At 68.3% G+C, this 57,671-nt stretch carries 51 protein-coding genes (1 of these 51 running past the window's edge); 31 read left to right on the top strand and 20 right to left on the bottom strand.

The annotated features are described in order from the left end of the window. The 10 genes in view from AB0J62_RS21580 to AB0J62_RS21535 are tightly spaced (at most 28 nt apart) and all read left to right on the top strand, a layout consistent with a single transcriptional unit that may run on beyond the window. Positions 1-956 carry the end of a right-handed parallel beta-helix repeat-containing protein gene (locus tag AB0J62_RS21580; RefSeq protein WP_363873683.1) on the top strand. 3,262 nt of this gene lie to the left of the window's left edge, so the window shows 956 of its 4,218 coding nt (coding positions 3,263-4,218); its start codon lies beyond the left edge, outside the window; it ends in the stop codon at positions 954-956. 28 nt (positions 957-984) lie between these two features. Beyond that, on the top strand, positions 985-2,229 hold the full coding sequence (locus AB0J62_RS21575; protein ID WP_363873680.1) for a hypothetical protein: 1,245 nt from the start codon (positions 985-987) through the stop codon (positions 2,227-2,229). Continuing rightward, positions 2,226-3,233, top strand: a complete 1,008-nt coding sequence (locus tag AB0J62_RS21570) for a hypothetical protein (protein WP_363873677.1) — start codon at positions 2,226-2,228, stop codon at positions 3,231-3,233. Before AB0J62_RS21575 ends, AB0J62_RS21570 begins: the two co-directional genes overlap by 4 nt. Continuing rightward, positions 3,233-4,393, top strand: a complete 1,161-nt coding sequence (locus AB0J62_RS21565) for a glycosyltransferase (RefSeq protein WP_363873674.1) — start codon at positions 3,233-3,235, stop codon at positions 4,391-4,393. Before AB0J62_RS21570 ends, AB0J62_RS21565 begins: the two co-directional genes overlap by 1 nt. After that, positions 4,390-4,824: a hypothetical protein gene (locus AB0J62_RS21560; protein WP_363873670.1), complete on the top strand. Its 435-nt coding sequence runs from the start codon at positions 4,390-4,392 to the stop codon at positions 4,822-4,824. The genes AB0J62_RS21565 and AB0J62_RS21560 overlap by 4 nt, the downstream gene beginning before the upstream one ends. Next, the gene (locus AB0J62_RS21555; RefSeq protein ID WP_363873667.1) at positions 4,821-5,873 is read left to right on the top strand and encodes an aminoglycoside phosphotransferase family protein; all 1,053 of its coding nucleotides are present in this window, start codon (positions 4,821-4,823) and stop codon (positions 5,871-5,873) included. The genes AB0J62_RS21560 and AB0J62_RS21555 overlap by 4 nt, the downstream gene beginning before the upstream one ends. 6 nt (positions 5,874-5,879) lie before the next feature. Next, positions 5,880-7,172 (top strand): O-antigen ligase family protein, encoded by a 1,293-nt coding sequence (locus tag AB0J62_RS21550; RefSeq protein ID WP_363873664.1) that lies wholly within the window; start codon positions 5,880-5,882, stop codon positions 7,170-7,172. Beyond that, on the top strand, positions 7,169-8,494 hold the full coding sequence (locus AB0J62_RS21545; RefSeq protein WP_363873661.1) for a polysaccharide biosynthesis C-terminal domain-containing protein: 1,326 nt from the start codon (positions 7,169-7,171) through the stop codon (positions 8,492-8,494). Before AB0J62_RS21550 ends, AB0J62_RS21545 begins: the two co-directional genes overlap by 4 nt. After that, entirely contained in the window at positions 8,491-9,564 is a 1,074-nt protein-coding gene (locus AB0J62_RS21540) for a hypothetical protein (protein WP_363873658.1), read from the top strand. Before AB0J62_RS21545 ends, AB0J62_RS21540 begins: the two co-directional genes overlap by 4 nt. A gap of 10 nt (positions 9,565-9,574) precedes the next feature. Then, a complete protein-coding gene (locus tag AB0J62_RS21535) occupies positions 9,575-10,243 on the top strand; it encodes a sugar transferase (RefSeq protein WP_363873655.1) in 669 nt (222 codons plus the stop codon). Here the strand turns inward: AB0J62_RS21535 and AB0J62_RS21530 are convergent. Together AB0J62_RS21530 and AB0J62_RS21525 are read right to left on the bottom strand one after the other, a co-directional pair. Then, a complete protein-coding gene (locus AB0J62_RS21530; protein WP_363873652.1) occupies positions 10,222-11,811 on the bottom strand; it encodes an MBL fold metallo-hydrolase in 1,590 nt (529 codons plus the stop codon). The genes AB0J62_RS21535 and AB0J62_RS21530 overlap by 22 nt on opposite strands. Before the next feature lie 127 nt (positions 11,812-11,938). Further along, positions 11,939-12,835, bottom strand: a complete 897-nt coding sequence (locus AB0J62_RS21525; RefSeq protein WP_363873649.1) for a LysR substrate-binding domain-containing protein — start codon at positions 12,833-12,835, stop codon at positions 11,939-11,941. Positions 12,836-13,022: 187 nt separating this feature from the next. Here AB0J62_RS21525 and AB0J62_RS21520 point away from each other — a divergent pair, with 187 nt between their 5' ends. From AB0J62_RS21520 to AB0J62_RS21495, 6 genes are all read left to right on the top strand, one after another. Further along, the gene (locus AB0J62_RS21520) at positions 13,023-13,646 is read left to right on the top strand and encodes an NAD(P)-binding domain-containing protein (protein ID WP_363873646.1); all 624 of its coding nucleotides are present in this window, start codon (positions 13,023-13,025) and stop codon (positions 13,644-13,646) included. Positions 13,647-13,687: 41 nt separating this feature from the next. Continuing rightward, positions 13,688-14,629 carry an SDR family oxidoreductase gene (locus AB0J62_RS21515; RefSeq protein ID WP_363873643.1) on the top strand — a complete coding sequence of 314 codons (942 nt, stop codon included), beginning with the start codon at positions 13,688-13,690 and terminating at the stop codon, positions 14,627-14,629. A 42-nt stretch (positions 14,630-14,671) separates the two neighbouring features. After that, positions 14,672-15,406, top strand: coding sequence for an SDR family oxidoreductase (locus AB0J62_RS21510; RefSeq protein WP_363873640.1), 735 nt, complete (start codon positions 14,672-14,674; stop codon positions 15,404-15,406). A gap of 76 nt (positions 15,407-15,482) precedes the next feature. After that, entirely contained in the window at positions 15,483-16,106 is a 624-nt protein-coding gene (locus tag AB0J62_RS21505; RefSeq protein ID WP_363873637.1) for an NAD(P)-binding domain-containing protein, read from the top strand. Positions 16,107-16,648: 542 nt separating this feature from the next. Next, positions 16,649-16,858 (top strand): hypothetical protein, encoded by a 210-nt coding sequence (locus tag AB0J62_RS21500; RefSeq protein ID WP_363873634.1) that lies wholly within the window; start codon positions 16,649-16,651, stop codon positions 16,856-16,858. Positions 16,859-16,889: 31 nt separating this feature from the next. Continuing rightward, the gene (locus AB0J62_RS21495; protein ID WP_363873631.1) at positions 16,890-17,540 is read left to right on the top strand and encodes a hypothetical protein; all 651 of its coding nucleotides are present in this window, start codon (positions 16,890-16,892) and stop codon (positions 17,538-17,540) included. Here AB0J62_RS21495 and AB0J62_RS21490 read toward each other — a convergent pair. The 11 genes from AB0J62_RS21490 to AB0J62_RS21440 form a co-directional block, all read right to left on the bottom strand. Continuing rightward, positions 17,537-18,370: a hypothetical protein gene (locus tag AB0J62_RS21490; RefSeq protein WP_363873628.1), complete on the bottom strand. Its 834-nt coding sequence runs from the start codon at positions 18,368-18,370 to the stop codon at positions 17,537-17,539. The genes AB0J62_RS21495 and AB0J62_RS21490 overlap by 4 nt on opposite strands. A gap of 17 nt (positions 18,371-18,387) precedes the next feature. Next, the gene (locus tag AB0J62_RS21485; RefSeq protein WP_363873625.1) at positions 18,388-19,119 is read right to left on the bottom strand and encodes a TetR/AcrR family transcriptional regulator; all 732 of its coding nucleotides are present in this window, start codon (positions 19,117-19,119) and stop codon (positions 18,388-18,390) included. Positions 19,120-19,164: 45 nt separating this feature from the next. Then, positions 19,165-20,385, bottom strand: coding sequence for an NADH-quinone oxidoreductase subunit NuoH (nuoH, locus tag AB0J62_RS21480; protein ID WP_363873622.1), 1,221 nt, complete (start codon positions 20,383-20,385; stop codon positions 19,165-19,167). Between the two features lie 78 nt (positions 20,386-20,463). Further along, positions 20,464-21,825 (bottom strand): amidase, encoded by a 1,362-nt coding sequence (locus tag AB0J62_RS21475; RefSeq protein WP_363873619.1) that lies wholly within the window; start codon positions 21,823-21,825, stop codon positions 20,464-20,466. Positions 21,826-21,835: 10 nt separating this feature from the next. Beyond that, positions 21,836-22,597: an SDR family oxidoreductase gene (locus tag AB0J62_RS21470; RefSeq protein ID WP_363873616.1), complete on the bottom strand. Its 762-nt coding sequence runs from the start codon at positions 22,595-22,597 to the stop codon at positions 21,836-21,838. A 12-nt stretch (positions 22,598-22,609) separates the two neighbouring features. Continuing rightward, complete coding sequence (locus AB0J62_RS21465) at positions 22,610-24,043, bottom strand: aldehyde dehydrogenase family protein (RefSeq protein ID WP_363873613.1); 1,434 nt, start codon at positions 24,041-24,043, stop codon at positions 22,610-22,612. Continuing rightward, a complete protein-coding gene (locus AB0J62_RS21460) occupies positions 24,040-24,909 on the bottom strand; it encodes an ATP-binding cassette domain-containing protein (protein WP_363873609.1) in 870 nt (289 codons plus the stop codon). Before AB0J62_RS21460 ends, AB0J62_RS21465 begins: the two co-directional genes overlap by 4 nt. After that, a complete protein-coding gene (locus tag AB0J62_RS21455) occupies positions 24,902-25,855 on the bottom strand; it encodes an ABC transporter ATP-binding protein (RefSeq protein WP_363873605.1) in 954 nt (317 codons plus the stop codon). Before AB0J62_RS21455 ends, AB0J62_RS21460 begins: the two co-directional genes overlap by 8 nt. After that, on the bottom strand, positions 25,852-26,670 hold the full coding sequence (locus AB0J62_RS21450; RefSeq protein ID WP_363873602.1) for an ABC transporter permease: 819 nt from the start codon (positions 26,668-26,670) through the stop codon (positions 25,852-25,854). The genes AB0J62_RS21455 and AB0J62_RS21450 overlap by 4 nt, the downstream gene beginning before the upstream one ends. After that, positions 26,667-27,614 (bottom strand): ABC transporter permease, encoded by a 948-nt coding sequence (locus tag AB0J62_RS21445; protein WP_363873599.1) that lies wholly within the window; start codon positions 27,612-27,614, stop codon positions 26,667-26,669. The genes AB0J62_RS21450 and AB0J62_RS21445 overlap by 4 nt, the downstream gene beginning before the upstream one ends. Further along, entirely contained in the window at positions 27,611-29,131 is a 1,521-nt protein-coding gene (locus AB0J62_RS21440) for an ABC transporter substrate-binding protein (RefSeq protein ID WP_363873596.1), read from the bottom strand. The genes AB0J62_RS21445 and AB0J62_RS21440 overlap by 4 nt, the downstream gene beginning before the upstream one ends. Positions 29,132-29,261: 130 nt before the next feature. Here AB0J62_RS21440 and AB0J62_RS21435 point away from each other — a divergent pair, with 130 nt between their 5' ends. The 3 genes from AB0J62_RS21435 to AB0J62_RS21425 are packed head-to-tail and all read left to right on the top strand — an operon-like array spanning position 29,262 to position 33,111. Beyond that, positions 29,262-30,020 (top strand): FadR/GntR family transcriptional regulator, encoded by a 759-nt coding sequence (locus AB0J62_RS21435; RefSeq protein WP_134103668.1) that lies wholly within the window; start codon positions 29,262-29,264, stop codon positions 30,018-30,020. A gap of 50 nt (positions 30,021-30,070) precedes the next feature. Continuing rightward, on the top strand, positions 30,071-31,720 hold the full coding sequence (locus tag AB0J62_RS21430; protein ID WP_363873592.1) for an FAD-dependent oxidoreductase: 1,650 nt from the start codon (positions 30,071-30,073) through the stop codon (positions 31,718-31,720). Continuing rightward, positions 31,720-33,111: an ATP-binding protein gene (locus AB0J62_RS21425; protein ID WP_363873589.1), complete on the top strand. Its 1,392-nt coding sequence runs from the start codon at positions 31,720-31,722 to the stop codon at positions 33,109-33,111. Before AB0J62_RS21430 ends, AB0J62_RS21425 begins: the two co-directional genes overlap by 1 nt. A gap of 101 nt (positions 33,112-33,212) precedes the next feature. Here the strand turns inward: AB0J62_RS21425 and AB0J62_RS21420 are convergent, their stop codons facing one another. Continuing rightward, the gene (locus AB0J62_RS21420) at positions 33,213-33,761 is read right to left on the bottom strand and encodes a hypothetical protein (RefSeq protein WP_363873586.1); all 549 of its coding nucleotides are present in this window, start codon (positions 33,759-33,761) and stop codon (positions 33,213-33,215) included. A gap of 135 nt (positions 33,762-33,896) precedes the next feature. Then, complete coding sequence (locus AB0J62_RS21415; RefSeq protein ID WP_363873583.1) at positions 33,897-36,455, bottom strand: MXAN_6230/SCO0854 family RING domain-containing protein; 2,559 nt, start codon at positions 36,453-36,455, stop codon at positions 33,897-33,899. Positions 36,456-36,866: 411 nt separating this feature from the next. Between AB0J62_RS21415 and AB0J62_RS21410 the strand changes: the two genes are divergently transcribed. Next, entirely contained in the window at positions 36,867-38,096 is a 1,230-nt protein-coding gene (locus tag AB0J62_RS21410; protein WP_363873580.1) for an MFS transporter, read from the top strand. 81 nt (positions 38,097-38,177) lie between these two features. On the opposite strand, the gene AB0J62_RS21405 is transcribed toward AB0J62_RS21410, so the two are convergent. Beyond that, positions 38,178-38,354 carry a DEAD/DEAH box helicase gene (locus tag AB0J62_RS21405; RefSeq protein WP_363873577.1) on the bottom strand — a complete coding sequence of 59 codons (177 nt, stop codon included), beginning with the start codon at positions 38,352-38,354 and terminating at the stop codon, positions 38,178-38,180. Positions 38,355-38,500: 146 nt separating this feature from the next. Between AB0J62_RS21405 and AB0J62_RS21400 the strand changes: the two genes are divergently transcribed. Continuing rightward, complete coding sequence (locus AB0J62_RS21400) at positions 38,501-39,805, top strand: GGDEF domain-containing protein (protein ID WP_363873574.1); 1,305 nt, start codon at positions 38,501-38,503, stop codon at positions 39,803-39,805. Positions 39,806-39,878: 73 nt separating this feature from the next. Here the strand turns inward: AB0J62_RS21400 and AB0J62_RS21395 are convergent, their stop codons facing one another. Then, positions 39,879-40,850, bottom strand: a complete 972-nt coding sequence (locus tag AB0J62_RS21395) for a zinc-binding dehydrogenase (protein ID WP_363873571.1) — start codon at positions 40,848-40,850, stop codon at positions 39,879-39,881. An 80-nt stretch (positions 40,851-40,930) separates the two neighbouring features. Between AB0J62_RS21395 and AB0J62_RS21390 the strand changes: the two genes are divergently transcribed. From AB0J62_RS21390 to AB0J62_RS21380, 3 genes are read left to right on the top strand one after another with little or no spacing between them, the layout of a single operon-like run. Continuing rightward, positions 40,931-43,777: a DEAD/DEAH box helicase gene (locus AB0J62_RS21390; protein ID WP_363873568.1), complete on the top strand. Its 2,847-nt coding sequence runs from the start codon at positions 40,931-40,933 to the stop codon at positions 43,775-43,777. Next, a complete protein-coding gene (locus tag AB0J62_RS21385; RefSeq protein WP_363873565.1) occupies positions 43,770-45,029 on the top strand; it encodes an SWIM zinc finger family protein in 1,260 nt (419 codons plus the stop codon). Before AB0J62_RS21390 ends, AB0J62_RS21385 begins: the two co-directional genes overlap by 8 nt. A 35-nt stretch (positions 45,030-45,064) precedes the next feature. Beyond that, on the top strand, positions 45,065-45,958 hold the full coding sequence (locus tag AB0J62_RS21380; RefSeq protein ID WP_363873562.1) for a hypothetical protein: 894 nt from the start codon (positions 45,065-45,067) through the stop codon (positions 45,956-45,958). A 1-nt stretch (position 45,959) separates the two neighbouring features. On the opposite strand, the gene AB0J62_RS21375 is transcribed toward AB0J62_RS21380, so the two are convergent. Together AB0J62_RS21375 and AB0J62_RS21370 are read right to left on the bottom strand one after the other, a co-directional pair. Beyond that, on the bottom strand, positions 45,960-46,940 hold the full coding sequence (locus AB0J62_RS21375; protein WP_363873559.1) for an SGNH/GDSL hydrolase family protein: 981 nt from the start codon (positions 46,938-46,940) through the stop codon (positions 45,960-45,962). Between the two features lie 58 nt (positions 46,941-46,998). Next, entirely contained in the window at positions 46,999-47,805 is an 807-nt protein-coding gene (locus tag AB0J62_RS21370; protein ID WP_363873556.1) for an RNA methyltransferase, read from the bottom strand. A 319-nt stretch (positions 47,806-48,124) separates the two neighbouring features. On the opposite strand from AB0J62_RS21370, the gene AB0J62_RS21365 reads away from it, so the two are divergent. The 6 genes from AB0J62_RS21365 (at position 48,125) to AB0J62_RS21340 (ending at position 56,560) form a co-directional block, all read left to right on the top strand. Next, positions 48,125-49,315, top strand: a complete 1,191-nt coding sequence (locus AB0J62_RS21365; protein WP_363873553.1) for a hypothetical protein — start codon at positions 48,125-48,127, stop codon at positions 49,313-49,315. After that, on the top strand, positions 49,312-49,911 hold the full coding sequence (locus AB0J62_RS21360) for a hypothetical protein (protein ID WP_363873550.1): 600 nt from the start codon (positions 49,312-49,314) through the stop codon (positions 49,909-49,911). The genes AB0J62_RS21365 and AB0J62_RS21360 overlap by 4 nt, the downstream gene beginning before the upstream one ends. After that, positions 49,904-50,578 (top strand): hypothetical protein, encoded by a 675-nt coding sequence (locus AB0J62_RS21355; RefSeq protein ID WP_363873547.1) that lies wholly within the window; start codon positions 49,904-49,906, stop codon positions 50,576-50,578. Before AB0J62_RS21360 ends, AB0J62_RS21355 begins: the two co-directional genes overlap by 8 nt. Then, a complete protein-coding gene (locus AB0J62_RS21350; RefSeq protein ID WP_363873544.1) occupies positions 50,575-53,694 on the top strand; it encodes a chromosome segregation ATPase in 3,120 nt (1,039 codons plus the stop codon). The genes AB0J62_RS21355 and AB0J62_RS21350 overlap by 4 nt, the downstream gene beginning before the upstream one ends. A gap of 119 nt (positions 53,695-53,813) precedes the next feature. Next, a complete protein-coding gene (locus tag AB0J62_RS21345) occupies positions 53,814-55,673 on the top strand; it encodes a glycoside hydrolase family 76 protein (RefSeq protein ID WP_363873541.1) in 1,860 nt (619 codons plus the stop codon). Positions 55,674-55,912: 239 nt separating this feature from the next. Next, entirely contained in the window at positions 55,913-56,560 is a 648-nt protein-coding gene (locus tag AB0J62_RS21340) for a hypothetical protein (RefSeq protein WP_363873538.1), read from the top strand. 3 nt (positions 56,561-56,563) lie between these two features. Here the strand turns inward: AB0J62_RS21340 and AB0J62_RS21335 are convergent, their stop codons facing one another. After that, positions 56,564-57,034 carry an ATP-binding protein gene (locus AB0J62_RS21335; RefSeq protein ID WP_363874691.1) on the bottom strand — a complete coding sequence of 157 codons (471 nt, stop codon included), beginning with the start codon at positions 57,032-57,034 and terminating at the stop codon, positions 56,564-56,566. Between the two features lie 81 nt (positions 57,035-57,115). Here AB0J62_RS21335 and AB0J62_RS21330 point away from each other — a divergent pair, with 81 nt between their 5' ends. Then, positions 57,116-57,394, top strand: a complete 279-nt coding sequence (locus tag AB0J62_RS21330; RefSeq protein WP_363873535.1) for a helix-hairpin-helix domain-containing protein — start codon at positions 57,116-57,118, stop codon at positions 57,392-57,394. Positions 57,395-57,671: the final 277 nt, after the last annotated feature.

Here is a 57,671-nt window from a genome sequence, read left to right as displayed (position 1 = left end):
CGTCTCCGGCCATCGACGCGGCCGACACCGCGACGGCGGGCTGGACCGCGGTCAATCGTGACGGCACCGCGCCTGCCGACCACCCGGCGGTCGCCAACACCGGGATCGGTCCGATCACCTTCGCCGACCTCGGCGCCTTCGAGTACACCGGTCCGGCGATCGCGGTGACGGCTACGCCGACCGGCGGGTTCGCGCCGCTGGACGTGACGATCGACGCGTCCCACAGCGCCGGTCTGGGCGCACCGTTGACGACGTACCGGATCACCTGTGGCAACGGCACGGTACTGAACCAGTCCAGCGGTGTCTGTCACTACACAGTGGCCGGGACGTTCACGCCGACCGCGACCGTGACGGACTCGTCCGGACTCAGTGACAGCTGGACCGGCACGCCGATCGTCGTGAAGGCGAACGGCAAGCCGACCGCACGGATCAACGCCACTCCGACACAGGCCTACCGCCCGCAGCAAGTGGTTCTGGACGCATCGGGCTCCTCCGACGCCGACGGCCGGCCGCTGGCCGGCTACAACTTCGACTGCGGTAACGGCCAGACGACCGGTGCGATCACCTCGTCCACGACAACCTGTGACTACCCGAACGCCGGCACCTTCACCGCTGCGGTCACGGTCACAGACACCGGCGGCCTGACCAGCAAGGCCACCGTGACGATCAAGATCCTGGCCGATGTCGCGCCGACCGCGAAGTTGACGATCTCCAAGACGAGTATCCGGCACGGTCAGTCGATCACCGCGGACGCTTCCGGATCCACGAGCGTCGACAAGTCGCCGATCGCGACGTACCAGTTCAGCTGCGGCACCGGCGCGACGCAGCCGCCGCAGACGAGTCCGACCACAACCTGCACGTACTCGTCCGCCGGTCAGTTCACCGTCAAGGTGACCGTGACCGACACCGTCGGCCTGTCCAGCAGCGCCACCAAGACAGTGCAGGTCACGCAGTGATGCACAGCAATGGCCGAAGGGCGCATCCATGACGATCGAAGAGATGTTCCGCCGGATCGTGCGAGCCCACCTGGGGATCATCCTGGTGTGCATGCTGCTACCGGTAGCCGGCGCAGCGATCCTGGCCGCCCGCCGGCCGGATCCGACCATTGCCTCCATCCGTCTGCAGGTCGTCGCCGGCTCACCGAAGTCGACGACCGAGGCCGACGGTATGAACGGCCGAGTGCTTGCCGTGGCGACGACGCCGAGCCTGCTCGAGGCGGCGCTGATGGCGGCCAAGGAGCAGCGCGACGTCGAGACCTACGCGACGACCCACATCTCGGCGCAGCGCCTCGGGGAGTCCTCGATCGTCGAGCTCAGCGTCACCGACGACAACCCGATCGCTGCCGGGCCTATCGTGACCCAGCTCGCCATCCGGGTCGCACTGTTCATGAATCAGGGCGACCAGGAATCGTTCAACGACACTCTCAACGACCTGTCGGACCAGATCGACCAGGCCACAGTCCAGCGTGACAAGCTGGTGGCCCAGCTCCGCGGCATCGCCGACATCACCGCACGGGCGGACCTCAACGTACAGATCCAGTCCGTGAACCAACTGCTCAGCCAGCTGAGCAGTCAGCGTGCGACGCTCGTCGCGGATTCGGCGACACGAGACCGCGTGGTGATGGTCAGCAACCAGGCCGACGTCCGGCAGGTCAAGACGTCCATACTGCCGCAGTTGGCGCTGGCACTGCTGCTCGGACTCGTCCTCGGGCTGACTCTTGCGACGGTCATCGAGACGTTCCGTCCGCGAGTGAACGGCCTGCGTGCGCTCGCACGTCTCTTGCAGGCGCCCGTGCTCGGCAAGGCGACGGAGGACGTCGAGTCACTGCGCAACACCATGGCACTCGCCGCGCGTCGGCAGGGAGTGGACGCAGTAGTTCTGATGGGCGCCGATGAAAGTGATGCCGAGACAGTCAGCAAGCTGCTGTTCTCGTTCTCGGGTTACGCACACGCGCCGCAGCGGCTCAAGAAGCCGGCAGGTGTCGACAACGACAACCGGGTGTTCGGCCTCGACGAAGCCGGGCTGACCGGATTCGCCGACGTCCGCTTCACCGGTCTCTCCGCGGTCACACCCGAGGACGAGATGACGGCCGGCGTGGTCGTGGTGTCTTCCGGCTCGGTGATGCTGCGCCGGCTCGACGATCTCGACGACGTGCTGAAGGCGGTTCGCTGGCCGGTGCTGGGCATCGTCCAAGGACCTGCCAGGCGGCGGTTCGGCAGGCTCGTGTGAGTACGAGTACTGCGCAGTTGCACACGGCCGGCCAACGTGTCGCTGTCCACGGTCCGGCCCACGCCGTACAGGCCCTCGTCGCCATGGCCGGCGGACCTGAGCACTCCGGTCCGGCGACGGCGGACCTCCCCAACGTGGTCCTGTCGGTCGAGGACACTTCCCGGCCGTTCAACACCCACGGAGCGGAGATCGTCACTCGAGGCGCGTGGGCGATCGACAGCCAGGAGGTCGTCCTGGAGAGCGTCGGAGGGTCCGGCTACGACCAGCGATGGACGATCAACGAGGACGGACTCCACGTCACCAGCCGGTGGCGGCCGACGTACCAGGAATCCACAGCAGCGAGACTGCTGCCGTCCAGGCACCGCGCATTGAGTGGTCAGGTATTGCTGCACTACCCGGCACTGTGGTTCGCGGCGCTTCAAGGGTTCGTGCCGCTCCACGTGTCGGTCGTCGAGGTCGGCGGGGTTGCAGTGATGCTGGCCGGACCAGGAGGCGTCGGCAAGTCGACCCTGGTCGCGCGGGCGCTGGCCGACGGTGCCCGGGCGACGTGCGACAACCTCGCAGCGTGCGACGGTTCGACAGCGTATGGAGTCGCCGAGCCGCTTAGGCTGCTCGCGAAGACCGGCACTCGTGCGGCCCACGGACGGCGCGAGCAGGCCTGGCCGCACCGGGTCCGATCCCTTCCCCCGGAGCTCGTCGTCGTACTGCGGCGTGGAACACAGGCCGCGTCGGAGCTCCGCGAACTGAGCCCGGCGCAGGCCGCCCGCGGAATCGCCGCGGGCACCTATGCCGCCGGTGAGCTACGCCGGTTCTGGTCGATCGCCGCGACCGTCGCGTCGGCGACCGGCTGCGGTCCGATCCACGCACCGATCGAAGAAGTCGCCATGTGCCTGGCGAACCGCCTGCCCTGCGTGGAGCTTCGCCTCGCCAAGGAGCCGGGCGCCGGTCTCGCCGAACTGCTCAGGCGTCCGCTGGCCGCGGTCCGCACCGGCAGGGTCGGCTGATGGCCGGCGACGGGCGGATCGAGGTCGCCCAGATCGTCACCCGGTTCATTGCCGGCGCGGGCGGGGTCGCGTTGCGGGGAGTGCTGCCGCTCGATCCGGCGCGCTACCGGATCACGATCGTCACCGGGCAGGGCGGACCGTTGACCGACCGAGCCGCGGCCGCCGGCCTACGGGTCCTGATCGAGCCGTCGCTGGTGTCACCGCTCGCACCGAACGACGACCGGCGCGCGCTGCGGCGATTGACCGAGCTCTGCCGGGAAGATCGGTACGACGTCGTACACACGCACAGCGCGAAGGCGGGCGCACTCGGACGACTGGCCGCGCATCGGGCAGGAGTTCCGCGCATCGTCCACACCTACCACGGCTTTCCCTTCCACGAATTCCAGCATCCGCTCCGCCGCGCGGCGTACGTCGCCATCGAACAACGCCTCGCCCGGATCACCGACAGCGTGCTGGCGATCGGGAGCGGCGTTGCCACCGAGGCGCTGCGGCGAGGACTGGCCACGCCGAGCACCTTGCGCACCATCACGCCGGTGGTGGAGTCCGTCACCGTGCCGCGCACCGACAGCTCACGAGCAGCTGCCCGCGCGGAGCTCGGAATCACCCCGGAGGTGCCGTTGATCGGCACCGTCGGACGGATCGACTACCAGAAAGCACCCGAACACTTCATCGCGGCCATCGCCGCGCTCCGCCATACCGCAGCCGTCGCCGTGTGGATCGGCTCCGGCCCCGGCGACCACGAGGCGAAGGAGCTGGTACGGCGGGCCGGCCTGTCGGATCGTTTCGTCTTCGCCGGCGAACGATCCGACGTGCCGCAGCTCCTGCCGGCCTTCGACGTCTTCGCGATGGCGAGCCGCTACGAGGGTCTGCCCTGCGCTGTCGTCGAGGCGATGCGTTGTGGCATCCCGGTGGTGGCCACAGCAGTCAACTCCGTACCCGATCTGGTCATCCCCGGCGAGAGCGGCGTCCTCGTTCCACCGGGTCGCCCGCGCCTACTGGCCGAAGCCATCGACGACTTGCTGGACGACCGTCCGAAGGCCGACCGTATGGCGCGCCTGGGTCAGGCAGGCGCCGGCAGTACGTATGACGCCGAAAGTCTGGCCGAGGTCCTCGACCAGGTGTACTCCGCACCTCGCTCCGCACACCTGGCTGCCTCATGACCAGCGCCGAACCCGTCGGCCGACTGCGGCGACCTACCTCACCTTGGCTGCAGCTCTGCCCTGCCGGAACGGTCGAGATCGACATCCGGTCCGGACCCGTCGACGAAAGTGCGCTGTCCGCCGGCCATCCCGTCGTGCTGATGGATCAGCGACCGCTCAGCAGACAACGTCTCCGGCGGGTGGCGCGTCAGCTGGGTGTCGTTCTGGAGCGGGAATTCGTCGTTCTGCCCACCCTCGGCCGGCCGATGGTCGTCGTCGACGACGTCGAGCAGGCAATCCGGTATTTCTGGACCGCGGTTGCCACCGTGCCACCTGGCCTGGCGTTCACCGCCTTGCCGGCGTCCGCGCTGCTCGGCGTGGCCCGCCGTACGCCGTGGCGCTGGACAGGCGCCTTCGCACCGGCCCGTGTCGTCATCGGGAGACGACCATGACCGAAGTTCCCAAGGCCTTTCAACCGCACCCGAGGTCGGTGCACGATCTGCTGTTCGCACCCGGCAGCCGCGGTGTCCTGATCGCGACCTCACGGGATCCGGACGCGAAGCGGACGTTGATCGTCACGCCACCCCCCGGCAGCTATCCTGACGGCCCCGCCGGCCCGGTGGCCATCAAGATCCCGGTCACGGTTGCGGCCGCGAGTGCGATCTCCCGGGAGACCCGGATGCTGATGGCCCTCGGCGAGGCGAAGCTCGGCGGGCTCGAGCCCACCGTGCCGCGCTACCTCGAAACCCTCGACAGCGATGGGCTACCGGCCGTCGTGACCACCGTCCTCAAGGGCGCTCCGATGAGCGTCGCGTACCACCGGTGGCTGCACACCTCGCGTCAGCAACCGGTTGCGAAGGACTTCGCGCTGGCCGGCGGATGGCTTCGCCACTTCCAGCGGGCGACCCCCGGCGACCGAGGCCGGATCACCTGGGCGAGGGAGGTCGGGGACTATGTCCGAAGTCGCTGGCCGGGACACCCCAGGCTCGAAGCCGCACAGGTGCGGCTGGCCGCCGCCGACCATCAGCTGAAGAGCCACCGGACCGCCAGGACCATGGTCCACGGCGACTACTGGTTCGGGAATCTCCTCGTCGACAGTGGCCGGATCACCGGAGTCGTGGACTGGGAAAGCGGCGCGCGAGCGGGATGGCCACTGCGCGACCTCGTCCGATTCGCCCTCAGCTACTGCCTCTACCTCGACCGGCACACCAGGCCGGGACATCCGGTGCGCGGACATCGCGGTCTGCGGCGAACGGGATTCGGAGCAGGGATCAGGTACGGCCTGCTCGAAGAGGGCTGGCTGCCAGATCTCGTTCGTCTCTACCTGCGCACGGGGATCGACGGACTCGGCCTGCCGTCCGCCCTGTGGTACGCAGCAGCGCTCGCCGGCCTCGGCGAGATTGCCGCAACCGCCAACGACGACGAGTTCGCTGCGCAGCACCTGGAACTGCTTGCCGACCTCCCGTACTGGCCGCTGGCCGACGACCTGCCACGGAGCTGATGCTCGATGACGACGACGGTTTCCGCACCCACCGGCGGCATTGTCGGCTGGACGGCGCTCCCCCGCGGCGACGTACTCGCGGCGATGATGGGTCTCACCACCTGCCTGCTTCCGTTCCTCGTCCCGGCAGGTCCGGGCAACACCGCGCCTGCCGACGCCGGAATCCTGCTGTGCATCGTGCTCGCCCTGCTGTGGGCGGCACGTGCGCATCTACCCGTCAAGCTGCCGTACGCGACCGGAGTCGCAGGACTCGTGCTCGGCGGCGCATTCGCGGCGTACATCACCGGTGCGTCTGTCGCGACCGGAGTGGTGCTCATCCAGGACCTGCTTGTGTTCGCTTGGGGCGCGGCGCTCGCGCTGGGGCGGCGCAATCCGGCTATCGTCGGTGCTGTCACCATCGCCTGGTGCCGCACGGCCGCGATCTACTCGGGCGTGATGTCGGTGGCCTATCTGGTCGGGATCAATGCGCTGACCGGCGTCTCGGCGAAGGACGGGGTAAGGGCGTCGTACACGTTCGGCGACCCGAACCTGGCCGGCAACTACCTGGTCGTCTCGCTGTTCGTGATGGCCGCCTGCAAGCATCCACGCTCGCCCGGCGTCCGACGGATCGCGTACATCCTGGTGCTGACCGCCATCGGTTTCACCGGTTCCAACGGCGCGATGCTCACCTTGGTGGTCGGACTCGTTCTCGCCTTCACAGTAACGAGGTACCGCCGCCAAGGTGCCGTCGCCGGAGCTGCCGCATTGGCGGCCACGGCCTTGATCGGCGGACTCGTGGTCGCGTTCGTCATGCCTCGCGTCGACCTCGGCGAGATCCGTGAACGCGCGGCCGGTAGCGTGCCGTTGCTCCGCGACTCGTTCGGACGCAGCGCCAACTCCAGCAGCGAGCGGGTGACGATCGTCAAGGAAGGCGCGAGCCTGTTCCTGGAGGGCGACGCCGCCGGCTTCGGTCCCGCCCGGACGAAAGCGACCCTGGCGGCCACCCAGGCGCCGTACGTGAAGGAAGCACACAACGACTACCTCGCGACTTTGCTCGAGCGCGGGGTGATCGGCGGCATCGGGCTGCTTCTGCTCGGCGTCGCTGTCTTCGTACGCTGCCTGCGACTGGTGTTCGGCACCTTGCCCAAGGCGTACGCCGAACTCGTGCCCAGACCCTGGCTGCTCGCGGTCGTCGGTCCGGTGATGGCAACGGCCGCGGGCTTCTACGAAGTCCTCCACTTCCGCCACCTCTGGACCTGGCTGGGCCTCATCGCGGCGCTCGTCCTCGCAATGCAGGATCAACCAGAGGAAACGTCATGATCCGATCCCGGCTTCACCCCGGCGAACTCCTGCGCACCGTGCTCGCCAACTGCTCGGCTCGCCTCCTGGCGATTCTCGGGCTGACGCTCGCGACCGTTCTCGTCGCCCGGACCGGTGGGCCGTCCGCCGTCGGCGAGTACGCGCTGCTGCGGATGATGCCTGGCCTGATCGGAGTCCTGTGCGTGCTCGGCCTACCTGGCGCGCTGGCATTCTTCCTGGCCGAACCGCGTCGGGATCTACCGCGGCTGTGGCCGACGTTGATGGCCATCGGCTTCGCCGGAGCTCTCACAGGCACCGCGCTGTGGGTGGCCACCGCACCGCTGATCGGCAGGGTCTTCTTCCCCCACGAACCGCCGTGGCTGATCGCGGTCGCGGGCGCTACGGTCGCCTCGCAGTTGTTCCTCACACTCGGCAAGACAGCTCTACAGGGTCTGGAGGACCGCCGTGGCGGCGACGCCGTCATCGCCGCCGAGGAGCTTGCCTTCCTGCCATGCTTCGTCCTCCCGCTGCTCGTCGGCATCCACGGCATCGCCGCGATCATCATCGGCCTCGGCCTCGCGGACCTGGTCGTCGCGGTCGACGCCTGGCGCCGGGTCAGTCGCCGTCTGGGCTGGCGCCGGTTCGGCCTGGCGAAAAATGGGCACGGCTGGTGGGGCCGGCCGGACCGAGTGCTCGCCAGACAGGTGGCGTCTTACGGCCTGCGCGGCCAGGTCGGCGGGCTCATCACACTGCTCAACCTCCGGCTCGACGTCGCGATCCTCGGAGCCATCGCCGGCCCGGCGATTCTGGGTGGCTACGCGGTCGCGTCGAAGTACGCCGAATTGCTCCGACTGCCCGGCACCGCACTGACCTGGGTCTTCTACCCCCGACTCGCAAAACTCGAGCAGAACCAAGCGGCCGTAATCGCCCGCAGGATGATCCGGCCCGCACTGGTCGGCATTGTCGTCGCCGCGGTTCCGGTCGCGTTGCTCGCATCGCCCGTGATGCGGTTGCTCTACGGCGCTTCGTTCGGATCGGCCGTCACGCCGGCGCGGGTTCTGGTGGCGGGCATGATCCTCGCCGGCGCTTCCGGAGTCGCCAGCGCGTACCTGTACGGCCGCGGAACGCCCGGCCTCAACTCCATTGTCCTCGGTGTCGGACTGGCCGTCACCGTCGTGCTCGACGTGACGCTGATCCCGCGGTACGGCGCTCTCGGCGCGGCGGCCGCATCGACAGCGGCCTACCTGACGACGGATGCCTTGCTCATCGGACTCCTGCTCCGCCTGAGCGCCACCGGACGACGTCACCGCGCAACTGTTGCCGTCGGCGAGGGAACATCATGAAAGCCGTTGCCATCACCACCGTGGTGTTGTTGCTCGTCGTCGGCTGCTCACGGAAGTCGCCGGACAGCACTCCGACGGACCCGCCGAGTCCGACCTCGGCGACACCGACCTCGCAGCCGGCCAGTCCGTCCAGTGCACCCACGAACGGCAGCGTGCCGGTGGACCTGTCCGGCGACCGGTACGTCTCCCTCGCCGATGCGCTGCATCGACGCGGCGTCGCGATCTGGTGGGAATCCGACCTCGTCGCCAAGTGGCTCGAAGGATCGGCCGCGTTCGACCAGGCGATCACCCGCCTCGGCGAATTGGCAAAGGTCCCTGGTACGGCAGGGTTCAAGATCTCCGACGAGATCGGCTACGGCGACGGGCTGACGTCGACAGCGCAGGCCACCGACTTCCTCACCCAGGCCCGGGCCCGATTGGCGCAGGTTGCCCCCGGCAAACAAATCCTCGTGGATGCGGTGGTGCCCGAGCTCGGCTGCCTGCCATGGCGCGGCGGGAACCAGGAAGGCTGTGCACAGCGTGTCCGGCAGAAGTACCCGGCAGCGACAGCCGCAGCTGTCGAGAGCTACCTGCGAGCCCACCTGATCGACCGGCTCGATCTCAGCACCGGGCTGCTCGACGAGAGCACCTACGCACGGTGGGGACTGGATCGGCAGACGGCGCAGACCGACATCTGGAACCGGATCCGCGCGCAGGGCTGGGCCTCGCTCACGACCCTCCAGGCCCGCAAGGCACTCGCGGATGCGAACGGGTATCGCGGCAACGCGGACCAGGCGAGAACCGACGCCGCAACCTACATCGATGTGCCCGTTGCCGCAGGCGCACAGGCCGTCGACATCTGGACCTGGCGGCAGCGCTACCAGGGCCAGATCGTCAGCCTTCTGGCCCCGGACCTGCAGCCCAACCCGCTGTGGACGGCGATGGTACGACGACGGCAGCAAGGCGTGCGGCTGATCACGCACATGACGCCGTCGACACTGCCAACGGACTCGGCGAGTTACAACCACGAGTGCGATCTCGCCGCACAAGCATTCACAGCGGTCTTCGTTGCCGCTGGCACCGGTCAGTAGAGGAGCAACCATGCCGTCGAACCGTCACGTTGCGACGATCAGTCCGGCCCGGCGCCTGTTGGACGTGCTGGTAGGCGGGCTACTGCTGATCCTTGCGTCACCTCTGCTGGCAGTCGTCGCCGTACTGCTTCTCGTCACGAACGGCCGGCCGGTGCTGTTCCGGCAAACGCGGGTGGGCGAGAATGGACGGCCGTTCACGCTGTACAAGTTCCGGACCATGCGATTGCTTGCCTCCGGCCCCGAAATCACCGCCGCGACGGACGTGCGGATCACCCGGATCGGCGGGTTCCTCCGGCGTACGGCGATCGACGAACTGCCGCAACTCTGGCACGTGCTTCGCGGACAGATGACGCTGGTGGGTCCGAGGCCGGAGAGCGCCGCGTTGGCCGCCGGGTATCCGGAAGCATGCCGGCCGGTGCTACAGGCCCGGCCAGGACTGACCGGTCCGGCGCAATTGCAGTACCGCGAGCGGTCCGCCGTACCACCGGACGGCCGGACCGATGTGGAGCGTTGGTACCTCGAGGTTCTGGTGCCGCTGCGGGTCGCCGCCGACCGCGAGTACCTGGACCGGCCGACCGTCCGACGCACCCTCTATTACTTGCTGGTGACTGCCTTGTTCGTGGTCGGACTCGCCGACCTGCAGCAGCCGGTCGGTGCTCAGACCGCCTCTTCCTCATAGGTCTCGACGGGCTTCACGGCGATCGGGTCACAGCGGGCGTTGAGACAACTCCCGCTGTTCACGTCGAACTCGAAATTGTGGCCCAGGCAACGCAGCACACCGTTCACCACAACGCCGGTCTCCGCCAGATCCTCTCCGGCGTGCGGGCAGTAGCGGCTCACCCGGATCTGCCTGCCTCCGACGGTGAACTCGGTGGTCTCCTCAGGATCCCGCGCGGCCTCGAACTCCTCGACCGCTCGCAGCGCTGCACGGTCGGCATGCTTCAGCAAACCGACCAGGTAGTCGTTGTACCGGTCGGGCTCCCGGCGCGCGATGAAGCGCAGCGAAAGCAGAAGCTCCTCCCAGCGGGTTCGGCCCGAGACGACACCGTCCAGCCAGCGGCCGTCCATCGACAGCCGGTAGTCGGCGTGCCCCTCGCCACCGTCCAGCTCGACCACCACGCGGTCCGGCCCGATGTGCGCGTCCCACACCCCGCCGAACGGCCCGGAGACATCGAACCGCAAGGTCATGCCGATTCGGGCCAGGAAATACTCCGACAGCGTGCCGAGTGACTCCAGATGGGCCTTGAAGCGCTGCGCCAAACCGGACTGCGGCTCAGGGTTCGCCGCCCAGGCAGCGTCGATCGCGCGGCGGCGCCGAGCGGCGTACTCCTTCAGATAGCGCCGCCGCTCCTCGGGTCCTGCGTCCAGCGTGAAGCCGGACCAGTGCGGGTCGCGGACGACGGACAGGTCATCCAGCCGGATCTGGTCACCGGGGAGGAGACACGCCCCTGCCTGGCTCGGGATCCGCTCCGCGAGCCATGCCAGCGACTCACTCTGGTCGGGGAAGATTCCGCCCGGTCGCAGTCCGCTGTTCAACTCGAACAGGTCGTCGTCGAGGAAGCACGGCGGACCCGCGTACGGCATCACCAGCCGAGGCTCGACCTGCCGGACCAGCCTTGTCACGGCCTTGAACTTGCCGATCCGCTTGATCGTCGAGATCCGCTCGCACTCGACCTCGTCGTACTCGTACCGGATCGGATGCCAGCTGGCGCCGGACATCTGCACACCCATCAGGTCCAGCGGTCCCCCGATCTCGGTCATCGCCCGTCGCGCCTGGCTGAGCGAGATTCGCGCGTCGTTCGTGTGCAGCACGCTCCGTTCCCCGATCTTCAGCAGTACGGCGGAGTCGTGGCTCATCGGGCACTGCTCGGGAATGACCGTCAGCCAGTCGTGCTCGCCCAATGGATACCGCTGCCACGCGTCGAGAACGACGATCCGGGTCCGCCCGATCGCGTGCAGCCGACGCTGGATGATCGTCGAGGGATACCGCGGCACGACCACCGGAACCGACTGCGGCAGTCCCGCGAGCAGGTCGAGGTCAAGGTGGTCCAGATGCTCGTGCGAGACCACGACCAGATCGACGTCGAGCAATTCGGGCGTCAGCACGTGCGAGTTGTCCGGAAACGGGAACCACGAGCCGAGGAACGCGCCACCGGGCGACAGCCACGGGTCGGCGAGGACGCGGACATCCGCTCCGTCGATCCGCAATCCGGCATGCCCCAGCGCAGTGATCATCGGCTCGCCCATGTCACCAGGCTCCCCGGGCCGTCCGGGACGAGCATCCCCCGCCCGCACGAGAACCTCTACGTCAATGCCCGTAGGCGGCCCGGTCAGCTTTCGTGAGCGAGCGAAGGATTCCTGCTGTAGGCGCGGTCTAGCGGCTGGCCTGCGGCTGCCACATTTCGTAGTTCCCGCATTCTGCAGTGATCTCGGCCGTTTCCTGGGCCGCGGCCAGGAAGTCGTCGACCATTCGTGAGGATCGCGATTCGGCCACTGCGAGGCACACCTGTTCGGGCGCCAGTTCCGGGATCGGCACATAGCTGATGTCGGGGCGTGAGTAGAACACGGTCTCCGACCGCCCGACGAACGAGATGCCCCGGCCCGCCGCGACGTGCTCGAGCTTCTCCTCGACCCCGCGCGCCCGGACTCCGGAGTCTGGGTGCGGGCGCCTGGTGGGCTGCGTGCTCGGGTCGGCATGCCAGACCACTGGCTCACCGTCCAGGTCGGCTTCGGAGACCTCCTCCTTGCCGACCAGCCGGTGGTCGCTCGGCAGCGCCACCATGAGCGGCTCGGTGTAGAGCGGAGTCAGGCGCAGCCCGGTTTCGTCGACAGGCAGTCGCACGAAGCCGACGTCGACGCGGCCGTCCAGCAGCATCAGGGCCTGGTCGTCCCACTCCATCCGCTGCACGTCCACGACCACATCCGGGCTCCGGGCCTCGAACGCCCGCGCCGCCGGGATGACTGGGATGCCGGTCCGGAAGCCAATGACCAGCCGCTGGCTCCCGCGGCCGGCGACGGACACCCGCCGCCGGACCGCGCGCACAGAGGCGAGCAGCGGGCCGGCGTCGTCCAGCAGCTGTCGACCCGCGTCGGTCAGCTCCACGCCGTGGCTGTCCCTGGCGAACAGCGAGACACCGAGATCCTTCTCCAGAGCGCGGATCTGCCGACTGAGCACCGGTTGCGCGATGTGCAGCTCCTCGGCGGCGCGGCCGAAGTGCAACCGGTCGGCGACAGCGACGAAGTAGCGCAGTTTGCGCAGGTCCAGATCCATGGGAGCCTCCCGGTCCGGCGATGCCTTCAAGGTATCACCACCGCTGAAAGAGGTCTTGGACACGCACTCCGGCCGGGTGGCATTGTCAATGGGGCACAAACTAATCCGATCAAAGAAATTCCGCACCGATCCTCACCGGGATTGGGCGGAAATGCTGTGCTGTCCAGCTGCAGAAAGCAGGCACATTATGAGCAACGTCAGTTTTATCGGCATCGGCGGAATGGCTCGCTCAATAGCGACTCGCGCGGTCGCGGGCGGCAATTCGGTCGAGCTCGTCGGCCGCGACGCCGCCAAGGCCACAGCCCTGGCGGCAGAGCTCGGCGGCGGGGCCACGGTGGGGACGTTCGGCACCGTCCCTGCAGGCGACATCGTCGTCCTCGCCGTGCCGTACACGAGCGCCGTCGCGGTCGTCACCCAGTACGGCGATGCGCTGGCCGGCAAGGTCATCATCGATATCTCCAACACCTTCAATGCCGACGCAACCGGGCTCGTCACGCCTGACGGTGTGTCCGGAGCGCAGGAGATCGCCAAGGCCGCTCCGGCGAACGCGCACGTCGTGAAGGCCTTCAACACCGTCTTCGGCCACGTGCTGGCCCAGGGCCGTCCGTTGGACGTGCTCTTCGCCGGGGACGACGCGGGGGCCAAGGCCGACGTGTCGACGTTCATCGAAAGTCTCGGGCTACGTCCGCTCGACGTCGGTGGCCTGGAAATGGCTCGCTGGCTGGAAGGTGTCGGGCCGCTCCTGATGGGCGCGGCCCGCCACGGCGCGGGGACCTTCGACATTGCCCTCAGCATCAACGTTCTGGGCTGAGCGCACTCAACCCTTCACCTACCGACACAGAAGGACACAACGTGCGAGTTTTCGTCGCCGGCGGGACCGGCCACTCCGGTTCGTACATCATTCCCGAGCTCGTTGCCGCCGGCCACGAGGTCACTGCCCTGGCCCGGTCGGACGCCGCCGCGACGGCGCTGTCCACACTCGACGTGAAGGTACGTCTCGGCGACCTCGAGGATCTCGACGGGTTGAAGGAGGCGGCCGCGGACGCCGACGGCGTCATCCACGTCGCGCACCGGCAGGACCTGTTGCTGTCTGGCGGGATGGATGCCGTGGCGGCCGCGGAGGTCCCGATCATGCTCGCGTACGGCGAAGCGCTGGCGGGCACCGGGAAGCCGCTGGTCGCCGCGGGGAGCATCGGCTCGCCGGGGAACTTGGGCCGGCCGGCCACCGAGGACGACCCGGCCCTTCCGGTCGGCGACGAGCACCGGGGCACCCTGCGGGCTCGTAACGTCGTGGAATCCGCCGTGATCGGCCTTGCCGAGCGGGGAGTGCGGGCATCGGTCGTGCGGCTTGCCAACATCGCCCACAGCACGACCGATCGTTCCGGCTTCCTCGTGCAGCTGATCGCGCTCGCGAGAGAGAAGGGCTTCGCCGGCTACCCCGGAGACGGCGCGAACCTGTGGAACGCCGTACACATCCGCGACACCGCCTCCTTGTTCCGGCTGGCGCTGGAGAAGGGGCCGGCCGGCAGGTACTGGCACGCGGTCGGAGACGGGGCCATCCCGCTCCGCGCGATCGCCGAGGCCATCGGCAGCCGCCTGGGCCTGCCCGCCGTGAGCGTGCCCGTCGACGAGCTGGTGCTACCGGGGTACTTCGGGTTCCTCGCGAACATCGTCACGCAGACCTACCCGGCCTCCAATCTCATCACTCGCCGAACTCTCGGCTGGGAACCAGCTCAGCCCGGCCTGCTCGCCGATCTGGACAACGGCCACTACTTCTCCGCTGAGCGTATTTAACCTCCGGGCTTTCCGGGTTTACATCAATTCAAGGGAGTAATTGTGGGAAAGCTCGATGGCAAGGTAGCCGTGATCACCGGCGGCTCAACCGGCATGGCGCTGGCCGGCGCCGAATTGTTCGTGGCCGAAGGAGCTTACGTCTTCATCATGGGCCGGCGGCAGGACGCGCTGGACGCGGCCGTCAAACAAATCGGCCGGAACGTGACCGCAGTACAGGGCGATGCGGCTGATCTGGACGACCTCGACCGCTTGTACGACACGGTCAAGCAGGAGAAGGGCTCGATCGACGTCCTGTGGGCCAGCGCCGGGATGGGCGAGCCGGGCAAGCTCGGTGAGATCACCGAGGAGCAGTTCCATGCCGCCTTCTGGCTGAACGCGCGCGGGACGCTGTTCACGGTGCAGAAGGCTCTGCCGTTGATGAACGACGAGGGCTCGATCTTCATGACGGGGTCGAACGCCTCGCTCGGGGCCTTCCCCGGATGGAGTCTGTACGCCGGGAGCAAGGCCGTCCAGCAGGCCTGGGCCCGCGTGTGGCTCAACGAGCTGAAGGACAGGCGGATCCGGGTGAACGTATTGACCCCCGGTCAGGTCGCGACCGCGAAGCAGGAGGAACTGTTCGACGAGGAAACGAAGGCCGCGTTCGAGTCGCTGATCCCGCGGGGAAAGATGGGCCGCCCTGAGGAGATCGCCGCGGTCGCGCTGTTCCTCGCCTCCGACGACTCGAGCTACGTGAACGGCCTGGAACTGGTCGCCGACGGCGGCACCACGGCGATCTGACTGAGAGCCCATTGACGCCTTGGTTCTGACACTGCACGACAAAGCAAGATCGAGCACGAGGAAGAGCGGACACATCATGAGCAGCATCAGCATCATCGGCACGGGGAACATGGCCGCCACTATCGGCACCCTGGCCATCAAGGGCGGCAACACCGTCGAGGTGATCGGGCGCGACGCAGCCAAGTCCGTGGCCCTGGCCAAGTCGCTCGGCGGCGGCGCCACGGCCGGGACGTTCGGGGCCGCTCCGGCCGGCGACATCGTCATCCTCGCGGTGCTGTTCGACAGCGCCGTACCGGTCGTCCGCGAGTTCGGGGACGCGCTGGCCGGCAAGATCATCGTCGACATCACCAACCCCTTCGACGCCACCGGCACTGGGCTGGCAGTCCCTCACGACACCTCCGTCGCGCAAAGGGTGGCCGAGGCCGCGCCCGCGAGCGCCCAGGTCGTGAAGGCGTTCAACACCCTCTTCCGCCACGTGCTCGCCCAAGGCGGCCCGGTGGACGTATTCATGGCCGGCGGCGATGCGCAAGCCAAGGCCAGCGTGTCAGCGTTCATCGAAAGCCTCGGACTGCGCCCGCGAGACACCGGCAACCTGCACATGGCCCACTGGGTAGAGGGAGCAGGCGTGTTGACAATGGGCCTGGCCCGCCACGGCGTAGGCAACTTCAACTTCTCCCTAGCCATCAACAACCTCAGCTGAGTTGGCCATAAGCCCTTAGATATAAGCTACTTCGGCCCGAGACCCGCTAACATACGCAGGTGCTGAACCAGCAGAGACCCACGGTGCGCCGGCTCGCACTCGTCGCAGTACTCGCACTAACAGCCTGCGGCCAACAGTTCGACAACCCCAGTCCCAGCCCGACTCCAACGGTTGCCACCCTGACAGTCGCCCAGGCAACGAAGGCCGCGCTCACACTCGCCGACCTGCCGAAAGGCTGGGATGGTGGTGTCGCGGTGGATCCAAGTCCGAGTGCAGGCGCGGGGACGACGCAGTACGAACCGGCGGACTGCGGAATCGTTGTCGGCAACCCGCTGAGGCGCCTGGCTCCGCCTGCTACCTCGATCCGGGGGCAGTATTTCGTCCGGCAACCTCTCCTGGGGATCACCGAACTGATCTACTCCTGGCCGACCAGCCAGCTGTCGATCGTCGGAAAGATCGCCGACGCACTGCCGCATTGCAGGACGGTCAGCGGCACGACGTCGGTCCGGACCGACTTGAGGATGACGGTCAAGGAGGTGGCTGTGCCGGGCCTGAAGGACGGCATCGCTCTACGCACCGAGCTGATCGACTCGGATACTCCCAACCAGACCTTCGTGCTTCACACTGCCACGGTGATACGCGGAGGCACCGTGCTCCGCATCTTTGACGTCAGCGATACGTTCCCCACCGATGCGGCGTTTGCAAAGCTTCTGACGAAGGCGGTGGCTCGGCTTGATGCCGCTGCGCACTAGTTCAATCTCACTTGTGGTACGCCGGTTCGCAGTGGTCGGCGTGCTGTTGTTGAGCGCGTGCGCGCACCAGGCGGACGACACCACCCCTACGCCGAGCTCACCGACCGTCGTTCCGCTGACAGTGGCACAGGCGTCCAAAGCGGCACTGACCGTCGCCGACCTGCCGAAGGGGTGGGAAGGTGGGGTGGCGCCGGATCGGACGCCGACGCTTGGGCTGCCGATCACCTACGATCCGGCCGACTGTCAGCTGCTGCGCGACCCGCTGCGTGATCGGGAGACACCCAGCACGACCATTCGGGGACAGTACTTTCTGCGGGCCGACAGCCCGAGCGACGACAAGGTCGTGACCGAGGTGATCGCGTCGTGGCCGGCTTCGCAGCTTCCGCTGGTTCGGAACATCGTCGCCGTGCTGCCGCGCTGTGCGACCTTTGGCGGAGCGCTGGAAGGCGAGACGTTCAAGTCGTTCGCACGCCAACTGCCGGTGCCCGGTTTGCGGGATGGCATCGCAATCCGATTCGGGGACCCGAAGGATCGGAAACTGACCTCCGAGAGCTACCGCGCGTACGTGGCCAGAGGCGGCACTCTGCTGACACTACGAGCCGGAAGCGAGACCTTCCCGACTGACGCCGCGTTTGTCCGGTTCGTCAACACCGCGGTCGCTCGGCTTGATGTTGTTGGTTAGTGGCGGCGTTCTATGTGGGGTTTGAGGGTGCCGTCGTAGAGGTTGGGTGGGAGGCCTTGGAGTAGGTCTGGTAGGTGGAAGGTTTGGAAGAGGGACAGGTCGAAGAAGGCGACCGCGTGGACGATCGCGGTGGCGGTGAGGGTGAGGACCTGGATCTGGAAGGCGCGGTGGATGTTGTCGCGGGGGTCCCGCATGTAGACGGCGAACGCGGGTAGGCCGTTGGCCTTCAGCGGGACGAGGTATTGGTCGCCGGGGCGCTCGGCCGGGCAGTGGGTGGAGATGAGGCGGCCGATGTCGCGGGCGCCGCGGAACCACGACGTGAACGGCGGCATCTCCCAGATCGCGTCGTCGGTGAAGAGCGCGACGATCGCGGGTACGTCGTACTGCTCGAACGCCGCGCGATACCGGGTCAGCAGAGCTTCGTCGGGGACGACGGTCGGCGCCGCGACGACCGGCACCGGCCGTACGTCGCCAAGCAGGGTCGTGATGCGAGCAGCGGGCCAGCCCTCGATGTCGTGGAGGATCGTGGCGGCCCGCTCGCGCGGTGGGATGCGCTGGAGGGCGGCGATCAGGCCGAGGTCGATCGGGCGGCCGTCCATGAGATGCTCGGGAATCGGCTCGAGCCAGAGGACCTCCGAGCTCTCCGACAGTGGGCCCTCCGGATGCGCGCTGGAAGCGGCCAGGTCCGACGGCAGCGGACGCGTCCCGGCGTGGGTGAGGCAGGCGAGAGTGGCATCCCCGTAGTTGGATACTCCGTCCGCGATCGAGACGGCTTCCGTGATGGAGCCGAGCATGCGGTAGCAGTGCGCGATCATTCCGGAGTCGTCCATACCTACTCCATCAGCGGTTAGTTCGGGGCATGCCTTTGTTCGATGGTGTCGAGGAGCCAGGCCAGGCCCGGTTCGAAGCTGTCGGGCTGGGCGGCGAAACCCTCGCGCAGGAGCGGGGCGATGTGCGGGTGGTCACCGCTCTCGGCGCGTTCGGTCAGGTAGTTGTTGACGGTCGTCGTCCACTCCCCGGCGGCATTCGGGTCCGTCGGTACGGCGCGGCGCTGGGCGGAGATGCGGGTGACGTAGCCGACGGTGTAGTCGTTGACGGCTGTCGCGATGCTCCAGGCCTCGTCCGCGGTGATCGACAGCGGTGCCAACGCGCGGATCCACTCGTCGAGCACGCGGAGGGTGTTCGGTCCGAGCTGGATGCGGTCGACCAGCAATTCGATCGACCACGGGTGCGCCAACCCTTGGTCCCTGGTACGCCGGGCGATCGCCTCGAGCGCACTCCGCCAATCATCGGGCAGGTCCGCACCGAGCACGCTCTCCCCGGCGAGCTGGTCGAACATCAGGTCGAGCAGGTCGTCCTTGCTCGACACGTGACCGTACAAACTCATCGGCCTGACACCCAGCCCGGCCGCGACGCTACGGATCGAGACGGCGTCCAGTCCGTCCCGGTCCGCGATCGAGATCGCCGCCTGCACGATGGACTCCCGGGTGAGCGTCCGGCGCCGCGGCTGGCGATCGTTCCGCGCCCAGACCGGTCCCACGGGCTGGGAATTGTCGTCGGGCGACGAGGAAAGCGCCATGTCGGGCATCGTACGACTCCGGTACGCCGACATCGAGCCACCCGGTCACGGGACCTTGACCGGCGGCGGCACCGGGTATCCGCCGGCGAAGGCATCGAACTCCGCGGCATCCGGCTCGCCCGCGACGTCCGACTGCTTCTTCTCGGCGACGAAGAACAGGATGCCGATCACGACCAGGCACACCGCGATCGCCGCGAACAGCCACTGCCGCTCCATGCCCGCGCGCAGGTCGATCGTGCGAGCCGTCGCGACCGCAAGGATCCACAGCAACGACAACGGCATCAGCCGCGTCCAGCCGAAGTGCATGAACTGGTCGTACCGCAGCCGCGGCAACGATCCCCGCAGCCAGATGAACACGAAGATGAAGAACAGCACCTTGCCCATGAACCACAGGACCGGCCAGTAGCCGCTGTTGGCGCGGTCCCAGAAACTGATCGGCCAGGGCGCGTGCCAGCCACCGAGGAACAGCGTGGTCGCCAGCGCCGACACCGTCCCCATGTTCACGTACTCCGCGAGGAAGAACAGCATGAACTTCGCCCCCGAGTACTCGGTGTGGAATCCACCGACCAACTCCCCCTCGGCCTCGGGCAGGTCGAACGGCGCGCGATTGGTCTCGCCGACCATCGAGATCACGTAGACCACGAACGACGGCGCGAGGATCAGCCCGTACCAGATCCGATCCTGCGCCGCGACGATCTGCGAGGTCGACATCGATCCGGCGTACAGGAACACGGCGACGAACGAGAGCCCCATCGAGACCTCGTACGAGATCATCTGGGCGCTCGAACGCAGCCCGCCGAGCAGTGAGTACGTCGACCCGGACGACCAGCCGCCCAGCACGATCCCATAGATGCCGACCGACGCCATCGCGAGCACGAAGATCACCCCGACCGGCATGTCGGTCAGCTGCAACGGTGTATGGATATCGCTCCACGGCAGCCGCACCGTCGGCCCGAACGGGATCACCGACCAGGTCAGGAACGCCGGAACCACGACGATGAGCGGCGCGCACAGGAAGATCAGCTTGTCGGCCGTCTTCGGGATCAGGTCCTCTTTCAGGATCAGCTTCATGCCGTCGGCCAGTGACTGCAGCAGGCCGAACGGACCGTTGACACTGGGGCCGATGCGCTGCTGCATCCGGGCGACCACCCGGCGCTCCGCCCAGATGTTGAAGAGCGTCAGCAGCATCAGGATCACGAAGATCAGCACTGCCTTCAACAGCATGAGCCACCAGGCGTCGTGGCCGAACTGCGTCAGCCCGGGCATGAGACATCACCTCGTCCACTCGACTCCCTTAACAGATACGGTGTATCAGTTAAGGAGGTCGAGTCGCAAGGTGGACGGTCAGCCCGTCGGCCAGTCCCGCTGGTGGTTCTCGAGGTGAGCGGCCAAGGCCAGCGCGGTCAGGTCCTGGTGGTGTGGCACCGCCAACTGAGCGCCGATGGGGAGGCCCGACGAGGACCAGCCGGCGTTGACGGTGGTGGCCGGGTGGTGCGACATGTTGTAGGGGACGGTGAAGGCGATGTGTTCGAACGGCTTGGACGGGTCGTCGGTCGGATACGCGAGCTCCGCGGCGAACGCGGTGATCGGCGCGACCGGCGAAAGGATCACGTCGTACGTCGTGAACACCCGCCCGACCGCAGCCGCCATCGCACCCATCTGGCTGTAGCCGTGGAAGACGTCGAATCCGGACAGATCGCCCGCGGTCGACACCCATTCCCGGATCTGCGGGAGGACCTTCGCCCGCCGCTCCTCGGGCAGCGCCGCGATGTCCGCGGCCGAGCGGATCCGCCAGAAGCGATCCAGCCCGTCGAGCATCTCGCGGGTGATGATCGGGGCGATCGGCTCGACCAGAGCGCCGGCCTTCTCGAGCTGACTCGCGGTCGACGAGACCGCCGCCGCGACCTCAGGATCGACGGGCAGGCCCACGCCGGCGTCCAGCAACAAAGCGACGCGGAGACCGTCGATCGTGATCTCGTTGCGGTCCGGGCCGGCCGGCAGTGACGTGTAGTCCCGCGGGTCGTACCCCGAGATCACCGACAACGCCAGCGCCGCGTCGGCCGCCGTACGGGTGAGTGGGCCGATCGCCCTTCCAGGGTAGGGATTCCCGACTGCGACCCGCCCGTGTGTGGGCTTGATGCCGACCAGCCCGCACCAGCCCGCCGGCAACCGGATCGAGCCGCCGATGTCGGTCCCGAGGTGGATCGGACCATAGCCGGCCGCCGCGGCCGCCGCGGCACCTGCGCTCGACCCACCCGCCGTCTTCGTGACATCCCACGGATTGCGGGTCAGGTGATGGAACGTCGACACCCCGGACGAGAGCATCCCGTACTCCGGCATCGTGGTCTTGCTGAAGATCACCGCTCCGGCGTCCCGCAACCGCGCCGCAGCCGGCGCGTCCTCCGCAGCCGGGATCAGCTCTGTCGCCGCGGTCCCCTGCGGTACCGGCGTACCCCGGGTCGCGATGTTCTCCTTCACCGTGACCGGTACGCCGTCCAGCGCGCCCGCCGAGCCGTCCCGCCAGCGGCGCTCCGATTCATGAGCGGCCGCCCGCGCGCCCGCAGGATCTAGGGCATAGAGGGCAGAGATCCGAGGTTCGAACTGCTCCACGCGCGCCAGCACGTCGTCGATCACCTCGACGGGTGACACCGAGCCGTCGCGGTATTTCGCCAGCAGTTCAACGGCAGTCAGGTCGGCGAGATTCATCCAGGCCTCCTCAGTTCGGTGGGTCGAAGCGGCCGTCGACCGCGGTCCAGCCGCCGTCGACCGCGAGTACGCTCCCGGTCACGAAGCTCGCGGCGTCTGATGCGAGATAGACCACAGCGCCGGCGAGCTCGCTCGGTTGGGCCCACCGACCGAGTGCGCCCTTCTGCGCATACGCGTCGTACCAGCCCGGATCGGCCTTGATCTGGGCGGTGAGCGGGGTCTCGACGACGCCGGGTGCGATCGCGTTAGCCCGTACGCCGGACGGCCCGAGCTCGGCCGCCGCCGTACGCAACAACTGCACGAGGCCGGCTTTGGTTGCCGCATACACCGATTGCCCCGGCTCGACCGTCGTCCCGCGGATCGAGCTGAATCCGATGATGCTGCCGCTCCCCCGCTCCGCCATCCCCCTGCCGAACGCGCGGATCAACTGGAACGACGCCCGCAGGTTCAGCGACACGACCCGGTCGAACTCCTCGCCGCTGTAGTCGAGGATCCGCTTCCGCACATTGGTCGCCGCCGTGAACACCAGCACGTCCACGGGATCCAACTCATCAACCGCCAGCGTGATCGCCGCGTCGTCCAGAACATCCAGTTCGTACGCCGTGAGCGCGTTTCCCGCCGTCTCGCGAGCCGCCGCGACGTCCCGGTCCGCACACGTGACCTGCGCGCCGTGCGCAGCCAACGCCAATGCGCTCTCGCGCCCGATCCCACTCCCCGCGCCGATCACCAGCGCGTGCTTGCCGTCAAGCCGGAACAGATTCGCGTACTCCATGCGGGTCACCTCTCACGGGCGCGGGCGGATGATCGCCATGCGGGTTGTGGTCAGTTCCTCGATCGCGAAGCGCGGTCCCTCGCGGCCGGTGCCCGAGTCCTTCACGCCGCCGTACGGCATGACATCGGAGCGGAACCCGGGGACGTCGTTGATCACCACTCCCCCGACCTCGAGCCGGTCGATAGCGGCGAACGCGGTGTCCAGCGACGACGTGAAGACACTCGCGTGCAGGCCGTACCGGGTCTCGTTCACTGCCCGCAGCGCGCTGTCGATATCCGGCACCGACCGCACCGCGATGACCGGTCCGAAGATTTCCTCGTCCCAAGCGGGCAGACCGTCGGGTACGTCGGTCAGCACGATCGGCCCGAGTACGTCGCCGGGCGCGTCATACGCGATCGACCCGCCCGCGTGGACCGCATCGCCGACCCACTCGCGGACCCGATCGGTGGACGCGGGATTGATCAGCGCGGACACCCGCGTGTCCGGATCGCGCGGGTCCCCGACCACGACAGTCGGGAGGCGAGCACCGAGTTTCTCCAACAATGCTTGGCGAACGGACTCGACCGCGATCACGCGTTGGACGGAGATGCACGCCTGGCCGGACGCGTAGTACCCACCACGCACGATCGCATCGACGGCCGCGTCGAGATCGGCGTCCTCGGCAACGACCAGCGCCGAGTTGGAGCCTAGTTCGAGCAGGACTTTGGTCGGAGCTGCATCACGTGCGATGCGGTGACCGACCGCGGCGGATCCCGTGAACGAGACGGCACCAATGCGACCGTCGGTGGTGAGCGTCGCGCCGACATCGGCGCCGCCGGTCACCAATTGAACGGCGCTCTCCGGCGCTCCGGCGTCCGCGAGAGCTGAGCGCATGTGATGGACCAGCCACAGCGTGGCGAGCGGCGTCTGCGGCGCGGGCTTCACGATGATCGGGCAGCCCGCGGCGAAGGCCGGCGCGATCTTGTGTGCCGCGAGCAACAGCGGGTAGTTGAACCCGGTGATCCCGACGACCACGCCGATCGGTTTACGCACCCAGAACCCTTGCAGCCCTTCACCACTCGGCAGCAGATCGAGCGGCACCGTCTCGCCATGCAGCCGGGCGACCTCCTCGGCTGACGTCTCCAGGGTGAGCAGTGTCCGATCGATCTCCACCCGGCAGTCGACGAGCGGCTTCCCGGTCTCGAGCACCAGCAGATCCACGAACTCGTTGCGCGCGGCAAGAACCGCGGAATGCACGCTCTGCAGAACTTTCCGGCGCAGGTACGACGGAAGCCGGCCCACCGTCTCGCGGACGGACAGAGCGTTGTCCAGCGCAGTCCGCGCCAGCTCGACATCACCGACCGGCGCGTCCGCCACCGTCGAACCGTCGTACGGGAAGATCACCGGAGCCGTGGCCGGCGTCTCGATCCAGGCCTCACCGATCGGCAGGCCGGCTGGGAACTTCACGCTGGATCTCCCTTCGCGAGCAGGTCGGACGTCGTCGCCCCGGAGAGGGCGCGCTGAAGGGTGGGGATGGCCGAGACCAGGCGTTGCGTGTACGGGTGCTGCGGGGCGGCGTACACGTCGCCGGTGTAACCGGTCTCGACGATCTGGCCGGCGTTCATGACGGCCACGCGGTCGCAGACGTGCTTGATCACGGACAGGTCGTGCGAGACGAACACCAGCGTCAGGTTGAGCTCGTCGACCAGATCGGAGATCAGGTTGAGGACCTGGGCACGGACCGATACGTCGAGTGCGCTGACCGGCTCATCCGCGATCAGGATGCGCGGACGAGGCGCGAGCGCACGCGCGATCGAGATGCGCTGACGCTGGCCGCCGGAGAACTGGTGCGGGTACCGATCGCCTGCATCCGCGGACAGGCCGACGGCCTCGAGCAGCTCGCGGACGCGTTCGCCCGACGCCGGATGGCCTTGGACGACGAGCGGCTCGGCGATGATGTCGCGGACGCGCATCCGCGGGTCGAGCGAACTCATCGGGTCCTGGAAGACGAGTTGCAGATTCTCGCGGAGGAAGCGCAGCCGGCGATCGGACAGCCGGGTGATATCGGTGCCTTCGACAATCACGTTGCCGGACGTCGCGCGGTCGAGTGCCGCGATGATGCGCAGCAGCGTGGACTTGCCGCAGCCGGACTCGCCGACGATGCCGAACCGCTCGCCCTGCTTGACTTCCAGGCTCACGCCACGCAACGCATGCACGACCGGAGCCGGCTGGAACAACGAGGTCCGCGGCCGCGGGTAGTCGCGGACGAGATCGACGACCTGGATGGCGGTCGGCGTCTCGAGCTCGTGCGTCGTCGGGAGGTGCTCAGACATCGGCCACCCCCGCCGGATGATGGCAGGCGAAGCCCTCCAGCTCGTCACCTGACCATGGCGGAGATTCTTCGCAGAGGGCTGTTGCGTAGGCGCAGCGGGTGCGGAAGACGCAACCGGACGGGAACTTGCCCGCGGGTGGCACGTTGCCGGGGATCGTGGTGAGTCGACGGGACGTGGTGTCGAGGTCTGACGCCGCGAGCAGGCCCTCGGTGTAGCGGTGGCGTGGACGCGTGAACACGTCTCTGACCGGGCCGGATTCGACGACGCGTCCGCCGTACATGACCAGCACTCGTTCGCAGACTGTCGCGACGACAGCCAGGTCGTGGGTGATGAAGAGGAGTGCGGACGAGCGGTCCATGACGCCGCGCACGATCAGGTCGAGGACCAGAGCCTGGACGGTGACGTCAAGCGCGGTGGTCGGCTCGTCGCAGATCAGGAGTGACGGATCGTTGGCCAGGGCAAGCGCCAGGACGACTCGCTGCCGTTGGCCGCCGGAGAGTTGGTGCGGGTACGCACGCAGGGTGTCGGTCGGGAGCTGCACGCGTTCGAGGAGCTCGGCCGCGGCGGCACGCGCCGCCGATTTCGGCTTGGTCCGGTGGATCAGCACCGCCTCGGCCAGCTGGTCACCGATCCGCATGGTCGGGTTGAGCGCGGTCATCGGCTCCTGGAAGACCATCGCGATGTCACGGCCGCGGACCTGCGACATGCGGCGTTCGTCGGCGCCGATCAGCTCATGGTCGACACCGTCGAGGCGGACCGAGCCGCCGGCATACACGTCCTCGGGAAGGAGGCCGATCACACTCAACGCGGTCAACGACTTGCCCGACCCCGACTCGCCGATCAGCCCGACCCGCTCCCCCGCGCCGACCGTCAGATCGACGTCGGAGACCAGCTCCGTGTCGCGAACTTTGACGGACAACCCGCGGACCGTCAGTACATCGCTCATCGGCGGTCCTCCAGTTTCGGGTCGAAGCGGTCGCGTAGGCCGTCGCCGAGGAGGTTGAAGCCGAGGACGGCGATGGCGATCGCGATACCGGGGAAGATCGCCAGCCGTGGTGCGCTGAACAGGAACTCCTGGCTCTCCTGCAGCATCCGGCCCCACGACGGTGTCGGAGGTGGCGTGCCGTACCCAAGGAACGAGAGCGCCGCCTCCGCGAGTACTGCGATGGCGAACGACACCGAGGCCTGCACGGTGATCAGGCTGGTCACGTTCGGCAGGACGTGCCGGACAGCGATCGGCCAGGGCCGTCGTCCCGCGGCGCGGGCCGCCAGCACGTACTCCGTCCGCATGACCTGTAGCGCACCGCTGCGGATCACCCGGGCGAAGCTCGGCACCGAAGCGATGCCGATGGCAATCATCGCTGTCAGCGTGCTCGCCCCGAACACCGCGCCGAACATGATTGCCAACAGCAACGCCGGGAACGCGAGCAGCAGGTCGTTGGCGCGCATGATGGCCTCGCTCGGCCACCGTCGTACCATCGCCGCCAGGATCCCGAGCGGTACGCCGATCACCGCGGCGACGCCGACCGCTACCACGCCGACGAACAGCGTCGTCCGCGAGCCGACCATGATCTGGCTGAGCACGTCCCGCCCGAACTTGTCGGTCCCGAACCAGTGCGACCACGACGGCTTCAGCAGCCGGGAGGTGGGCGTGACGAGCGTGGCGTCGTACGGAGTCCAGACGAAGGAAACGAGCGCCATCAGGACGATGACGGCGACGATCACGCCGCCGGCGATGAGGCTCGGGTTCAGTCGCTTCATGACGCCGTCCTCAGTCGCGGGTCGAGGGCGACGTACAAGACGTCGACGATGAAGTTGACCAGCAGGACGGCCAGGACCAGGACCATCACGACGTCCTGGACGAGGAGAAGATCGCGGTTCGAGACGCCGTCCAGGAGGAGGCTGCCCAGACCGGGGATGACGAAGACGCGCTCGACGACGACCGCGCCGATCAACAACGTCGCCAGTTGGAGGCCGAGCACGGTCACCACTGGCACGGCTGCGTTGCGCAACCCATGTCGCCACAACGCTTGGAACGGCTGCAGCCCCTTCGCACGTGCCGTCCGCAAGTAGTCCTCGCGGAGAACGTCGAGGACCGCGCTGCGGACGTAGCGGGTGAGGACTGCCCCTTGGACCAGGCCGAGCGAGAGGGCCGGGAGGATCAGCTGCTTGAGGAACATCCCGGGGTCTTGTGCGGGCGGGGTCCAGCCGTTCGCGGGCAGCCAGCCGAGCTTGACCGCGAACACGACGATCAGCAGGATCCCGGCGAGGAACGCCGGTACGGCGACGCCGACCTGGGACACCGCGGAGAGCGCGAGGCCGGACAGCTTGCGATGCCGCGCGGCCATCACCGTGCCGGCCGGCACAGCAACCACCAGCGCGATGATCATGCCGGCGACGACCAGCCACAGCGTCACCTGCAGGCGGTCGAACACCTGCGGCCCGATCGCCACCTTCGACACGTACGACGTGCCGAGGTCGCCGTGAAGCAATCCGCCGAGCCAGTCGAAGTACTGCGTCGGCAGCGGACGGTCGAGCCCGAACTGCTGCCGGAGCTCGGCCACCGCTTGGTCGGATGCGTTCACGCCGAGCGCGACCCGAGCGGGGTCGCCGGGCAGCACCGCCATGAACGCGAACACCAGCACCGAGCTCACCACAAGACTGACCAAGAACACGCCGGTGCGCTCGATCAGGCGAAGAATCATCGGGCGAGCTTGGAGAGATCGAAGTTCTCGGTGATGGCGTTGGTCGGCAGGCCCTTGATGTTCTTGTCCGCAACGATCAGGTTCGGCAGCAGGAACAGCCAGTCGCCCGCGGCCTGCTCGGACAGCCGCCGCGCCGCCTTCTTCATGTTCTCGACCTGCGCGGCCTCGTCACCGGAGTCCGCGGCGGCGAGATAGCCCTGCAAGGTCGGATCGTCGTACCGCGTGTAGTACTTCGCGTTGAAGACGGCGCCGAGGTCGCGCGGCTCGACGTGCGCGATGATCGACATGTCGTAGTCGGCGTTCTTGAAGACCGTGGTCAGCCAGGCCGCCGGGAACTCGAGCTGGTCGATCTGCACCTTCAGCCCGGCCTGCTCCAGCATGCTCTTCACGACCTGGCCGCAGGACGTCGCGTACGGCAACGTCGGCAACCGTAGCCGGAGCGTCTTGCCGGCCGCACCGGATGCCTGCAGCAACGACTTCGCCTTTGCCAGATCGTACGGCGCGACGCCGGTGAGGTCCTCGTACCACGGATCGGTCGGCGGGACCATGCTGCCGATCAGCTTGCCGCGACCGGCCCAGCACGTATCGAGCAGCGCCTTGTGGTCGATCGCCATCCGGATCGCCTGGCGGGTCCGGAGATCCTTGAACACCGGCCGCGAGTTGTTGAACGAGAGCAGCACCTCGCCGTTCGTCGTCCCTTCGATCACCTGGTACTTGTCGTTACTGGTGAACTGGCTCAACGCTTCCGGCGCCTGGACCGTGCCGATCACGTTGATCGTGCTGGTCAGCAGCGCGTTGTTGAGCGCGGTCGCGTCCTTGAAGTACTTCAGCGTGATCTGCTGGAAGAACGGCTTGCTGCCCCAGTAGTCGTCGTTGCGGACCATGACGATCGAGTCGCCGCGGTTCCACTTCGAGAACTTGAACGGGCCGGTGCCGACCGGGTCGGTCGCCAGCGCGCTGACACCGCTCTCGGAGAACATCGCGCCGATCCGGGTGGTCATCCGGAACAGCCAGTCGTTGCTCGGCTTGGCCAGCGTGACCTGCAACTGCGTCGGCGACAGCGCCTTCGCGGACGCGACGACATCCATCGCGGCCTTCAGCGAGATCGTCCACGCGGTCTTCACCCGGTTGATGCTGAACACCGCGTCGTTCGCGGTGAACTGCTTGCCGTTGGTGAACTTCGCGTTGTCGACCAGGTCGAACGTGTAGGTCTTGCGGTCCGGCGAGACCGTCCACGACTTCGCCAGCGACGGCACGATCTTGCCGGAGTCGTCCTGCTTGACCAGCGTCTCGTACACGTTGCCGAGCAGCGCCTGCGGGATCGCGGCACCGTCGGTGGTGGTGAAGTCCAGGCTGGCCGGCTCGGCGACCAGACCGACCGACAGTTTCTGGTCCCCGCCCGGCGAGCTGCCAGACCCACCGCCGGAGGTACTCGAGCCTGCCGAGCAGGCGGTCAGGGCCAGCACCGCCGCGGAGGCGACGAACACGACCGCCCGAATGCGAAACGACGACTTCACGCCAACTCCTTCAGAGGCCGTAACTGATCCTGTCCGACCTGTGACTGGTCTGACCAGTGGACTAGGTAATACTGGGCCACTAGATTTGTCCCTGCTCAAGTGCCTGTCAAGCGAGTAGGGGGTGCGCCGGGTGACAACAGGACCACAGTTCCAGCCGGTACAACCCGTGCGCGCGTACGAACGGATCGTCGAACAGGTCGAGGACGCGCTGGCCAGCGGCGACCTCGTCCCGGGCCAGCGGCTGCCGAGCGAGCGCGAGCTGGTCGCGCAATTCGCAGTCAGCCGGTCGACCGTCCGCGAGGCGCTGCGAGTGCTGGAGAGCAACGGCGTCGTCCGGTCGCGGCCCGGCGACCCGAACGGTCCGGAGATCCTCCCGTTCTCGCAGTCCGCGCTGCGCAAGCAGATGGTCCGCCTGGCCCGCGTCGACGAGCTGACCCTGAGCGAGCTGATCGGGTTCCGGATGATCATGGACGGCGCCGCGATCCAGGTCGCGTCACGCTTGCGTACGCCGGAAGAGCTCGACGAACTGGAGGAGACGCTCGTCGCGATGCGGGCCGCGATCGACGTCGACTTCGACGCATTCAGCCAGGCCGATCTCGCCTTCCACGAACTGATCGCGCGGATCAGCCGCAACTCGCTGATCCAGACCTGCAACGAGGTCGTCCGCGGCGTCGTCCTCAGCCTGATCTCGGACAAGATCGCCCACGCGCCGAACAGCCGCGCCCTGATGCTCGAGTCCCTGCACCACCACGCCGACGTCGTCGACGCGATCCGCACCGGAAACGGCCACGCCGCCGCCCGCCTGGCCCGACAGAACATGTACGACTACTACGGCGGGTACGTGCCCGACTCCGAGCAGGAAACCTTGCGCGCGCTCGTAGAGGACTGAGCGATCCCGTGGCATTCTGACGGGATCGGTTCATGGGTGGGGGGCACCGCGTGAGCAAACCTGCAATTCTGACTGTCGACGACGACCCGATGGTTTCGGCGGCGATCTCCCGTGACCTGCGCCGGCGGTACGGCGACCACTACCTGGTCGTGCGCGCGACCTCGGGCGACCAGGCGCTGGCCGCGCTGACGAAGCTGGCCCTGCGCAACCAGCCGATCGCCATGATCGCCACCGACCAGCGGATGCCCGGCATGACCGGTATCGAGCTGCTCGAACGCGCCCGCGTGCACGCACCGAGCGCGAAGTACCTGCTGCTCACCGCGTACGCCGACACCGACGTCGCGATCCGGGCCATCAACGACATCGGCCTCGACTACTACCTGCTGAAGCCGTGGGATCCGCCCGAGGATCAGCTGTTCCCGGTCGTCGACGACCTGCTCGGCGACTGGCAGCACGCCAATCCCGAGCACGTCTCCGATGTCCGCATCGTCGGCAACCGCTGGTCGGACCGGTCGCACGACATCAAGACGTTCCTGGCCCGCAACCATGTGCCGTACCGCTGGTACGACATCGAACGCGACCCGGAGGCCCGACGCCTGAAGGACCTCGCTGATGCCTCCGACAACGATCTCCCGCTCGTCCTGATCCCGGAGAGCGACACCCTTCGCTCCCCCACGACTCTCGACCTCGCGTCGGCGCTCGGCCTGCGCACGCGAGCCGAGCAGCCGCTGTACGACGTCTGCATCGTCGGCGGCGGACCCGCCGGCCTGGCCGCGGGGGTGTACGCCGCGTCCGAAGGCCTCAGCACGGTCATCATCGAGCGCGAAGCACCCGGCGGCCAGGCCGGTCTCAGCGCGGCGATCGAGAACTACCTCGGTTTCCCGCGCGGCCTGACCGGCTCGGACCTCGCGCAGCGAGCGGTCGCGCAAGCCTCCCGCTTCGGCGCGGAGATGGTGCTCGCGCGTTCGGTCGTCGGGCTGGAATCGCGCGGACCCGTGCACGCCGTACTGCTCGAAGGATCCGGTGAGATCGAGGCTCGCGCGCTGATCGTCGCGACCGGCGTCTCGTACCGCAGCCTCGACGTCGACGGCCTCGCCGACCTCACCGGCCGCGGCGTGTACTACGGTGCGACCGCCAGCGAGGCCAGCCAGGTGCAGGACGACGAGGTGTTCATCGTCGGCGCGGCGAACTCCGCCGGTCAAGCGGCCCTCAACCTGTCGCGCTACGCCAAGCGGGTCGTGCTGCTCGTCCGCGGCGATTCGCTCGAGAGCTCGATGTCGCGGTACCTGATCGACAAGATCACCAACGCGCCCACCATCGAAGTACGGTGCCGGACCGAGGTGGTCGGCTGCCGCGGGGACGGTCACCTCGAGGGTCTGACGCTGGCCGACCGCGCCTCCGGTCGCGTCGACGAGGTGTTGGCCAGTTGGTTGTTCATCTTCGTCGGAGCGATCCCGCGGACCGATTGGCTCGGCGACTCGGTGGTGCGCGACGAGAAGGGCTTCGTGGTGACCGGGCCGGACGTGCTGACCTTCGATCGGTGGGCGTTGCCGAGACCGCCGTACGCGTTGGAGACCAGCGTGCCCGGGGTGTTCGCCGCGGGCGACGTCCGGCTGGACTCGATGAAACGGGTGGCCTCCGCAGTCGGCGAAGGCGCCATGTCGATCTATCTCGTCCACCGCTACCTGGCGACCGTCTGATGCGCGCCGAGGAGCTGCGAGGCATCCCGCTCTTCGCCGGGCTGACCGACGCGCAACTGGACGAGCTGATCGCCGGCAGCACCGAGGTCGCGATCGAGCTCGGCGCCGACCTGTTCCACGAAGGTGAGCCCGCGGACTTCTGGTGGGTGCTGGTCGACGGCGTGATCGCGCTGCACCGCAAGATCGGCCGCGAGGACACCGTGATGGGCAAGATGGACGTCCCGGGACGCTGGGCCGGCGGGTTCCGCGCCTGGGACGAGCACGGCGTCTACCTCGCCAGCGGCCGCGGTCTCGCCGAGGGCCGGGTGCTGCAGGTGCCGACCGATGTGCTGCGGGAGCGGATCGACGCGTGGTTCCCGCTCGCCGGGCATCTGATCAGGGGCGTGTACGGGACCGCGCGGGCGATCGAGTCGACGGCTCGACAGCGGGAGTCACTCATCACGCTCGGCACGTTGGCCGCCGGGTTGGCGCACGAGATCAACAACCCGGCGGCGGCTGCGGCCCGTTCGGTCAGCGCGCTCGACACTGCGTGCGTCACGCTGCTGTCGGCTCTGCGCCGACTTGCCGAGGGCGACGTGACGGCCGTGCAGTTCGGTGCTCTGGACGAGCTGCGGCTCGAGCTCGCCTCCGGTTCCGCGGCACCGGATCCGGTCGATCTTGCCGATGACGAGAACACGATCTCGGACTGGCTCGGCGATCACGGTGTCGCCCAGGACTGGCTCATCGCGCCGCCGTTGGCAGCCGCGGGCGCGGGCCCCGAGTGGTGCGAGCGCGCGGCCGACGTACTGGGAGATGCGCTGGAGCCCGGTCTGGAATGGGTGGCCAGCACGCTGTCCGCGGCGACTTTGCTCGGTGAGGTGAAGGAGTCGACGCGGCGGATCACCGAACTAGTGGCGGCGGTCCGCTCGTACTCGCAGATGGACCGCGGTTCGATCCAGACCATCGACGTGACCGAGGGCATCGAGAGCACGCTGGTGATGCTCGGGCACAAATTGCGCGACGGCGTCGAGGTGGTCCGCGAGTACGGCGCCGACGTACCGCGGATCGACGCTTTCGCGGGCGAACTCAACCAGGTGTGGACGAACCTGATCGACAACGCGGTCGACGCGATGGACGGCATCGGCACGTTGCGGATCATGACGCGGACCGACGGCGACCGGATCGTGATCGAGTTCACCGACACCGGTCACGGCATGCCCACGGACGTCGCGGCGCGGGCGTTCGAGCCGTTCTACACGACCAAGGACGTCGGCAAGGGCACCGGCCTGGGCCTCGACATCGCCCAGCGCATCATCGCCGAACATCACGGCGGCACGATCACCATCGCGTCGCAGCCCGGTCAGACCACGCTGCAGGTGCGGTTGCCGCGACAGCCCAGCCCGGCGGGTTGATTCGAACCGAACGACAGGAAGTAGTGGCGGTGCGCGCCGTCACGCCGTGGAGCCCGCCCGCTCCGGCATGACTACTACCTCCTGTCGTTCGGGACGGGTCCTCAGGTGTCGTGCTCGAGAATCCGGACCCGCGGCACCTTGAGGAGCTTGCGGGCCTTGGCCGACCAGTCGGAGCAGACGAACCGGGCCGCGGTCTCGGGCCAGGCGACCACCACGACCTCCTTGCTACCGGTGGTCTTCACCATCTGCATCAGCGCCAGCAGGATCTCGCCGTGGGTGATGGAGACGTGGACCTGGTAACCGCTCGCGGCCCGGAGGCGGCGTGAGCTGTGTTCGATCACCGACGCGAGGTCGACGGCCGGATCCGCGAGGGTGGCCGTCGGTGTTCGGCTCGGGGTGGCCACCGGACCGACCCGCGCCGACGGAGCGGTCGCCGAGCCGATCACGGCCGCGGTGCCGGTCATGCCGGCCACGTCCGCGAACGTCGATCCCAGCAACGCCATCGGCCCGCCGAATCCGCTGTCCGGATGACTGGAGACCAGCAGGTGGTACTCAACGGCTTCTTCGTGTCTTGCGTACAGGGCGGCAACGCGGCGCGCGTCGCCCTCGCTCATCTCCCGCTCGATGAGCACCACCACGTCGTACGTCATTCGTGGCTCCCTTCGCGTCAATTCCGTTGTACTCCTGCACCGGAGCGCACCAAAGCAACACCCCCGCCTCCGTCACGGAACTGTCAAATAATTCTCAGGCCCCTGCCAGACTCGCCCGAGTGCAGGGGCCGCGCCTCAGACCGGGCGCAGCGTCGCCCGGGCGCGAGTGTCAGGCGCCAGTACGGCGAGCAGGTGCGGCGCGTCGATCAACGACACACTCGCGCGGTCGAGCAGACGCGGATGCAGCGCATACACCTCCGAACCCGATCGCGGCGTGACGTCACCGGCCAGCACCGCAACGAAGTCCGCCCGGTCGGCCGCGTCCTCGTCCCACCGCCGGTCGGGCTCCAACCGAGCCGTCACCCGGCGCGCGAACGCCGCGAGCTCCTCGGACGGCTGCCGCTGGTACCCGACGACCGACCCGTCGGCGCACCGGACCGCGATCTCGTCGGTCCGCGCGGCCGCGTGCCAGCAACAGACCTCCCACAGGCTGACCCGATCGCCCGACCCGTGCACCTCCTCCAGCGTCGCGGCCATCAGCCCGAGCCGGCCGCCGTACTTCGCGACGTTGTGACCGTAGCCGGCCGCGCCGAGGTTCACGTCGTACCAGCGCAGTTCCTTGGTGTGCAGGTCGACGCCGAACGGCATCAGGATCTTCGCCGGCCCGGACAGGTCGAACCGCTCCTCGACCGCGGCCGGGTCGAACAGACCATTTGGTTGCCGCATCACCCCGACGAAGCCGCGCTCCAACTGATCGAACGGTACGTCGTTGTAGCTGAACACGACCGGCAGCACGTAACGACCCTCGACCCGGCGCACCGCGCGCAGGTCGATGTCCACGAACTCCGTCGATCCCCGCGGAGCCGGCGCCGACGTCAGGTCGCCGGAGTGCACCAGCGCGTCCTGGTCGAACCGCAGCCGCGTGTAATCGCACAGCCCAACGAACGCCCATTCCTCGTCGAACACCGCGACGGACAGATCGAGATCGATCCGCCGACCGGCCGGCTCGACCCAGTGCAGGAACAGCCGCAGCAACTCGTCCTGCGGGATCGGCACCGCACTCCCCCGCGTCATCCGCAGCAGACTCGACGACGTGCTCCGCTCCGAACCGGGCGCGGCCAGGCGGGTCAGCTCCTCGTCCAGGAACGCCCGCCGCCACCGCGGCAGATCCGTTGCCCGACGCAACATTTCACCGGTCAGAACGCCGGACAGCTCCATGGCCAGCTCGCTCGGCAACGGCTCGCGGTCGTCGACCGACGTCCAGATCCGGGCCGTCCCGCCGCGTGGGAAGAACAGTCGCAGATCGCCGGGCGGAGTCCGGACCTGACCGAGCGCGGCTGTGATCACTCCTGGCGAAACGTCCGACACCGCGGTTGTGAGTGCGTCGACGAGATCCGCGTAGTGCTCGGGTGGGAGCACGCGTGCCAAGTGCACCAAGCGACGTACCAACTCGCCTGGACGCTCACGCAGCAGGTCGAGCGCCCGCTCGGGCCGGCCTTGCGCGAAGGCGCCCTCGACCCGGGCGGCGAACGTGCTCATCACGAGCCGCCCGTGCTCAACGCGAATCAACGGATGCTGCGCCGCCTCACCCGCCACTGCTCGCCCGGCCGCGGTCGCGAGATCCAGATCGGTACGACGCAGCACCGCGAACGCGAGCGCCGCGACCGGGAAACGGGTCGCGAACTCGAACGGGTGCAGGTTCTCCGCGATCCGCTTCCAGGCCCGCTCGTGGCGCAGCAGGTCCTCGGTCAGCGTCTCCACCGGAAGCCGGTCCAACCGCTGCAGCAGCATCCGTCGCGTTGCCCGCGGCAACGACTTCCGCCGGGCCGGCGGCGTTCGCAGGCCGGGGTCGGCGTCCATCAGCGCGTAGATCAGTCGCAGTACGTCGGTCGCGGTGTCGGTGCGCTCGATCAGCTCCGGATCGTCGGCGAGGAAGTGCGCGAGGACCAGGGCCCGGGTCTCGCGGACCGGGATCTCGTCCGGCAGCCACGACGGGTCGGCGCCGTCGAGCAGCACCAGCAGGTCGGCCCGATCGGCGGCCGAGAGCGGCGCGCGCCGCGCGAGCAGGGACTCGACTGTCTCGCGGGCCGAGTCGTCTGTTGCCAGTGAGAGCAGGCGGAGACGGTCCGAACGGACGTGCGCCGGCTGCTCCCCGTCGAACGACGGCTTGAGGAACGGGTCCTTGCGATCGATCCGGCGCAGGCAGAGCGGGCACGCGCTGAAGTCCGACCCGTCCCAGCACGTCCGGCAGACCAGATGGGCACACGGCGACACCGGATGCACTGTCTTGGTGTCGCCGCAGAGCACGCAGGGCTGGTCGGGCTCCTGGAGGAGACGAGCGAAGACCCTGTTGATGTAGAAGGTCTCGGTGTTGCCCGGCACGCTCTCCGGGAAGCCGCGGAACAGCGGCGTGTGGTGGGTGTCGCGACCGGACTCGGCATCGAGCAGGTCGAGCAGCGCTCTGCCGAAGCCGGCAAGGGCAGGAGCCGACAGCGAGGCGCAGTGCCGGTAGAGGCCGACGGACAGCAGGAAGCCCCGCTGGATCAGGTCGGCCTGAAGCGCGGACAGTCCGGCCTGGATCGTGAGCGGACGGCGGAGCCATTGCCAGGCTGTCCGGCGCACCGCCGGAGTCAGCGTGGTGACATCCACGAGCCGACGCCGGCGCAGCAGGACTTGCGCTGATTCTTCCCGCATGGCGTCTCCCCCGCTGGCGTCCTGTGCTTCGTCCTGTGCCGCTTCGTGCTGTGATGGCGGCGCCAGGGGCGGAGAGCGGACGCGCTACTTGGCCTGGTGAAGGAGAAGGAAGCACGTCCAGGAGCCGCCCCTGGCACTGAGAACGCTACGGGGGCCCACCGACAGTTTCCGGGCCGCAACGGGGCTCACAAAGAAGAGCTCCGGTAGCAGGGTCGGGGCCGCCCCGCCCAGACCCCGCTACCGGAGATCTACAGAGTAGAACGTTCACCCAAATACTGCGCTACCGGGTCCCCCGATCTGAGCTCGAACTGGCACAGATGCGCCGCAAGTAAACCCTTGAGGTGCCGCCGGACACGGAGTTGATCACCGTCGGGAGGTGTCGGGCCACGGAATGTGGTTAACGTCGTAGGTATGTCGGTTGCGGTGGTCGAGCGGGCCCGCTGGCGTGACGTTTTCGGGCACGCCGAGTTCCGGGCGTTGTTCCTGGCAGGGGTGCTGTCGGTGGCGGGCGATCAGCTCGCGCGGGTGGCGTTGTCGGTGCTGGTCTTCGACCGGACCTCGTCGGCCGGGCTGACCGCGTTGACCTACGCGCTGACCTACGTGCCGGACCTGCTGTTCGGGCCGTTGCTGGCCGGGTTCGCTGATCGGTACCCGCGACGTACGGTGATGATCATCACCGATGTCGCACGGGCGATTCTCGTTGCAGGGATGGCGATCCAGGCACTTCCACTGTTCGTGGTGATCCTGCTGCTGGTCGCGTTACAGGCGTTCGGTTCGCCGTTCAACGCGGCGCGTGGGGCGACGCTGCCCGCCGTACTCCCGGGTGACCACTACGTCCTCGGCAAGGCCGCGAACGACATGGTCGTCCAGTTCAGCCAGGTCCTCGGCTTCGGCTTCGGCGGCGCCGTCGTGGTCGCCGTGGGGACGTCAGGCGGCCTGCTCCTCGACGCCGCCACCTTCGTCCTGTCGGCCCTCCTGATCACCTTCGGAGTACGCCGACGACCCGCCCCGGCGAGTGGCACAGATGCGCCACCAGCAAGCTATCTGAAGGACCTGACCTCCGGCATCGCCCTGGTAGCCCGCACCCCGAAACTCCGCACCCTCGTCCTCCTGGCCACCATCGCCGGCTTCTACGTCACCGTAGAGGGCCTAGCAGTCCCCTACGCCCACGAAATCGGCAGCGGCACCACTGCCGCAGGCTTCCTGCTGGCCGCCAGCCCCGCCGGCGCCGTCGCCGGTATGTGGCTAATCACCGCGCTGCAACCAGCTCGGCGCCTGCGCTTGCTGGCACCGTTGGCCGTATTCGCCTGCGTTCCGCTGATCTTCTGTTTCGTGGCGCCCGACCTGCCCACGACCATCGCCTTGTGGGCGGTGTCGGGCCTCGCCTCGGCCTACCACCTGCCGGCCAGCGCTGCCTTCGTCCAAGCAGTCCCGGACGCACAGCGGGGCCAGGCCTTCGGGGTCGCGAGTACGGCGCTGAAGGGCAGCCAAGGCCTCGGAATCCTGCTCGCGGGCCTGCTCGCGGACCGCTGGGCGCCGTCGGTGTCGCTCGGCATCATGGGTGCCGCGGGGGCCGTCGCGGCCCTGGCGGCGGGCGCCGCCTGGAGCTACGCCCGCCGGGCCGAACCGGCACCCCGGTAAACAGCTGCCGGTCAATCCGCCGGAGATCCGCGCAAACATCTCCGGCAGCGTCCGTAAAATGCAGGTAAAGAATTCCCTGGTTCACCATTCGTTGCCGGCGGTGAACCATTCATTTCCGGGCCGCCCGGTACGGCGGAGCCACTCGTTCCCACCCTGCGTGAACCACTCGTTCCCCGCCGCGAACCACTCGTTCCCGACGCCCGTGAACCACTCGTTGCCGCCGTGGAACCACTCGTTGCCGGTGCTGATCTTCGTCATGGTGGAGCTCCTTCCTTCGCCATCCGTCAGATGGGACGAAACGCGGGCCGGTGCTGACCTCGCGTGAACAAGCCGTTACTATTCAGGAATACCGTTCAGGTCGATCCTGTGAGGCAAGAATGATTCTGATCGGTCGGAGCAATTGGGTGCCACCCCGCCGGTGGAAGCTCTGGTCGTTACCCCGTCCGGCGTTGCTGTACGTGCTCGGGGTCGACGTTGTCGCGGTCATCATCACCACCTTGGCTGTGAGCTCGTCGATCTCCGGTGCCCGAGGCGTGACGCGGTCCGAATGGCTTGCCTTCGGTGTGCTGACGGCCGCCTCGGTTCTGCACCTGGAGTCTGCCCGCGGAATCGAGCGGCGACGCGAGATGGCGGCGAACACTTCGCCGTACACGAATCTCAAGAGCCTCTGGGTCTTCGCCGGCTTGCTCCTGCTCCCGCTCAGCCTGGTGGTCGCGCTCGTCGTCATCTCGTACAGCTACTCCTGGATACGGGTCTACGGACGGACGATCGCGCACCGGAAGGTCTTCTCGGCCTGCACGTTCATCCTGGCCAGCGCCGCGGGCGCCGCCGCGCTCCGGGCGGGCGGCCTCCTGACCGAGCCCCGCGTGCCTACCGGGCCCTGGTCCTTGCTGGTCGTCCTCGCTGCCGCGACGACGTGGTGGCTGGTGAACTTCGCGCTGGTGATCGGTGCGATCCTGCTGTCGTCGCCGGACGCCACGGCCCGTGGCGCGCTGGGAGACCTCGCCGACCAGCTCGTGGTGGTCGCGGGGCTCGGCCTCGGCGTTGCGGTCGCCGGGCTACAGGCGTCGTACCCGTGGGTGGTGCCGATCCTGATGGTGACCGTGCTCACCTTGCACCGCGATCTGCTGCTACCGCAGTTCCAGCGGGCGGCGGGCACGGACGTCAAGACCGGTCTGGCGACGTCGGCGTACTGGGCGAACGCGGTCCCCGCTGAGCTCGCACGCGCACAGGCCCTGCGGAGCACCGTCGGATTGTTGATGCTGGACCTGGACAAGTTCAAGGAAATCAACGACACCTACGGTCACCCAGCCGGCGACGAGGCCCTGCGCGCGGCCGGTGACTGTATCCGGGCGGAGGTCCGGCAAGGCGATCTGGTCGCCCGCGTCGGAGGCGACGAACTGGCCGTCCTTCTGCCCGGCGCCTCCGAGAACGAACTGCTGGAGGTGGCCGGCCGGATCCGCGACCGGCTCAGCGCCCTCAGCGTTTCGGTGGAGACCACGACCGCCACCAGCGCTGTCATCACCGGCGTACCGGCGTCCATCGGCGCGGCCGTCTACCCCGACGTCGCCGACACCATGGACCAGCTGATCCTCGCCGCCGACAATGCCCTGCTGACCGCAAAACGCGACGGCCGCAACCGCATCGTCACCGCCCGCCCAGGCATCACCAACCGTGCCGACGAACCCACCCACGACCAGCACCAGTAGCTTCGCCGAACTCCTCTCGTCGCGCAGCCGGCTTGATCCAGGCCGCACTCGCTCCCGTTGCCCAGCCGGCCGGTCAGCCGATCTGGATCAGTGCCTTGCCGCGGAGGGTTCGGTTCTCCAGGGCTTGGTGAGCGGTGGATAGGTGGTCGAGGTCGTAGAGCTGGTCGATGACGGGGGTCAGGTCGCCGGCGGCTGCGCGGGTGATGACGTCGGTGCCGGTGATGGTCGCGGTGGTCGAGTCGGCGCGGAGGTCCATGATGCCCTTGAGGGTTACTCCGCGGCGGGTGGCTTCGGCGGGGTCGATGGGGGCGAAGTTGCCGCTGGGGGCGCCGTGGGCCGAGAACCAGCCGCCGTCCTTCACCACGCTGAACGCGGCCGCGCCGAGCCCGCCGCCGGCGCCTTCGAAGACGATGTCGGCGCCGCGATTGTCGGTTGCCTCGAGCACCAACTTCTCCCAGGACGGCTTGCTGTAGTCGAACAGTACGTCGGCGCCCTGGGCCCGGCTCAACCGGAGCTTCTCCTCGCCGCGGGCGGCTGCGATCACGTGTGCGCCGGCCTTGTGGGCGAGCTGGATCAGGAGCAGGCCCATCCCGCCGGCCGAGGCGGTGATCAGTACGTCCTGGCCGGTCATCGACGGCGCCAGTTCCTCGAGCATGAGCGCGGTCAACCCGTCGCCGTACACCGCGACCGCGGTCTGCAGGTCAAGCTGTGGTGGTACCTCGACCAGGTCGGTCGTGGTGAGGGCGAGCTCGGCGTGCGCACCGAAGCCGTCCGCGCGGCCGACGACGGTTTTGCCGATCCAGTTCGCGGATACGTCGGGCCCGACCGCGCGGACCCGTCCACCGAGGGTGCCTCCCGGGACGTACGGCGGCTCGACGTCGAAGAACTTGCCGTGCCCGCCGCGTCGGATCGCGGTCTCGACGAAGATGACATCCGCGAACTCCACCTCGACGAGCACCTGGCCTGCTCCGGGCTCGGGGTCCGGCAGGTCGCGGGTCTCGATCACGTCCGGACCGCCGAACTTGGTCACTACTGCTGCACGCATAGCTGCACTCTCTCCGGTTGTCTTCGGAGTTCCGAGACTGCAACCTCAACCTTGGTTCAGGTCAAGCGCGGGAGTTGTCGGTGGTCCGGCGTACTGTGCAGGGCATGCTCGACGCCGTCTTCGTTCCGGCCGACCCGCCGCGCGCGGGCCGGCTGGCGCTGTACGGCGACCTGGCCGCGGCCGGCGAGCAGCCTGATGGCACGGTCGACCTCGTGCTGCCGCGTGGCTCGACGGTCCGCCGTACGACGGTGCCTGCTCGGCTCCTGTCCATGCCCGAGCTGCTCGCCCGCCTGACCAGCCCAGACGTCGGCCCCGACATCGACTCGGCCGGCTGGGCCGCTAGTTGGGCTGCGTGGCGGGCGGCCGGGTTGGCGGGACTGGTGCTGATCGGGCGCGGGCGCCTTGTGCCGGATCGCAGCCCGGAGGGGTACGGCGCCTGGCGCGTCGCTCCACTCGATCCGATCGACCGCGCCTGGCTGCGAAACCTCAGCGCCGCGATGCCGGCGTACGGTCATGCTCTGCCGATCGAAGGCACCCGACCGGTCCGGCTGGTCGAACCCGAGCAACTCGTCCGCGCGTTCTGGGACGCGCTCGCCGACAGCATCGTTCGTACGCCGGCGGCAGCTGTGGCCACGCGCCCTGGTGCCGCGCCGTTCGCCGCCGCCGATCCGACCACGCTGATCGGACCGACCGGCTGGCTCGACGAGACGGCCCTTGCCGAAGAGGCCGGCGCTCGCCTGGTCCTCCGGATCGAGCCACCCGAGCTGCCTCAGGAATCGTTCCGCGGCGTTCTGCAGTTGCGCAGCGGGCTCGATCCGAGCTTGCTGGTCGACGTCGCGGACATGTGGAACGCGCCCGCCGCCGTACTCACGGCCCTCGGTGAGCGCGCTGAGACCGACCTCCTCCTCGCCCTCCGCCGCGGGGCACGAGTCTGGCCGCCGCTGGGAGCCGCGCTGCGCGACGCAGCTCCGGAGGAGGTCGGCATCGACGACGATGCGCTGGAAGAGCTCGCCGAAGGAAGCACTGCGTTAGAAGGCGCAGGCATCGAGGTCCTCTGGCCGACTGACTTGTTCGCCGGTGAGCTGGCCGTCCGCGGCTCGGTCGCCACTCCGACTCCTGGTGCGATCACCGGCCCTGACTTCAGCTTGAACGATCTGGTCGCGTTCCGCTGGCGACCAACGCTCGACGGCCAGGACCTGACCGAGGCCGAGGTCGGCGCGCTCGCGGAAGCGAAACGGCCGATGATCCGAATGCGCGGCCGCTGGATCCGCGTCGACCAGGACGTCGTGCGCCGACTCCGCAACGGCTCCACGCGCAAACTGACGGGTGCCGAGGCACTCGGTGCGGCGCTGACGGGGACCATCGATGTCGACGGCGAGCTTGTTCCGTTCGACGCAGATGGTTCGCTGGCTGCGATGCTCGCCCGGCTGCGTACGGCCGAGGAGCCGGCTCCGTTCACCGATCCGGTCGGCCTGCGCGCGACCCTCCGCGACTACCAGCGACGCGGCGTCGCGTGGATGGCCCAGCTCGCCAACCTCGGCCTCGGCGGCTGCCTGGCCGACGACATGGGCCTGGGGAAGACGATCCAGGTGATCGCGCTGCACCTCCAGCTTGAGCGGCGCGGCCCGACGCTGGTCGTCTGCCCGTCGACCCTGCTCGGCACGTGGGAGCGCGAGTTCGAGCGGTTCGCTCCCGACGTGCCGACGCGGCGGTACCACGGCACGGGCCGGACGCTGAGTGATATCGCGCCTGACGAGGTGGTGCTCACGACGTACGGCGTCGTGCGTCAGGACCACCGTGTTCTCGGCGAGGTGGCGTGGGGCCTGGTCGTTGCCGACGAGGCGCAACACGCGAAGAACCCGTTGTCCCGCACGGCTCGCGCGCTGCGAACGTTGCCCTCAGCAACAAGGATCGCGCTGACCGGAACGCCGGTGGAGAACCGTCTGTCCGAGCTGTGGTCGATCCTCGACTGGTCGGCACCCGGGCTGCTCGGGACGCTCGACCGGTTCCGCCACGACGTCGCCGTGCCCGTCGAGCGGTTCCACGACGAAGAGGCGACCGCGCGGCTCGCCCGGGTGACGCGGCCGTTCCTGTTGCGACGGCGCAAGAGCGATCCGGGGATCGCTCCGGAGCTTCCGCAGAAGTCCGAGCGCGATGTCGTCGTACCACTGACCGTCGAGCAGGCCACGCTCTATCAGGCGGTGGCCAAGGAGACGCTTGCCAAGATCGAGGAGGCGGAGGGCATCGCGCGGCGCGGGCTCGTGCTGAGTCTGCTTACGCAGCTGAAGCAGGTGTGCAACCACCCGGCGCAGTTCCTCCACGAGCCCGGTCCATTGGAGCGACGCTCGGGCAAGCTCGCCGCGCTGGACGAGCTGCTCGACGTCATCCTGGCCGAGGGCGAATCCGTGCTGATCTTCAGTCAGTACGTCGAGATGTGCCGGCTGATCGAAGCGCATCTGGCGGCGCGGCAGATCAAGTCGCTGTTCTTGCACGGCGGGATCGGCGTGCGGAAGCGCGAGCAACTGGTCGCGGACTTCCAATCAGGCGCGGCGCAGGTGTTCTTGCTGTCCCTGAAGGCGGGCGGCGTCGGGCTGACACTGACTCAGGCCACGCACGTCGTGCATTACGACCGCTGGTGGAACCCTGCGGTCGAGGATCAGGCGACCGACCGCGCGTACCGGATCGGCCAGGACCGCCCGGTGCAGGTCCATCGCCTCGTCACCGAGAACACGCTGGAAGACCGGATCTCGACCGTCATCAACGCGAAGCGGGACCTCGCCGATGCCGTGGTCGGCTCGGGTGAGGCGTGGCTGAGCGAGCTGTCGGATGCTGAGCTCACCGAGCTGGTCGAGCTGTCGACGACGCCGGCCAAGTCCGGCTCGGCGAGTGCGTACAACCCTTCTGCCGTTGGGAAATCCGATGGCTGACGAGGATCGGGTGCCGTGGCAGGGGTGGCGGCGGAAGGGTGAGGACGCCGGGCTGCCTGCGGCGAAGGGACCGGGGAGCCGCCGGCCGTTCGGGGCGACGTGGTGGGGTCGCGCGTGGTTGGAGGCGCTGGAGCAGCGCGCTCGGCTTGACCCTGGGCGGTTGTCACGTGGACGGTCGTACGCGCGGCGCGGGAGTGTTGTCGATCTAACCGTGAGTCCGGGAGAGGTTGAGGCAGTAGTACAGGGCAGCCGCGTCACGCCGTACCAGGTGACCGTGCGGATCCGCGCGTTCTCGAGCGCGGAGTGGGATTCGGTGCTGGATGTGGTCTCGGCACAGATCGGTCGGGTCGCGGCGCTGCTGGATGGTGAGCTGCCGCCCGAGGTCATCGACGACGTGCGCGATGCCGGGCTCGAGCTCCTGCCCGGAGCCGGCGAAGTCCTCACGCACTGCACCTGCCCTGACTTTGCCGTTCCCTGCAAGCATTCTGCTGCCGTTTGCTATCTGATCGCCGATGCGCTGGACGACGACCCGTTCGCGCTGCTCCTCCTCCGCGGTCGGCGCAAAGACGAACTCCTGGCAAGCCTCCGCACCCGCCGTGGCTCGCCGGCCGCCCCAGTTGTCGCACCCCGCACTCCCCCACCGGCCGGCATCCCTGCGATAGCAGCGTTTGCTCGCCACCTGACGCCCGAGACCCGGTCAACTGTTCCTGTGCCTGCACCACCTAGGCCGCTCGGTGCACCCGGCGTGCCTGCAGCTGTGCGAGTTCTCGACCCACCGCGCTCGTCCGGCGTCGACGTACGAGATCTCGTCGCACTGGCAACCGACGCCGCCCGACGCGCCTGGGAGCTGGCGTCCGGCGACGGAGACGGCGGCCTCAACCTCACCTACGAACAAGACCTGGCCCGCAGAGCAGCCAAGGCCCTCGGCACCCCCGACCTAGCCGACCTGGCCCACCGCGCAGGGATCTCTTCCCGTCGACTGACCACCTGGGCCGTAGCCTGGCGCGAAGCCGGCCCCGGTGGACTGGCGGTCACCCTCGACGATCCGGTCACAGTCATCCCAGTCACCCCAGACGCCCTGACAGAAGCTCTCGAGGCTCTCCCCAACGCCACCGTCGAAGCCAACCGAGTGACCTCAGGCAAACTCCAACTCCGCCTAGGCCAAGACAACCTCTGGTACCGCTTCGATCAACACTTCAGCGACTGGACCCTGTCTGGGCCCCCATCTCCAGATCCCAAGGATCTCCTCTAAGCTCCGACTGACGTACCTGGGGAGGGTGCACCACCATGCGCCGAATCACAGCCGCGGTAGCTGTCCTGCTGCTCGGCCTGGCCGCCTGCGACAGCCACACCACACAGCAGGTCGTGCCGACACCGGCACCAGCGGGGAACCTGTGCGAGCGGCTCGCCCCGCGGCTCACCGGTTGGAAGGCCGCCGACGCAGAGTCGCGCCTCTCCGCGCCGCTCGCGGACAACTGCTCGTTGGTCGACACGACACAGGAGTTCCATCGGGTCTGGGTCGGTCTGTCCGCGATCCCGGTCACCGACGCGCAGTTCGCCCAGACCCGCAAGAGCGACACCGAGTGGGTCACAGGAATGCAGTACGCGGCCAAAGTCATCGAGGGCGAGGTCGGGCCGGGGTCATGGGCCGTCGACCCGGCGGCCGCCGCTCCCTGGCTCGTCTTCCGCGCCGGCAACCGCCCGGTCGAGCTACGCATGGTGAACGACGGCTCAGGCACGTTGGACGAACTCCGATCCATCGCGGAGACGATCGTCGGACTGCCCGGCGGCCTTCCCACAGCGCCGGCGATCATCGCGCAGCCGGAGTGCGCCCGCGGCACTGCGGCAGCTGAGCGACTGCTCGGCGAGAAGGCGGTGCTGCGGCGAGACACCCTGACCGACGGCTACCTGTCGTGCCAGTGGGGCTCGGCGACCCGCTCGGTTGCGGTCAGATCCGGTGGCCTGGGCTCGGATCCGGCGCTCGACTTCGGCTACGTGAAAGGCGGGTTCACGTCGCATCGGGTGAACGTCGGCGCCGAGGGCTGGCAACAAACAGACGGCGAATTGGCGTTCCGCACCGCCAAGGACGCTTACGTCGAATTGGTGGCAACCCCGGGCAGCACGCTGAACCCAGACCTGCTCGTCGCCCTCGCCCAAGCGATCGCACCAGCCTACGAATGAATCAGCGGCTTCTGCGCAGGGTGGTGTGTTCTTCGAGGGCTGGGATCAGCTGCTCGGCGATCTTGGCGTGGCCGACGACGGTCGGGTGGACCTGGTCGGTGCAGTCGTCCTCGGTGATCCAGCCGGTGGAGTCGATGTAGACGAGGTTCGGGTCGTCGAGGGACTTCACCGCGGCCTCGATCGTGTCGGCGTGCTTGCCGTTGAACGGCGTCAGCGCCACGATCGTCGTCTCCGGGTACGCCGCGCGCACCCGCCGTACATAACCGGCGTACTCCTCGAGGTCCAGCGTCGGATCGTTCACGCCGAGGTTGATCACGACCACGTCGGACGGCTCGACGCGCTCGGCCGGTGAGCCGGCGAAGTTCCAGCCGAACGAGTCCACGCCGGCCGGCACCTCGCCGTTCCCTGGCTTGCTGATCCCCTGGCTCCCGAACCCGACCTGGTACGACGTCGCGCCGAACGCCCGAGCAGTCAGATACGCGTACGACGTCGTGCCGTCCGCGCCCTCGGACTCCGGGTGCTCGCTCAGCGACCGCACGCCCTGCGTGATCGAGTCGCCGTAGAACTCGATTCGCGGACCGCCTGGCCGACCGCTCAGCCGGAGTCGCGTGTTCACGTCGAGCACGAGACCGGCGAACACGACCGCGCACTCGAACGGCGGGTTCCACCGGTTCGCGTGCTCGTTGACGTCCTTGACCACGATCTCGACGCGGTGCCGGCCGTCCGGCGCCGAGAGCTCGACGACCGGCCCCTCGACCACCTGCAACTCCGGCTCGCCGTCGTCGACCGTGATCCACAGGTGCGGCGCGACCGTGAGCCCGTCGGTGTCGAAGAGGAGCTGGAGCCGCTCACCGGCGTACGAGAAGGAGATCCGCGAACCGGAGTTCACGGTGATCGCCACGCCGGGCTGGTGTCCCCACTGTCCTTCCAGGACGATGCGCGGATCGGACGGGGCGACGACCTCGCCAGGCTCGAACGGCACAGCACGCTCCTCGGTCTCGGTTGCTGTGCCATTCTGCCTGGCCGTGCAGGCGAAGAGGTCACCATCCCGCCTTCCGGGCCCGCGCCTCGAACAGCAGGATGCCCGCCGACAGCGCGACGTTCAGCGAGTCCGCCTGCCCGAGCATCGGGATCGACACCGCGTCGAACCCCTCGTCATGCCATTCCCGCGACAGCCCCGAGCCCTCCGAACCGACCACGAATGCCGTCGGCCCGTCGTACTGAGGAACGCGATACGTCCCCGTTGCCGCTGGATCCGCGAGGTGGACGCGAAAGCGATGGCTTCGCAGCCACGCCGCGGCGGACGGGATGTCGTCGAACTCCAGGATCGGTGTCGAGAGGACGGTGCCGCGGCTGGCGGAGTACACAGACGGATGCGTCGGCCGGGCCCGCCTGCTGGTCAGGACGAGACAGTCGGCGTTGGCGGCGTCCGCCGTACGAATCAGGGTGCCGAGGTTGCCGGCGTACTCGACGCCGTCCGCGACCAGCACCAGCGACTCGTCGGTGAACTCGAACGTGTGCGGCCGCCATTCCGGGAGCCGTGCGATCGAGATCAGGCCGTCGGAACGGGTCTTGCGGGAGAGGCGGGCGAGCAGTTTCTCCGAGATGCGGTACACCTCGGTGGCACGCTCCGCGATCCGGTGGACCTCGGTCGTGGCGAGTTCCGTCGTGGCGCTCTCAGGACACCAGAAGAACGCGTCGATGGTGGCGGTCGTGGTGAGCAGGCGGTCGTGTTCCCAACTGCCTTCGACCATGATCCGGCCGGGTGAACCGTCCTTCCGCAGGGTCAGCAGGTCACGGACACGGGGATGTTGCGCGCCGATGGAACGCGCGGTGTGCACAGTCATGTGCAAGCTCCGGATGGAGAGAATCAGCAAGCGCGCCGGGGACCCTGCGACAGGGTCCGCACCGGCGGGGCGACGCCCGTGGGGCGCCGTGGTACTGACGCGGCCTGTCGACCGCGTCAGCCAAGGATTCTCATCACATCTCGGATGGTAGGCAGCCCGGCCGCACGCGTCATCCGGTTTTCCACAGCACCGGCCGCGATCGAGTTGTCCACAGCCTCGTGGCGGGTGAGTTTTGGTCTGTCGGTGTGGGTGGTTAGAGTCCTTTTCTCTGGTAGCCCAGTTGTTGTCTCAGGCGCTATCACACGGGAGGGAGTGCGGGATGGACGCGACACTGCTCGACGCCGAGGCCGAGGCGGCCGTGCTGCGCGTCTACCGCCAGGTCTTCGCCGTGCTCGCCCGCGAGGCCGGCGCGATGATCGTCGACCCCGACCTGCTCGACGTCGACCAGGCCATCCTGGACGCGTTCGCCGAGGCCGGCAGCGACGGTCTGACGGTCGAGCAGGCCACGCTCGCCTGCCGGGCGTATCCGCATGACATGATCGTCCGCCGCTTCGAAGTGCTCCGGCAGTACGGCGCGATCACCAAGCTCGTCGACCGGCCGAACGAGCTGCGCCACCGCGCCGCCTTCGCGCCGTACGTGATGCTGATGTTCCTGCGCCGGATGTCCGTCCAGGGCGGTCAGGCCGAGCTGCACCAGTTGCTCACCCTCGAGGCGCACAGTGTCAGCGACCCGCAGGCGACCGCTGATGAGGGCAAGGCGTCCATCGGGCGGATGACCAAGGTCTTCCGACTCCTCGGAAACGAGCTGGCGATCCTGGTCTCGACGAGCACCACGGCCCAGCTCCGCGAGAATGCTCAGCTCGCGTGGGGCAACGAGCGCCTGATCGAGCAGGCCGAGAAGGTCCACCGCATCGTGCTCGAGCGCTGGCCGGAGCTGCATCGCGACTGTACTTCGCTCCGCATGGCCCTCGCGGCGTACGCCGACGCCGTACAGCTCGCGGCCGGCCGCCTGGTCGAGCGAGCGGGTACGACGCGGGCGCTCGGACTGCTGCCGATCGAAACGTGGCTGACGTTCACGCGCAGCAGTGAGCCCGATGCGCTCGCCGCCGTGCTGGATGGCCTGCTCTTTGATGCTGCAGCTCCGGACTTCTCGCCGCAGACGATGGTCGAGGCCGTCGAGACGGGACGACGATCCGGCAGCGCCCGGATGGCACCACCGCGCCCGACCGCTGATGCCGACGCGCCTGAGTCTGCGGCCGCGACGGATCGCGAAGACCTGCGCGCGGAGGCGGAGCGAGTGCTGGCCGGACGGTCCGAGGTCGACATCGTGGAGGTCGTCGACGAAGCCGGCGACTGGATTACCGCGCGACGCGTGCTGGCCGAGCTGACCGCAGCGCACTTACACGACGAGCTCGACTACGAGCTGGTCTGGTCCGACGGCATGCGGATCGACCCGACCGCGGGGACACCCTGGGCGACCGAAGGCATCTTCCGCCGGGTGGCGCGATGAGCGAAGCCGTTGAGCGGCGGCTCTACAACGCCTTGTGGTGGGCGAAGGTGCAGTCCGCCGGGCCGCTCGAAGTCGACCCTGAGACGCCCGCGGTCGCCGGCCTCACCCGTGCAGCGTCACCGGATGGATCGACCGTCTGGCTCGTCCCCACGCTGCCATCGGGCGCAGGTCACAGCGTCCTCGAGGAGCTCGGCGCTCCCCCGGTCGCCGTCGAGCAGCCCAACGAGACTGCCCGCCTGCTCGCGATCTGCGTCACCTGCTGTTGGACGGACCGCAGCGCACCCGCTTGGCCAGGTGTGACCGGCACGCTCGCCCAGATCAGATCCGTGTACGCCGGGATGCGCGGCCGGCCAGAGCAGTCGAGCGACCTGACCCTGATCATCGGCAGCTTGCGCCGCCTGCACGCCACGCACTGGATCCGCTGGGACGAGAAGACCGCCGAGGTACGGCTCGGTCCGCGCGTCGTCACCTGGACCGCGACCGACCTGTCGACCCTCCGCGACCTGTGCCGCCATCTCCCCGAGCCACCGCCCGCTGAGCTGTCCACCCGATCTGAGCCGGAGAGTGACGAGCGCCAGGAGGTGCTGGATGACTGAGCAGCACGCCCTGTTCGACTCGTTGCTCCAGGACCTCAGCGACCGCGCACGGGATGAAGTGCTCGCCGCCTTCAGCGCAGTGCAGTACGCCGCGCATCCGGTCGCCGAAGTACAGCTGGCCGGCCTCCGCGACGTGACCCTGCGCCGGCAAGTACAGCGGATGCTGAAACTCATCGGCCGCACGCTCGTCCACGTCGACGGCACGCATTGGACCGCCGGATACGACGACGACATCGCGGCGAGCCTGGTCGCACAAGGCTGGCAGCCGTTGTCAGTCATCGACCGCGCAGTGCTTGTGCTGGTGCTCGTCCATTCCGTCGCGATCCCCCGCAGCGAAGGCATCCTGACCGGCGACAGCTGGAAGTCGGCGCGGCCCACCACGGTCGACGAGTTGCGGACGACGCGGATCAGCGGCGAGGAGCGACGGCTGTCCCTGCAGCGATTGCGCGCCGCCGGGTTGATCCAGCTCTCCGGCGATCACTCCGGCGGGCCGTCGTACATCCCGGGTCCGCAACTGCAGCGCCTGACACCGGCAGCACGCCGACGATTGCAGGACCAACTGATCCTCGCCGCCGCCCCGGCCAGCCCGATCGCTGAAGCCATCCGTGCCCGCACCGGCAGCCCCGTAGCAATCGCAGCAGTCGCAGCAGTAGGAGATGAGACATGAGCGCCGCAGCAGCCGAGGACGGGCCGTTCGACATCCTTGGGTCCAAGGTGCTGCTCGGGGTTCAGGTCGTCGACCTGTCCCGGCTGTCCACACACCCGATCCCGATGATCGGCCGCGGCCTGATCACGGTCGCCGGCCAGGGGCCGACCGACTCCAACGGCGCGGGCAAGTCGTCATGGATCGCCGCGCTCAGTCTCCTGCACGCCGACGACCAGTGGCGCCTCACCAGCGGCGCTCCGGGCGCAGCCGAGTTGCTGTTCACCGCGGAAGCCGCCGGCCAGGAAGGCAACTGGTCGAACGTCGACCGCGGCTACATCGTCGGCGTCTTCTCCGATCCCGAGCTGACCGATCTCGACGAGGTCGAGGCGGCCGCGATCACCGTCTGGATCCGCATCAACCGCAAGGCGTCGTACATCGATCTGCGCTGGAAACAAGGGCTGCACATCCCGTACGGCGCGACCGAGGCCGAGCGCGCCGCCGGCGCCGACGCACTGTGGGCCGCCCTCCCGCACTCCAACGGCCGCACCGACTTCCACGCCAACAAGCTGTCCCAGGTTCTGTACGGCGGCCAGGTCCGGTGCGTCTCGTTCCTGTCGACGTCGGTGCGCTCGAGCCCGACCGCCAACCTGCTCGCGGAGCCGCTCAACGAGCTCGGCCCAGCCCGGATCTTCAACGCGATCGCGACCCTTACCGGTCTTGACCACGAGCTCGAGCAGGAGCAGGCGCACCGCTCCGCCGAGCACACCCAGCGCGAGGCGACCAAGCAGGCGACGGCCGACCTGCAGCGGTGGGAGCAGGAGATGGCGACCGTCGAGGCCGGCATCCTGCAGCGCGCCGCGGCCCGGGAGGCGCTCGCGGCGGCCAAGGAGTCTTGGCAGGCGCGCAACGCCCGGCACCTGATCGACGGTGACGCCCGCAACCGCGAGATCCTCCAAGAGCTCGGCGTCCTCGACGAACGTGTTGCTGAGCAGGAAGCCCGGAAGGAATCTGTCGACACGGAGATAGATGCCTTCGGCAACGAAGAGGGTTTGCTGCGGGACGTCCAGCTGACCCGTCAGGAGCGGGACAAGCTCGACGCCCGCGACCGCGAACTCGATCTGGCCCAGCGTTCTGTCCGCGAGCAGCTGGAGCGGCTCGGCCAGGAGCATCGGCGGCTGACCGAGGCCGGTCGCTCGGCCGACGGCCGTGACCTGACCGTCGCAGCCGAGGAGCAGGCCGAGGCACGCGAAATACTCGAGGAGCACATCGGCCGCGACCACGCCGCGCGGGTGGCCGTCGAGCACACAGAGGCTGAGCTTCGTGAGGCCGAGAGCGGTCAGACCGTGTCCGCGACCCAGCAGCAGGTGCTGGAGACGGCGGGCATCGAGTGCGGCGCGCTGACCGACATCACCGAGCTGCCGGAGTCCGACCGGGCGGAGTGGGAGCCGCGGCTCGCGCCGTACCGCGAGGCCGTGGTCATCGATGCCGGGGACGCGACCGTCGCGACGACCGCGCTGGCCGACGCCGGGTACCCCGGATTCCTGCTGGTGCTGGCCAATCGTCCGGGCGCACCGACGTTGCGCCGTGGGCCGAAGTCGGCGGACAAGCGGTTCGCACTGGACGGATTCTTCACCGCCCTGGGCGAACGCGCCACCAAGGAGAACATCGACGAGGCAGCCGGTGTCGTCGCTGTCGGCCAGTTCGACGAGCCGATCACCGGCCGGACCGCCCGGATCCAGGCGGCCGGACGTCGCGTGGAGGCAGCCAAAGCGGCCCGCGCTGTCGCATCCGCCGCGCTGGAGCAGGCGCGATCCCGGGTCGAGCAGGCAGAACGCCGGACCGCGGCCGCCCAGGCGCTCGCCGATGCGGACGCGATTCAGGAGCAGATCCTGCAGCTCCGCGAGACCATCGACCGGCACGAATCCGATCGAGATTCGCTCGCGCCACAACTCCAAGCAGCAAAGGAATCCGCGGAGGCCGCGGCCGGCCAGCAGCTGGTACGCGACGAGCGCCTGAAGAACCTCGAATCGACCCGCCGCGAACACGACCGCATCCTCGACGACCTGACCCGCCGACGGCTCGCGCTGCTGGAAGAACAGACCGCGCTCGACCTCACCACGCGGACCACGGCGTGGGGCGGCACGCCCGCCGAGGCGGAGGAGTTCATCCTCGGCCTGCCGGACGACGCGCAACGCCGTACGACGGCCGACTGGAACCACCAGGCGTGCACGCAGCTCGACGACGTCATCAGGAGCTGTTTCCCGAGTGCTCGGTCGCGCGAGGAGATCCCGACCGAGCTCTGGGAGATCCTGAACGGCCCGGAGGGCTGGACGAACGGCACCCTGGGCGACCGCGTCGGCCTGGTGCCGGCGCTGCACCGGACACTGAGCAGCCACCTCGCGCAGCACGAGACGTTCGACAGCTTGCAGCAACAGCAGATCGCCAGCCAGCGCGCCGAGCGGAACGCCGCACTCGAACGCGCCCGGGAAGGCCTCGACGAAGCGGAGAGCACGGCGCGTGCCCACCGCACTTCGCTTGCCGACGGCATCAAAGCGCGACTTCGCCTGGTCTCGCAGGAGTTCGACCGCCTGGACCAGCAGTACGGCGGGTACGGCGCGAAGCTCGAATTCCCCGAGCCCGACCCGCCGACCGAGCCCGACAAGCCGTGGCGCTGGACGGTCACGCCGAAGTGGCGTCGGTCGGAAGGCGGTCCGTTCTCCGCGTTCAACGTGAAGGGCAACACCGCCCAGATGGACGAGAAGGCGGTCAAGCTTGTCTGCGCCGCAGCGCTCGCCGGCGGTTCGGATCGTCCGCTGCTGCTGATCCTCGACGAGCTCGGCCGCAACCTCGGTTCGCAGCACCGCCGTGAGGCAGTCGCGCTGTTCGAGCAGATCGGTCGCGACCGGAACATCACGGTCATCGGCGCGCTGCAGGACGACATGGAGCGGTACGCACTCGCGTCGTCCCGGCTGTACGTCAAGCTTCGGCGGAGCTCGGACACGATGCCGTACAACCAGGCGCCGGTCGTGAAGGGCAACGAGGACAACGCGGCCCGGGTCGAGCTGCTCCGCGAGTGGATGACGTCGTACCGCGGCTCCACGCCGACGCTGGAGCTGGCCTCGCCGACGCTCGCGTAGATGCCTAGGTTGCGAGGCCTAGGTTGCGCTGGAGGGCTGCGAGGTCTTGACCTGGCGGCGGTGGTCCTCATACTCACGAGTTGAGAGCGCTCTCTTCCTACCGCCCCAGGGAGATCCACATGCTGTCACGCCGGGCTTTGCTGACCGCGTCCCTCCGCCTGCGGCTACTACTGGCTGCTGTCGTCGGGATTGCCTTGTCCGCAGGCACGCTGACGGCCGAAGCTCGGGTGCAGGCAGCCCAGGTGTGCTCGGTCTCGTGCGACACGCTCGATCCGTCGAAGGCGCAGGAGGAGTCGTTCCCTGTGCCGGCGAAGGTGATCAACGGGCGTCACGTCGTACTGCATGTCTCTGACAAGGACGCGATGGCGTGGGGCAGCATCGACGGCGGCGCGACCAACGACGCGGTCTGGCTGGACCGCAGCTGGGACGGCGGTGCGACCTGGGACGGTCTACTCGGCAAGGCGTGGATCCCGTCCGGATGGACCGGCACGCGCACGCTGATGTACAACCTGGCCGATCCGGCCGGACACCGGCGCGGCCTGGTCCGCGCGTGCGGCGACGCGGCCGGCGTCGACTGCACCGCCTGGGTACATACTTCGGTCTGTGCGGCGGCCTGCGACGGCAGCGACGGACCATCCGGCGACAATCAGCCGGTCCCGTCGACGACGTTGTCCAACCGCACGATCTCGCTCCACATCGACGACCGCGGCATGGCCTGGGGAACGATCTCCAACGGCACCGCCGGCGACGAGATCTGGCTGGACCGCTCCTGGAACGAGGGAGCGTCCTGGCCCGACGGTTCGTCACTCGGCCGGACCAGCGTCGGCGCCGGCGCAAGCTCGACGAGCACGCAGCTCTATGCGACGACCGACCCACTCTCCAAGCTGTACGGCGGGGCAGTTCGTGCTTGCGGACGAGCCGTCGAAGGCCAGAACGGCAGCTGTACGGCGTGGGCGCGGCCGGCCTCCGATCGTACGGCTGCAGCCGCCGAGGCGTTGATGTACTCGTACCAGCCGAACACGGCGTGGTGGCTCTCGAGCTGGTGGAACTCGGCGGTCGCGGTGACCACGCTGATGGACTACCAGCAGCGCACCCGCCGTACCGATCTGCGCTGGATCGTGAACGAGGTGTTCGAGAAGAACAAGGGTGTCTTCCCGGCCGGGCAGAAGAGCGGTGATGCGCTGGAGGGGAACTTCATCAGCCGCGCGATCGACGACACCGAGTGGTGGGGTATCGCCTGGATCGAGGCGTACGACCTCACCGGCGATCAGCGGTACCTGGACATGGCGGTCACGATCGCGAACTACGTGCAGGGCTACTGGGACACGGGGACGTGTGGCGGCGGGGTGTGGTGGGACCGTGAGCGCACGTACAAGAACGCGGTCACCAACGGCCTCTACATCCGGCTGACCGCAGCGCTGCACAACCGGATCGCCGGAGACAGCGTCTGGTTGCAGCGGGCAACGACGGGCTGGAACTGGTTCCGCGCGAGCGGGATGATCAACTCGGCCGGCTTGGTCAACGACGGCCTGACGGGATCGTGCACCAACAACGGGCAGACCGTCTGGACCTACAACCAGGGACTGGCGATCGGCGGTGCGCTCGAACTCTGGCGAGCGACCGGCGACGGTTCGCTGCTCGCCGAGGCGAGGCAGTTGGGCGATGCGGCGATGTCGTCGTCAGTACTCAGCCCGGGTGGCATCCTCAGCGAATCGTGCGACGCGGCCGGTACCTGCGACGACAACCAGAAGCAGTTCAAGGGCGTGTTCATGCGCTATCTGATGGACCTGGCCGACTCCACCGGCGATGCGTCGTACCGGACGTATGCGCAACGGCAGGCCCACTCGATCTGGCAGAACGACCGCGATTCACTCAACAGACTCGGTCAGCGATGGGCCGGTGGCGGTAGCACTGTGCGTGACTGGCGTACGCAGGCGAGTGCCTTGAGCGGGCTGTTGGCGGCGACCTCGAAGAGCTGAATTCTTTGACAGTTGTCCAGATTTCGCTGGGTGGTTACCAAAATCGGACCCCGGTGCTGACCACTGACCGGTAGGTACAGCAGACTGGTCCGGTGACGCTTCCAGAGACCGATATCACCCGCTCACACCGAGTAGGCGGACCTCTGGTCAAGCGGTTGCATCACGGCGTACCGTCACCTGCATCTGGGGCCGCGGTGTCACCTCCGCAGACCCGGCCGCCTCATGATCGGAGGGCGTGAATGGCTTCCTGGCTGCTCCGCGCCCAATGGTCGCACCGTGACGAATCCGTCGAGCAACGCGCGCTCCGCGTCGGCCGGACACTGACCGCCGTCGCCGTCGCGTTCCCCGACGTCCACAACTGGACCCAGGACGAGCGCTGGGGGTACCACGTCCTCGAGGCTGACGGCTCCACTCCTCTGCAGGAGATGGTCGAGGCCACTACGAAGGTGCTCGCGAACGGCACGAGTACGACGCGCCTGCACCTGCAGAGCACCGGTGAGCTGCCGTGGCTGTTCGACCTGTCCATGGGCGGGACGATGACCACGATCTCCGACCAGCTCACTCTGCACTGGAGCGACGAGGACGCGCTGAGGCAGTCCGAGCGCTTCGCCCAGGTGCTGCGCGCAGTCGTCACGGTCTGGGAGCCCGACTGGGCCAGCATCGCCGACACCGAGCTCGCCGCCGCGGCCGGCGTCTTCCGGCGCGGCATCCCGATGATGGGCTGGCTGACGTACGTCCGCGGCATGGTCGCCGGTGCGCCCGGCATCGACATCACGCTCACGCCGTACGGGCGTGGCACTCTGCTCCAGGCGCCGGTCTCCCCCATCGACCTGACACCGGTCCACATCTGCGCAGCAGCCGCACTCGTCGGGATCGCGCCCGAGTAAGAGCTAGCTGGTCACCACCAAGTGGTGATCCCAGCGCTGAACCTCATCCGCCCTCGGCACCTCGAACGTGGCGCTCCACTCCTCGAGCTCCTCCCGACTGACTCGGAACGTCGCACCCGGCAAGTTCGTATTCCGCCGCTCGAGCCGCTCCCACAGAACGTCGAGCGGCAGATCCAGTACGACGATCTCCGCGCTCGCGCCCAACTGTTGCGCCCGGGTCCGGAACAGGTCGCGCTCTTCCTCGGACCAACAGCCGTAGTCGAGGATCACGTCGACCCCGAGCTCCAGCGCCCGCGCGGCGACGCCCCAGAGGAGCTGGGACTCCAGCACCCAGCGTCGTCCATCAACCTCGCTGGTGTGGAAGAGCGCATCCATCCACTCGTCCGGCGTCAATCGAATCGCCTTGCGCTCCTCCTCGAGCCGTCGAGCCCACGACGTCTTGCCGGCGCCCGGCAAGCCCACGATCAACACCATCACGGCCACGCACCGATCCTAAATGGGTGGGTGTCCGATCCATTCAAGACGCCGGGCATGGTGCCGAGGCATGGTCGGACCATGCCAACCAAGCAATCGAGCGATCTGACCAGCCTGATGAACGTAGGCGCGGCGGTAGCCGGCTATCTGAGCCGTGCAGGGATCACGCAGGTCGACGACCTCGCCGGCCGCGATCCCTTCGACATCTACGAAACAATCTGCGAACGGAACGGCATACGGCACGACCCGTGTCTGCTCGACACGATCATGTCGGCGACCGACCAAGCCAACGGCAAGCCGGCTCGGCCGTGGTGGTCCTACACGCCCCAGCGCAAGCAGCTCCTGGAGATGCGGCGCTAGACGAACGACAACCGGACAGAGAACCGGCCAGGAGGACCTCTACGTGGAACGGCTGGAGGAAGCTAGCTGCAGGTGCAGCTGGCTGGAGTGAAGGTGACTGGAGGAAGCTGGCTGCAGGTGCGGCCGGTCGAGTAGAGCTGGGCTGGGCTGGGCTGGGCTGGGTGCGGGCTGGCCGGTGGGTGCTGGTGGTGGAAATGTTAAGGGCCACCCCCGAGGGGGTGGCCCTTAACAGTGTGAATGTCCGGCGGCGTCCTACTCTCCCACGACCTCCCGGTCG

The sequence above is a fragment of the Kribbella sp. NPDC049584 genome, assembly GCF_040675555.1.
Taxonomy (GTDB): Bacteria; Actinomycetota; Actinomycetes; order Propionibacteriales; family Kribbellaceae; genus Kribbella.
This window is presented reverse-complemented; position numbering and strand designations above follow the sequence as displayed.

Bases quoted from the DNA above. Each gene is read 5' to 3' on its own strand.
- AB0J62_RS21560 (WP_363873670.1), top strand. From the start codon at position 4,390: ATGACCAGCGCCGAACCCGTCGGCCGACTGCGGCGACCTACCTCACCT.
- AB0J62_RS21355 (WP_363873547.1), top strand. From the start codon at position 49,904: ATGACTGAGCAGCACGCCCTGTTCGACTCGTTGCTCCAGGACCTCAGC.
- AB0J62_RS21350 (WP_363873544.1), top strand. From the start codon at position 50,575: ATGAGCGCCGCAGCAGCCGAGGACGGGCCGTTCGACATCCTTGGGTCC.
- AB0J62_RS21540 (WP_363873658.1), top strand. From the start codon at position 8,491: ATGAAAGCCGTTGCCATCACCACCGTGGTGTTGTTGCTCGTCGTCGGC.
- nuoH (WP_363873622.1), bottom strand. From the start codon at position 20,385: ATGCCCGGGCTGACGCAGTTCGGCCACGACGCCTGGTGGCTCATGCTG.
- AB0J62_RS21555 (WP_363873667.1), top strand. From the start codon at position 4,821: ATGACCGAAGTTCCCAAGGCCTTTCAACCGCACCCGAGGTCGGTGCAC.
- AB0J62_RS21370 (WP_363873556.1), bottom strand. From the start codon at position 47,805: ATGACTGTGCACACCGCGCGTTCCATCGGCGCGCAACATCCCCGTGTC.
- AB0J62_RS21520 (WP_363873646.1), top strand. From the start codon at position 13,023: ATGAGCAACGTCAGTTTTATCGGCATCGGCGGAATGGCTCGCTCAATA.
- AB0J62_RS21410 (WP_363873580.1), top strand. From the start codon at position 36,867: ATGTCGGTTGCGGTGGTCGAGCGGGCCCGCTGGCGTGACGTTTTCGGG.
- AB0J62_RS21550 (WP_363873664.1), top strand. From the start codon at position 5,880: ATGACGACGACGGTTTCCGCACCCACCGGCGGCATTGTCGGCTGGACG.
- AB0J62_RS21545 (WP_363873661.1), top strand. From the start codon at position 7,169: ATGATCCGATCCCGGCTTCACCCCGGCGAACTCCTGCGCACCGTGCTC.
- AB0J62_RS21525 (WP_363873649.1), bottom strand. From the start codon at position 12,835: ATGGATCTGGACCTGCGCAAACTGCGCTACTTCGTCGCTGTCGCCGAC.
- AB0J62_RS21475 (WP_363873619.1), bottom strand. From the start codon at position 21,825: ATGAATCTCGCCGACCTGACTGCCGTTGAACTGCTGGCGAAATACCGC.
- AB0J62_RS21535 (WP_363873655.1), top strand. From the start codon at position 9,575: ATGCCGTCGAACCGTCACGTTGCGACGATCAGTCCGGCCCGGCGCCTG.
- AB0J62_RS21530 (WP_363873652.1), bottom strand. From the start codon at position 11,811: ATGGGCGAGCCGATGATCACTGCGCTGGGGCATGCCGGATTGCGGATC.
- AB0J62_RS21450 (WP_363873602.1), bottom strand. From the start codon at position 26,670: ATGAAGCGACTGAACCCGAGCCTCATCGCCGGCGGCGTGATCGTCGCC.
- AB0J62_RS21345 (WP_363873541.1), top strand. From the start codon at position 53,814: ATGCTGTCACGCCGGGCTTTGCTGACCGCGTCCCTCCGCCTGCGGCTA.
- AB0J62_RS21385 (WP_363873565.1), top strand. From the start codon at position 43,770: ATGGCTGACGAGGATCGGGTGCCGTGGCAGGGGTGGCGGCGGAAGGGT.
- AB0J62_RS21365 (WP_363873553.1), top strand. From the start codon at position 48,125: ATGGACGCGACACTGCTCGACGCCGAGGCCGAGGCGGCCGTGCTGCGC.
- AB0J62_RS21425 (WP_363873589.1), top strand. From the start codon at position 31,720: ATGCGCGCCGAGGAGCTGCGAGGCATCCCGCTCTTCGCCGGGCTGACC.
- AB0J62_RS21360 (WP_363873550.1), top strand. From the start codon at position 49,312: ATGAGCGAAGCCGTTGAGCGGCGGCTCTACAACGCCTTGTGGTGGGCG.
- AB0J62_RS21455 (WP_363873605.1), bottom strand. From the start codon at position 25,855: ATGAGCGATGTACTGACGGTCCGCGGGTTGTCCGTCAAAGTTCGCGAC.
- AB0J62_RS21470 (WP_363873616.1), bottom strand. From the start codon at position 22,597: ATGGAGTACGCGAATCTGTTCCGGCTTGACGGCAAGCACGCGCTGGTG.
- AB0J62_RS21575 (WP_363873680.1), top strand. From the start codon at position 985: ATGACGATCGAAGAGATGTTCCGCCGGATCGTGCGAGCCCACCTGGGG.
- AB0J62_RS21415 (WP_363873583.1), bottom strand. From the start codon at position 36,455: ATGCGGGAAGAATCAGCGCAAGTCCTGCTGCGCCGGCGTCGGCTCGTG.
- AB0J62_RS21330 (WP_363873535.1), top strand. From the start codon at position 57,116: ATGCCAACCAAGCAATCGAGCGATCTGACCAGCCTGATGAACGTAGGC.
- AB0J62_RS21490 (WP_363873628.1), bottom strand. From the start codon at position 18,370: ATGGACGACTCCGGAATGATCGCGCACTGCTACCGCATGCTCGGCTCC.
- AB0J62_RS21420 (WP_363873586.1), bottom strand. From the start codon at position 33,761: ATGACGTACGACGTGGTGGTGCTCATCGAGCGGGAGATGAGCGAGGGC.
- AB0J62_RS21445 (WP_363873599.1), bottom strand. From the start codon at position 27,614: ATGATTCTTCGCCTGATCGAGCGCACCGGCGTGTTCTTGGTCAGTCTT.
- AB0J62_RS21380 (WP_363873562.1), top strand. From the start codon at position 45,065: ATGCGCCGAATCACAGCCGCGGTAGCTGTCCTGCTGCTCGGCCTGGCC.
- AB0J62_RS21460 (WP_363873609.1), bottom strand. From the start codon at position 24,909: ATGTCTGAGCACCTCCCGACGACGCACGAGCTCGAGACGCCGACCGCC.
- AB0J62_RS21565 (WP_363873674.1), top strand. From the start codon at position 3,233: ATGGCCGGCGACGGGCGGATCGAGGTCGCCCAGATCGTCACCCGGTTC.
- AB0J62_RS21340 (WP_363873538.1), top strand. From the start codon at position 55,913: ATGGCTTCCTGGCTGCTCCGCGCCCAATGGTCGCACCGTGACGAATCC.
- AB0J62_RS21485 (WP_363873625.1), bottom strand. From the start codon at position 19,119: ATGGCGCTTTCCTCGTCGCCCGACGACAATTCCCAGCCCGTGGGACCG.
- AB0J62_RS21505 (WP_363873637.1), top strand. From the start codon at position 15,483: ATGAGCAGCATCAGCATCATCGGCACGGGGAACATGGCCGCCACTATC.
- AB0J62_RS21395 (WP_363873571.1), bottom strand. From the start codon at position 40,850: ATGCGTGCAGCAGTAGTGACCAAGTTCGGCGGTCCGGACGTGATCGAG.
- AB0J62_RS21335 (WP_363874691.1), bottom strand. From the start codon at position 57,034: ATGGTGTTGATCGTGGGCTTGCCGGGCGCCGGCAAGACGTCGTGGGCT.
- AB0J62_RS21405 (WP_363873577.1), bottom strand. From the start codon at position 38,354: ATGACGAAGATCAGCACCGGCAACGAGTGGTTCCACGGCGGCAACGAG.